Origin of the sequence: Veillonella rogosae JCM 15642 (genome assembly GCF_002959775.1) — a bacterium.
GTDB lineage: Bacteria > Bacillota > Negativicutes > Veillonellales > Veillonellaceae > Veillonella > Veillonella rogosae.
In genome coordinates, this window is sequence record NZ_PPCX01000002.1 from 1 (window position 1) to 57,671 (window position 57,671).

The 57,671-nt window shown below is 37.8% G+C and carries 57 protein-coding genes (1 of these 57 running past the window's edge); 52 read left to right on the forward strand and 5 right to left on the reverse strand.

The features are described 5' to 3' along the window. Positions 1-197: 197 nt before the first annotated feature. The gene (gene nrdG, locus VRHSUH09_RS00245; RefSeq protein ID WP_054748832.1) at positions 198-695 is read left to right on the forward strand and encodes an anaerobic ribonucleoside-triphosphate reductase activating protein; all 498 of its coding nucleotides are present in this window, start codon (positions 198-200) and stop codon (positions 693-695) included. 2 nt (positions 696-697) lie between these two features. Further along, positions 698-1,936: a chloride channel protein gene (locus VRHSUH09_RS00250; protein WP_105081049.1), complete on the forward strand. Its 1,239-nt coding sequence runs from the start codon at positions 698-700 to the stop codon at positions 1,934-1,936. 144 nt (positions 1,937-2,080) lie between these two features. Here VRHSUH09_RS00250 and VRHSUH09_RS00255 read toward each other — a convergent pair whose 3' ends face one another. Both VRHSUH09_RS00255 and VRHSUH09_RS00260 read right to left on the reverse strand, forming a co-directional pair. Next, complete coding sequence (locus VRHSUH09_RS00255; RefSeq protein WP_105081050.1) at positions 2,081-2,629, reverse strand: gamma carbonic anhydrase family protein; 549 nt, start codon at positions 2,627-2,629, stop codon at positions 2,081-2,083. A 20-nt stretch (positions 2,630-2,649) separates the two neighbouring features. Beyond that, complete coding sequence (locus tag VRHSUH09_RS00260) at positions 2,650-3,603, reverse strand: nitronate monooxygenase (protein ID WP_054748837.1); 954 nt, start codon at positions 3,601-3,603, stop codon at positions 2,650-2,652. A 559-nt stretch (positions 3,604-4,162) separates the two neighbouring features. Between VRHSUH09_RS00260 and VRHSUH09_RS00265 the strand changes: the two genes are divergently transcribed. The 22 genes from VRHSUH09_RS00265 (at position 4,163) to uvrC (ending at position 28,649) form a co-directional block, all read left to right on the forward strand. Next, the gene (locus VRHSUH09_RS00265; RefSeq protein WP_009372088.1) at positions 4,163-4,297 is read left to right on the forward strand and encodes a rubredoxin; all 135 of its coding nucleotides are present in this window, start codon (positions 4,163-4,165) and stop codon (positions 4,295-4,297) included. Positions 4,298-4,398: 101 nt separating this feature from the next. Further along, the gene (locus VRHSUH09_RS00270) at positions 4,399-4,911 is read left to right on the forward strand and encodes a YceD family protein (RefSeq protein ID WP_009350905.1); all 513 of its coding nucleotides are present in this window, start codon (positions 4,399-4,401) and stop codon (positions 4,909-4,911) included. Between the two features lie 25 nt (positions 4,912-4,936). Continuing rightward, a complete protein-coding gene (rpmF, locus tag VRHSUH09_RS00275; RefSeq protein ID WP_004693428.1) occupies positions 4,937-5,113 on the forward strand; it encodes a 50S ribosomal protein L32 in 177 nt (58 codons plus the stop codon). Between the two features lie 78 nt (positions 5,114-5,191). Then, positions 5,192-5,743 (forward strand): helix-turn-helix domain-containing protein, encoded by a 552-nt coding sequence (locus VRHSUH09_RS00280; protein ID WP_245875963.1) that lies wholly within the window; start codon positions 5,192-5,194, stop codon positions 5,741-5,743. Positions 5,744-5,766: 23 nt separating this feature from the next. Beyond that, a complete protein-coding gene (locus tag VRHSUH09_RS00285; RefSeq protein ID WP_245875964.1) occupies positions 5,767-6,570 on the forward strand; it encodes an IS3 family transposase in 804 nt (267 codons plus the stop codon). Between the two features lie 347 nt (positions 6,571-6,917). After that, positions 6,918-7,478: a transcription factor FapR gene (gene fapR / locus VRHSUH09_RS00290; RefSeq protein ID WP_105081052.1), complete on the forward strand. Its 561-nt coding sequence runs from the start codon at positions 6,918-6,920 to the stop codon at positions 7,476-7,478. Positions 7,479-7,481: 3 nt separating this feature from the next. Beyond that, positions 7,482-8,510 carry a phosphate acyltransferase PlsX gene (gene plsX / locus VRHSUH09_RS00295; protein ID WP_105081053.1) on the forward strand — a complete coding sequence of 343 codons (1,029 nt, stop codon included), beginning with the start codon at positions 7,482-7,484 and terminating at the stop codon, positions 8,508-8,510. Next, positions 8,494-9,489, forward strand: coding sequence for a beta-ketoacyl-ACP synthase III (locus VRHSUH09_RS00300; protein ID WP_105081054.1), 996 nt, complete (start codon positions 8,494-8,496; stop codon positions 9,487-9,489). The genes plsX and VRHSUH09_RS00300 overlap by 17 nt, the downstream gene beginning before the upstream one ends. A 15-nt stretch (positions 9,490-9,504) precedes the next feature. Continuing rightward, positions 9,505-10,449, forward strand: coding sequence for an enoyl-[acyl-carrier-protein] reductase FabK (fabK, locus tag VRHSUH09_RS00305; protein WP_054747290.1), 945 nt, complete (start codon positions 9,505-9,507; stop codon positions 10,447-10,449). Positions 10,450-10,459: 10 nt separating this feature from the next. Beyond that, positions 10,460-11,401, forward strand: a complete 942-nt coding sequence (gene fabD / locus VRHSUH09_RS00310) for an ACP S-malonyltransferase (RefSeq protein WP_105081055.1) — start codon at positions 10,460-10,462, stop codon at positions 11,399-11,401. Position 11,402: 1 nt separating this feature from the next. Continuing rightward, positions 11,403-12,146, forward strand: coding sequence for a 3-oxoacyl-[acyl-carrier-protein] reductase (gene fabG, locus VRHSUH09_RS00315; RefSeq protein ID WP_009372107.1), 744 nt, complete (start codon positions 11,403-11,405; stop codon positions 12,144-12,146). 51 nt (positions 12,147-12,197) lie between these two features. Then, positions 12,198-12,428: an acyl carrier protein gene (locus tag VRHSUH09_RS00320; protein WP_004693441.1), complete on the forward strand. Its 231-nt coding sequence runs from the start codon at positions 12,198-12,200 to the stop codon at positions 12,426-12,428. Positions 12,429-12,505: 77 nt separating this feature from the next. Next, positions 12,506-13,462: an NAD(P)H-dependent flavin oxidoreductase gene (locus VRHSUH09_RS00325; protein WP_009372047.1), complete on the forward strand. Its 957-nt coding sequence runs from the start codon at positions 12,506-12,508 to the stop codon at positions 13,460-13,462. Positions 13,463-13,498: 36 nt separating this feature from the next. Continuing rightward, on the forward strand, positions 13,499-14,743 hold the full coding sequence (gene fabF, locus VRHSUH09_RS00330; RefSeq protein ID WP_105081056.1) for a beta-ketoacyl-ACP synthase II: 1,245 nt from the start codon (positions 13,499-13,501) through the stop codon (positions 14,741-14,743). Next, positions 14,743-15,483 (forward strand): ribonuclease III, encoded by a 741-nt coding sequence (rnc, locus tag VRHSUH09_RS00335; RefSeq protein ID WP_105081057.1) that lies wholly within the window; start codon positions 14,743-14,745, stop codon positions 15,481-15,483. The genes fabF and rnc overlap by 1 nt, the downstream gene beginning before the upstream one ends. A 150-nt stretch (positions 15,484-15,633) precedes the next feature. After that, on the forward strand, positions 15,634-16,725 hold the full coding sequence (locus tag VRHSUH09_RS00340) for an elongator complex protein 3 (protein ID WP_105081058.1): 1,092 nt from the start codon (positions 15,634-15,636) through the stop codon (positions 16,723-16,725). 45 nt (positions 16,726-16,770) lie between these two features. Then, positions 16,771-20,325, forward strand: a complete 3,555-nt coding sequence (gene smc, locus VRHSUH09_RS00345) for a chromosome segregation protein SMC (protein WP_105081059.1) — start codon at positions 16,771-16,773, stop codon at positions 20,323-20,325. Beyond that, on the forward strand, positions 20,325-21,260 hold the full coding sequence (ftsY, locus tag VRHSUH09_RS00350) for a signal recognition particle-docking protein FtsY (RefSeq protein ID WP_105081060.1): 936 nt from the start codon (positions 20,325-20,327) through the stop codon (positions 21,258-21,260). The genes smc and ftsY overlap by 1 nt, the downstream gene beginning before the upstream one ends. 76 nt (positions 21,261-21,336) lie before the next feature. Continuing rightward, positions 21,337-21,633, forward strand: coding sequence for a hypothetical protein (locus VRHSUH09_RS00355; RefSeq protein WP_245875965.1), 297 nt, complete (start codon positions 21,337-21,339; stop codon positions 21,631-21,633). Next, entirely contained in the window at positions 21,633-23,807 is a 2,175-nt protein-coding gene (gene uvrB, locus VRHSUH09_RS00360; protein ID WP_105081061.1) for an excinuclease ABC subunit UvrB, read from the forward strand. Before VRHSUH09_RS00355 ends, uvrB begins: the two co-directional genes overlap by 1 nt. A 119-nt stretch (positions 23,808-23,926) precedes the next feature. Next, positions 23,927-26,779 (forward strand): excinuclease ABC subunit UvrA, encoded by a 2,853-nt coding sequence (gene uvrA / locus VRHSUH09_RS00365; RefSeq protein ID WP_105081062.1) that lies wholly within the window; start codon positions 23,927-23,929, stop codon positions 26,777-26,779. Positions 26,780-26,822: 43 nt separating this feature from the next. Continuing rightward, positions 26,823-28,649: an excinuclease ABC subunit UvrC gene (gene uvrC / locus VRHSUH09_RS00370; protein ID WP_105081063.1), complete on the forward strand. Its 1,827-nt coding sequence runs from the start codon at positions 26,823-26,825 to the stop codon at positions 28,647-28,649. A gap of 48 nt (positions 28,650-28,697) precedes the next feature. Here uvrC and VRHSUH09_RS00375 read toward each other — a convergent pair whose 3' ends face one another. Further along, positions 28,698-30,041, reverse strand: a complete 1,344-nt coding sequence (locus VRHSUH09_RS00375; protein WP_105081064.1) for an MATE family efflux transporter — start codon at positions 30,039-30,041, stop codon at positions 28,698-28,700. Positions 30,042-30,307: 266 nt separating this feature from the next. Here VRHSUH09_RS00375 and VRHSUH09_RS00380 point away from each other — a divergent pair, with 266 nt between their 5' ends. The 20 genes from VRHSUH09_RS00380 to VRHSUH09_RS00480 all read left to right on the forward strand — a co-directional run bounded on the left by VRHSUH09_RS00380 (position 30,308) and on the right by VRHSUH09_RS00480 (position 47,219). Continuing rightward, positions 30,308-30,967: a TerC family protein gene (locus VRHSUH09_RS00380; protein ID WP_105081065.1), complete on the forward strand. Its 660-nt coding sequence runs from the start codon at positions 30,308-30,310 to the stop codon at positions 30,965-30,967. A 174-nt stretch (positions 30,968-31,141) separates the two neighbouring features. Beyond that, positions 31,142-31,810: a TerC family protein gene (locus tag VRHSUH09_RS00385; RefSeq protein WP_105081066.1), complete on the forward strand. Its 669-nt coding sequence runs from the start codon at positions 31,142-31,144 to the stop codon at positions 31,808-31,810. Beyond that, positions 31,810-33,285 (forward strand): 23S rRNA (uracil(1939)-C(5))-methyltransferase RlmD, encoded by a 1,476-nt coding sequence (rlmD, locus tag VRHSUH09_RS00390; protein WP_105081067.1) that lies wholly within the window; start codon positions 31,810-31,812, stop codon positions 33,283-33,285. Before VRHSUH09_RS00385 ends, rlmD begins: the two co-directional genes overlap by 1 nt. A gap of 44 nt (positions 33,286-33,329) precedes the next feature. Continuing rightward, positions 33,330-34,040, forward strand: coding sequence for a hypothetical protein (locus VRHSUH09_RS00395; RefSeq protein WP_105081068.1), 711 nt, complete (start codon positions 33,330-33,332; stop codon positions 34,038-34,040). 1,026 nt (positions 34,041-35,066) lie between these two features. Beyond that, positions 35,067-35,654, forward strand: coding sequence for a DUF6037 family protein (locus VRHSUH09_RS00400; protein WP_054747278.1), 588 nt, complete (start codon positions 35,067-35,069; stop codon positions 35,652-35,654). Positions 35,655-35,872: 218 nt separating this feature from the next. Next, positions 35,873-36,286 (forward strand): hypothetical protein, encoded by a 414-nt coding sequence (locus tag VRHSUH09_RS00405; RefSeq protein ID WP_054747275.1) that lies wholly within the window; start codon positions 35,873-35,875, stop codon positions 36,284-36,286. Positions 36,287-36,517: 231 nt separating this feature from the next. After that, positions 36,518-36,958 (forward strand): hypothetical protein, encoded by a 441-nt coding sequence (locus tag VRHSUH09_RS00415; RefSeq protein WP_054747270.1) that lies wholly within the window; start codon positions 36,518-36,520, stop codon positions 36,956-36,958. Between the two features lie 93 nt (positions 36,959-37,051). Beyond that, positions 37,052-37,531 carry a pyridoxamine 5'-phosphate oxidase family protein gene (locus tag VRHSUH09_RS00420; RefSeq protein ID WP_105081069.1) on the forward strand — a complete coding sequence of 160 codons (480 nt, stop codon included), beginning with the start codon at positions 37,052-37,054 and terminating at the stop codon, positions 37,529-37,531. Between the two features lie 105 nt (positions 37,532-37,636). After that, positions 37,637-38,290, forward strand: a complete 654-nt coding sequence (locus VRHSUH09_RS00425; protein WP_105081070.1) for a DUF4304 domain-containing protein — start codon at positions 37,637-37,639, stop codon at positions 38,288-38,290. Between the two features lie 113 nt (positions 38,291-38,403). Then, positions 38,404-39,465 carry an ankyrin repeat domain-containing protein gene (locus tag VRHSUH09_RS00430; RefSeq protein WP_105081071.1) on the forward strand — a complete coding sequence of 354 codons (1,062 nt, stop codon included), beginning with the start codon at positions 38,404-38,406 and terminating at the stop codon, positions 39,463-39,465. Between the two features lie 27 nt (positions 39,466-39,492). Then, the gene (locus VRHSUH09_RS00435) at positions 39,493-39,891 is read left to right on the forward strand and encodes a hypothetical protein (RefSeq protein ID WP_054747266.1); all 399 of its coding nucleotides are present in this window, start codon (positions 39,493-39,495) and stop codon (positions 39,889-39,891) included. A gap of 20 nt (positions 39,892-39,911) precedes the next feature. Beyond that, a complete protein-coding gene (locus VRHSUH09_RS00440) occupies positions 39,912-40,382 on the forward strand; it encodes a glycosyl transferase family 4 (RefSeq protein ID WP_105081072.1) in 471 nt (156 codons plus the stop codon). A 29-nt stretch (positions 40,383-40,411) separates the two neighbouring features. Continuing rightward, positions 40,412-41,926 carry an SMI1/KNR4 family protein gene (locus tag VRHSUH09_RS00445; protein WP_105081073.1) on the forward strand — a complete coding sequence of 505 codons (1,515 nt, stop codon included), beginning with the start codon at positions 40,412-40,414 and terminating at the stop codon, positions 41,924-41,926. 179 nt (positions 41,927-42,105) lie between these two features. Next, complete coding sequence (locus VRHSUH09_RS00450) at positions 42,106-42,471, forward strand: hypothetical protein (protein ID WP_054747298.1); 366 nt, start codon at positions 42,106-42,108, stop codon at positions 42,469-42,471. Positions 42,472-42,590: 119 nt separating this feature from the next. Then, complete coding sequence (locus VRHSUH09_RS00455) at positions 42,591-43,169, forward strand: hypothetical protein (RefSeq protein WP_054747262.1); 579 nt, start codon at positions 42,591-42,593, stop codon at positions 43,167-43,169. 138 nt (positions 43,170-43,307) lie between these two features. Next, positions 43,308-44,330, forward strand: coding sequence for a DMP19 family protein (locus VRHSUH09_RS00460; RefSeq protein ID WP_105081075.1), 1,023 nt, complete (start codon positions 43,308-43,310; stop codon positions 44,328-44,330). 78 nt (positions 44,331-44,408) lie between these two features. Then, entirely contained in the window at positions 44,409-44,894 is a 486-nt protein-coding gene (locus VRHSUH09_RS00465; protein ID WP_009350914.1) for a prolyl-tRNA synthetase associated domain-containing protein, read from the forward strand. A 21-nt stretch (positions 44,895-44,915) separates the two neighbouring features. Beyond that, on the forward strand, positions 44,916-45,683 hold the full coding sequence (locus VRHSUH09_RS00470; RefSeq protein WP_105081076.1) for a putative quinol monooxygenase: 768 nt from the start codon (positions 44,916-44,918) through the stop codon (positions 45,681-45,683). A 121-nt stretch (positions 45,684-45,804) separates the two neighbouring features. Then, positions 45,805-46,584: a protein-ADP-ribose hydrolase gene (locus VRHSUH09_RS00475; RefSeq protein ID WP_105081077.1), complete on the forward strand. Its 780-nt coding sequence runs from the start codon at positions 45,805-45,807 to the stop codon at positions 46,582-46,584. A 137-nt stretch (positions 46,585-46,721) separates the two neighbouring features. Continuing rightward, positions 46,722-47,219, forward strand: coding sequence for a methylated-DNA--[protein]-cysteine S-methyltransferase (locus VRHSUH09_RS00480; protein WP_054747257.1), 498 nt, complete (start codon positions 46,722-46,724; stop codon positions 47,217-47,219). A gap of 126 nt (positions 47,220-47,345) precedes the next feature. On the opposite strand, the gene VRHSUH09_RS00485 is transcribed toward VRHSUH09_RS00480, so the two are convergent. Beyond that, complete coding sequence (locus VRHSUH09_RS00485; protein ID WP_105081078.1) at positions 47,346-48,011, reverse strand: fumarylacetoacetate hydrolase family protein; 666 nt, start codon at positions 48,009-48,011, stop codon at positions 47,346-47,348. A 158-nt stretch (positions 48,012-48,169) separates the two neighbouring features. On the opposite strand from VRHSUH09_RS00485, the gene VRHSUH09_RS00490 reads away from it, so the two are divergent. Further along, entirely contained in the window at positions 48,170-49,360 is a 1,191-nt protein-coding gene (locus tag VRHSUH09_RS00490) for a hypothetical protein (protein ID WP_105081079.1), read from the forward strand. Positions 49,361-49,447: 87 nt separating this feature from the next. Further along, a complete protein-coding gene (locus VRHSUH09_RS00495) occupies positions 49,448-50,470 on the forward strand; it encodes a branched-chain amino acid aminotransferase (protein WP_105081080.1) in 1,023 nt (340 codons plus the stop codon). Between the two features lie 128 nt (positions 50,471-50,598). Here VRHSUH09_RS00495 and VRHSUH09_RS00500 read toward each other — a convergent pair whose 3' ends face one another. Continuing rightward, a complete protein-coding gene (locus VRHSUH09_RS00500) occupies positions 50,599-50,991 on the reverse strand; it encodes a thioesterase family protein (protein WP_105081081.1) in 393 nt (130 codons plus the stop codon). A gap of 162 nt (positions 50,992-51,153) precedes the next feature. Between VRHSUH09_RS00500 and VRHSUH09_RS00505 the strand changes: the two genes are divergently transcribed. From VRHSUH09_RS00505 to VRHSUH09_RS00530, 6 genes are all read left to right on the forward strand, one after another. Beyond that, a complete protein-coding gene (locus VRHSUH09_RS00505; RefSeq protein ID WP_009372062.1) occupies positions 51,154-51,891 on the forward strand; it encodes a TVP38/TMEM64 family protein in 738 nt (245 codons plus the stop codon). Between the two features lie 56 nt (positions 51,892-51,947). Then, on the forward strand, positions 51,948-53,141 hold the full coding sequence (locus tag VRHSUH09_RS00510) for an aminotransferase-like domain-containing protein (protein ID WP_105081082.1): 1,194 nt from the start codon (positions 51,948-51,950) through the stop codon (positions 53,139-53,141). Positions 53,142-53,264: 123 nt separating this feature from the next. Further along, on the forward strand, positions 53,265-54,098 hold the full coding sequence (locus VRHSUH09_RS00515) for an Mrp/NBP35 family ATP-binding protein (protein ID WP_009350926.1): 834 nt from the start codon (positions 53,265-53,267) through the stop codon (positions 54,096-54,098). 138 nt (positions 54,099-54,236) lie between these two features. Continuing rightward, entirely contained in the window at positions 54,237-55,637 is a 1,401-nt protein-coding gene (locus tag VRHSUH09_RS00520) for an anion permease (RefSeq protein ID WP_105081083.1), read from the forward strand. Positions 55,638-55,890: 253 nt separating this feature from the next. Further along, entirely contained in the window at positions 55,891-57,240 is a 1,350-nt protein-coding gene (locus tag VRHSUH09_RS00525) for a M18 family aminopeptidase (protein WP_105081084.1), read from the forward strand. Between the two features lie 282 nt (positions 57,241-57,522). Then, positions 57,523-57,671 carry the 5' end (the start) of a pyruvate carboxylase gene (locus VRHSUH09_RS00530; RefSeq protein ID WP_105081085.1) on the forward strand. It continues 3,298 nt past the right edge of the window, so the window shows 149 of its 3,447 coding nt (coding positions 1-149); its start codon is at positions 57,523-57,525; its stop codon lies beyond the right edge, outside the window.

Consider the following 57,671-nt stretch of genomic DNA (forward strand, 5'->3'; position numbering starts at 1 on the left):
CCCCCGAGTAGGGGGCAGCCAGTGGTAATAGAGTGGTTGTCAGATCATTCAATGCCCTCTTTAGAGGGCCACCACTAGAGAAAGACCCTTATAGGGTCAGAGCAAACCACCCGTTCTACGGGTGGTTATGATTGTGAGAAATAGAAATATATCTATATAGTGTAGATCATTTGATATGCACTACTATGGAGGTTATGATGAGATATGGGCAAATAAGACAATATGATATTGCCAATGGAGAAGGAATTCGTACATCTATCTTTGTGACTGGATGTACGCATTGTTGTTATAACTGCTTTAACGAAGAATACCAAGATTTTAATGCCGGTAAAATATGGACACAAGCTGAAACAGATCTAGTTGTCTCTTATGTTAAGAATCCTATCTGCTCAGGTTTAACTTTATTGGGTGGAGAACCTTTCCAAAATGTACAAGGTTTATTACCTGTAGTAAGAGCTGTACGAAGGGCTGCACCGGAAAAGAAAATTTGGGCCTATTCAGGGTATGAAATAGATGATATTTTAGAGGATGAGTTGCGAAGTGCTTTATTACAGGAAATTGATATCCTCGTAGATGGTCGCTTTGTAGACGAACTTAGAGACCCAGCCTTACGTTTTAGAGGATCATCGAATCAACGCATTATAGATGTGAAAAAGACATTAGAGGCTGGTGAAATTGTATTAGCAATGGAGTAGGTATGGCATTTGATAAACGAGTTATTGGGCTCATTATTATAGTTGGTTTTATAGCAGGGTTAATAGGTGCTTTTTATACACATTTATTACATGGAATTCAACAGTTTGTATACAACTATTCTGCCGCTGACCATCTGAGTTTTGGTGCCGCTGTAGCGCGTGTTTCACCATTAGAGCGTTTGATTCCTTTAGTTATATGTGGTGTAGTAGGGGGTGTAGGTTGGTTACTTATTCATCGCTATGGTAAAGGTGTTGTAGATATTAAGGCGGCTGTTTCAGGCAAAATGGATATGCATCCTATTACAACTTTACTTCATGCTACGCTACAAATTATTACTGTAGGTATAGGCTCTCCATTAGGTCGAGAGGTTGCACCACGAGAGGCTAGCGCAGGGATTACAACTTTTTTAGTTGATCATTTTGATATAAAGCGAGAAGATCGTCAGCTCTTAATTGCCTGTGCTGCAGGGGCTGGCCTTGCCGCCGTCTATAATTCACCTTTATCAGCGGCCATTTTCACCTTGGAAACATTGCTGCTTACTTGGAATGTTAGAGCTATGAGTGCTGCTTTAGTATGCTGTGGCTTAGCTACCTTTGTGACTCGGCAAGCTGGTGTAGGGGACGTCATTCAATATACGATGGCACAGCCTAGTTTGGGGAGTCATTATGTAGAATTTTCCATAGCCTTAGGCGCTATAGTAGCGGTGGGGGTAGTGTTATTTAATATTACTCAAAGTAAGTTACCGGCTATTCACCGTAGTAGTCCTATTATGATTCCTATATCAATCGTTGCATTTACACTTGTCGGTGTAATGGCTATGTACTTTCCTGAAATTCTTGGGAATGGTAAAGCTGGTAATGAGTTGACCTTTACAAATGATATTACATGGACGTATGCATTGGGATTATTTGGGGCTAAATGGGTTGCAGTATTACTCGCTTTGGCGGCAGGTGCTTACGGTGGTCGTATTACACCATCTATGATGTTAGGTAGTACATTAGCTATTGTATTTGGCACTATATGGTCCATTGCAGTTGCTCCTATATCTTTAGGGATGGCCGCCTTTATAGGGGCTGTAGCGTTTTTAGGTCTTGCACAAAAGATGCCTATGACATCTTGTGTGTTTATGCTTGAGTTATCTCGCTTCTCCGTGGAAATGTTGTTCCCTATAGCGTTGACGATGGGCACAGCGCTTATGGTAGAGCAGATCATTCAATCAAAATTAAAGAACGATAAATAACAATGAGTAGTAGATAGCAATTCATAGTAGTGAGTCACATTCATACTAAAAGCTAATTACATGCCTATAAACCAAAACATAAAGCGGATAGTTGTGTTAAGCAACTATCCGCTTTTGTTTGTGTAAATTTTATTGTATATGTGATTATACGATTTTGGCGTTTTTATCGTACTCCTCGCCACCGGCATCAGGAAGCATACCGTATTCCACAGTCCACAAGTGTTTATATTTTAACGCTTGATTATGAATGCGTTCAATTTGAGTTTCGTCTGTACGAACAACACGAGCTGGAATACCAACAACTAAGGAGTTAGGAGGGATTACAGTATTTTCTTTTAATACAGCACCAGCGGCGATGATGGAGCCAGAACCAATATGGCAACCACTCAATACGATAGCACCCATACCAACTAATACATTATCTTCAATTGTGCTAGCATGTACGATTGCACCATGACCAATTGTAACGTAATCACCTAGGACACAGGCCTTATCATCATCTACGTGCAAAACAGAGTTGTCTTGTACATTAGAGTAACGACCTACAATAATTTTGTTTACGTCCCCTCGAAGTGCGCAATTTTGCCAGATAGATGCGTATTCTTTTAATTCCACATCACCAGCAAGTTCTGCACCAGGCATGACACAACTTTTAGGATCTAATTTAGGATATTTTCCGTGAAATGGTAACATGAGTACTCCTATTATATTAATTAAACGATTTCAATAAGGCGTTGAGCTTTACGAATAGACATAATAGCTTCATTCATTACAGATTGAACGATAATATGAGCTGGCTCAATAGCTGTAAGACGGTTTAAACCTTGGCCTACTTGCACAGCACCATTTACAACATCGCCATCAATAGCGGCGCGTTTGTTAGTACCTTGAGACATTTTAGTGCGTTCCTCCGGCGTAGTAACACCATCAGTTTCAGCAGCTAGATAACGCGTAGTGAATTCATTTTTCAAGCTACGTACGCCACCGTGACCAGAGAGAAGACCTGTTACAACAGAGTCTGTATCTGTGGCGTTGATGATTGCTTCCTTCATATTTGGGTGTGCTTGGCATTCTTCGGCTAACAAGAAACGAGAGCCCATTTGCACGCCTTCTGCACCCATCAATAATGCAGCTGCAAGGCCACGACCATCTACGATGGAACCAGCAACAACAACAGGGATAGAAATTTCGGGTAAAATATTTTCCATTAAAGACATTGTGGTTTGGCTACCGATATGACCGCCAGCTTCCATACCTTCAACTATCATTGCATCGGCACCAGCATCTTGGATGCGTTTTGCAAGTTTCAAAGATGGAACAACAGGAATAACTTTGATGCCTGCATCTTGGAATGGTTTAATATATGGAACAGGGTTGCCTGCTCCAAGTGTGACAAAAGCTGGCTTTTCTTCAATGATAATATCTACTAATTCATCTTTATTTGGAGCCATTAACATAAGGTTAACACCGAAAGGTTTATCGGTTAATTCTTTACAAGCACGAATCTCATTGCGAGTCCACTCTGCATCGCGGCCACCAAGGGCAATTACACCTGTAGCGCCAGCGTTTGCAACAGCAGCGACTAATTTGTGTTCAGATACCCAAGCCATAGCGCCTTGGATAATAGGGTATTCGATTTGTAAAAGTTGAGTTAAAGCTGTTCTCATACATCCTCCTATGATAACAATGTAATAAACGATTTCTTTATTAAGCTTTAGATAATGTGTTTAATTCTTATATAAGAATTAGAGCTTTAATAAAGTAAAAGTATGTATAAGTATATACTTATATACTAATGTGATTAGGTGTATTTATTAGAAGCTATATAATGCTAAAATAATTTTTATATAGGCATATAAGCTCTTCTTTATATAATAGTATAATATATAAATTATGTATACCTTAGATAGATTGATTGCAGTTGTTAATTAAATAAATAAGCTGTTACTTTTACTATTGAAATAGTATGGCCTTAAACTTCAAAGAATATGGAAGAACATTAATGTTAAATTTGAAAAACTTTTAATTGATAATACATTTCAAGTTTTGTAAGTAGGATAAATCCGCATAATATATATGATTTTTAAATATTAGAAAAATTGAGAAAATAAGAAAATGAGTATTGAAAAGTTTCGATATCTTTGGTATACTACATTACAGATAGAGTATCTAATTTAATTAAAGATAAAATGTAAACAAAATTTTCAAGTGAAGGAGGAAATACACATGGAAAAATACGTATGCGTAGTATGTGGTTGGGTTTATGACGAAGCTGTTGAAGGCGTAAAATTCGAAGATCAACCAGCTGATTATGTTTGCCCACTTTGCGGTGTTGGTAAAGACCAATTCGAAAAAATGTAATTGACTTTCCAAAAAGGCTATCTTGAGTCCACTTAAGATAGTCTTTTTTATTTGACAAAGCACCATGTCATGTTTATAATATTATGAGTCGAGGTAAGATTATGAAACTGCAAGTAGAGCAAGCAAAAGAACATATAGGAAAGAAATTTCCTTATAGCTATACGATACCAACCTCTGAGCTTGGTGACGTAACTGCTTTTCCTTGGAGCCGTCATGATATAACCATTAATGGTGAGTTTTGGTTTGATGGTCAAAATTACATCGTTCAAGGTTCGATAGAGTCTAAAGGTGATTACGATTGTTCTCGTTGTTTAAATACAACAGAGCATAATCGTAAGGATTCCTTCGAGGAAATCTTTAGTGAACGTCGAGATGCTGCGGATGATGTGACTCCTTTCGATGGAGAGGAAATTGACTTAACCGAACTAATTAGGGATACATTAATCATCAATGAGCCCTCTCAAGTGTTATGTCAGGATGATTGCAAAGGATTGTGCGTTCATTGCGGAGCAAATTTAAATGTTTCACCTTGTTCTTGTGAATCCTTTGTGGTGGATCCTCGATTTGCAGAGTTACGTGCTTTGCTTGATGAGAAAGATGATAGATTGTCCTAATGATTGTACTAAGGAGGTGCAGATAATGGCAGTACCTAAGCGTAGATTGTCTAAATGCCGTCGCGATCGCCGTCGTGCTAATTGGAAATTAGAAGCTCCTGGTTATGTAGCATGCCCACAATGCCACGAACCTAAGATGCCTCATCGTGTTTGCCCTACATGTGGTCACTATAAAGGTGAGCAAGTAGTAGCTAATGCTTAATATGTGAGCGGATGAAAAGACGCCTACTTTGAACTGCACCCCAAAAATTGGACACAATTTTTGGAGGTGCAGTTTTTTATGTCAAAATATTCAAAAGAAGTAAAAGAAAAGGCTATTTATCTTTCTAAAAAAGGCTGGAGTCGCTTTAGAATTGCTAAAGAGCTTGAAGTTCCAGAAAGTACTGTAAGAAATTGGCTATACAAGTTTAAGCTTAGTCATAATTTGACCCATAAAATTGGTAAACAAGTATTTTCAGCAGCTTTTAAACGTAAAGTTCTTGAAACTCGGTGGAAGAATAAGTTATCCTATAATGAAACAGCAGAATTATTTAATTTAGATAACCCTGGTCTAATTGCCATGTGGCAAAAGCGGTATTTAGACGAAGGGATTTTAGGGTTGCAGCCCAAGCCTAAAGGTAGACCATCTATGAAACCGAAAGAACTAATACCATCTACAAAAGATCAATGTATTAAATCAGACAAAGAACGGATAAAAGAACTAGAAGCTGAAATCGCTAGGTTGAAATATGAAATATCTTTCTATGACGACTTTATGAAAGAAATGCGTGAAATTGCTAAACCTAATAAAGCTGTAAAAAAAAAGCACAAACAATTGCCATCGAAAGATTAAGAAAAATATATCCCCTTCAGTTTATGCTTGAGTACTTTGGCATTAGTCGTAGTACATATTATGCACGCTTGGTTAGCATAAAAAAGGGAGACAAATATGCAGAGGAACGAGAAGCGATTCGTACACTGGTAACGATGAATAAAGGTCGCTACGGATATCGCCGAATCACAATAGCATTACATAAATTAGGCTTCCATATGAATCACAAAGTTGTGATGCGTATTATGAAGGAAGAAAACTTAACATGTAAAGTTCGTCTAAAGAAGTACCGTTCATATAGGGGTACCGAAGGAAAAATTGCTCCTAATATCATTAAGCGAAACTTTACGGCAACAAAGCCAGATCAAAAATGGACAACAGATATTACCGAATTCCACTTGTTTGGGCGTAAGGTTTATTTATCACCAATCTTAGATATGTATAATGGAGAAATTGTATCCTATGAAATATCAGAACGCCCTGTATTAACACAGGTGTTATCTATGCTAGATAAGGCCTTTAAAAACAGGCCACATAGCAAAGGTTGTATCTTACATTCGGATCAAGGCTGGCAGTACCAGCATAGCAGTTATCAAGAAACATTAAAAAATCACGCTATCATCCAAAGTATGTCTCGAAAAGGAAACTGTTTGGATAATAGCGTGATGGAAAACTTCTTTGGCTTACTAAAGTCAGAGTTGTTATATTTAGAGGAATTTACTTCCTATGAAGATTTTATCAACAAATTAAGAGATTATATTGATTATTACAATACAAAACGCATTAAGCTCAAATTAAAAGGAATGAGTCCGGTAGAATACCGAACTCATTCCCAAAAAGTAGCTTAATTATATCTGTCCAAGAAAATGGGTGCAGATCACTTCGGTAGGTGTCTTTTTTTTACACTTTTTTATTTTATATTTTTATATAGTTATAGTTTTTAGTTATATACTTATAACTTTATATGCCACTTAATTAGTAGTAAGTGTCACTATTTTATAGTAAGATTAATCTATAAGGTAGTGGCATTTTTTATACTTATATAAACTAAAAGATACTTAAATATAAAATTATAACTATATTTTGTATATGTCATCAAAATCTGTTACTATATGTATGAAAAGCCTTGCCAATAGGGGAATTATTGTATATACTTAGGATGTAATATTAATACTAGGTCATAAAAGGTGGTCCCATGAGTCGGTTAAAGAAGCAAGAGCGCCAAAAGCAGTTACAAGAAAAACTGAATATTACGCCATTTCTTACTGATGAAGAATTGGCAACGCACTTTGGTGTAAGTGTGCCAACAATTCGTCTCGATCGACTAGAGTTGGGGATTCCTGAATTGCGTGAACGCATTCGCGTCATGGCTACAGGTCAATCACATGAAGCGGTAGAACATATACCGTATGAAGTGGTTGGGGAGCTAATCGATGTCACCGAAGGGCAACAAGCATTATCTATGCTACGCACTACGGCTGATATGGAAGATCGTTTCGGACATGTAGAGCCGCAGTATTTATATGCTCAAGCAAATTCCCTCGCAAAAGTAGTCATGGGGACTACTGTTTGTTCTGCGGAAGTTGGAAATATAAAATACAAGAACCCAGTAGGAGCTGGTACAAATTTGGTGGCAAAAGCAGAAATTGTTCGCCGCCGAGGTAATAAGTTCTTTATTTGGGTCATCATAAGAGATAAAATAAAAGAAGTATTTCGCGCAAAATTTATTATGGAATCCGTAGAGAATAGGGTGTAAATTATGAAAATTGCAATAGACGCCATGGGTGGCGACTTTGCTCCATTGGAGCCTGTACTAGGGTCCATTGAAGCCGTACGAGCAAATGAACACATTGAAGTGGTGCTCGTCGGCGATGAGCAGCAAATTTTTAACATATTAGAAGCTAGGAATGAAGCTAAGAATCCACGTATTTCTGTACATCATGCCAGTGAAGTAATCGGTATGGATGAACATCCAGGTCAAGCATTGCGCAAGAAAAAAGATGCATCTATTGTAGTGGCTACAGCGCTAGTTCGCGATAATCATTGTGATGCCGTAATTGCTCCTGGTAGCACCGGTGCTGCTGTTGCAGCTGCCCTGTTTGGTCTTGGTCGCATTAAGGGTGTAGATCGTCCTGTTATTGCAACACCAATGCCTACAGTAAGTGGTATTACTGTTATGCTAGATTCAGGTGCAAATTCAAACTGTAAACCTAAACATCTTGTACAAGGTGCATTGATGGGTTCTGAATATGCTAAGCTTTTAATAGGTAAAGAGAATCCTACTGTAGGATTACTAAACATCGGCGAAGAAGCCACAAAAGGGAACGATGTCGTTCTAGCCACGTATCCAATCTTGGAACGTATGAAGATTATCAACTTTATAGGCAATATTGAAGGTCGTGATATTCCAAAAGGGACTGTTGATGTTGTTGTATGTGATGGCTTTGTAGGTAATGTAGTATTGAAATTTGCGGAAGGCTTGGTAACAGGCCTAACACAATTAGTAAAGGATAGCATTATGGCGGGCAGTATTTTTGCCAAGATTGGTGCTATGTTAGTAAAGCCAGCTTTGAAAAAAATGGCAAAACGCTTAGATCACACTGAAAATGGTGGTGCTCCACTCTTAGGTGTTAATGGTTTATTTATGATTTCTCATGGTAGTTCTAAGGCCAAAGAGATTAAGAGTGCTATCGAAATTGCTGATGATCTAGTAGAGCGTAAAATTATTCAACACATTCGTGATACGATGGAAATTGAAGGAGCCTTAAAGTATGACTATGATGAATAAACCTGTAGGGATCATTGGTACTGGGAGCTTCCTTCCTGACAATGTAGTAACAAACTTTGATCTTGAAAAAATGGTTGATACCAACGACCAATGGATTAGAGAACGTACTGGTATTGAAGAACGACGCATTGCACCGGAAGGTATGAACACATCCTATATGGCAACAGAGGCAGCCAAGAAAGCATTGCAAATGGCTAAGGTCAATGCAGAAGACATCGATATGATTATCTTTGCTACCTTAACACCAGATATGATTATTCCTTCTGCAGCTTGTATTTTACAAGCGAACTTAGGAGCTAAAAACGCTGCAGCTTACGATTTACAAGCGGCCTGTTCTGGCTTTGTATATGGCTTGATTACTGCAGCTAGTTATATTAGTTCTGGCATTTATAAGAAGGTACTCGTTGTAGGGGCAGAAATTCTTTCCCGTCGAGTAAACTGGAATGATCGTGGCACATGTATCCTCTTCGGTGATGGTGCAGGTGCTGCAGTAGTATCTGAAGTACCTGAAGGTTACGGTATTAAAGGTATTGATATGGGCGCCGACGGCACTGGTGGACCAGCACTTTGTATTCCAGCAGGTGGTACTGCTGTGGTTGCTAATGATCAACGGGTAGAAGAAGGCTTGACATTCATTCACATGGATGGCCCTGAAGTATATAAATTTGCTGTTAAAACGATGGGGCGTACTGTTTTAAAATCTTTAGAACGTGCTGGTATGGAGCTCAATGAATTAGATTACTTCATCCCTCATCAAGCAAATATTCGGATTATTGATTCGGCAGCGAAACGATTACATCTGCCGATGGAAAAAGTTTTTGTCAATTTACATAAGTATGGTAATACATCTGCCGCGTCTGTAGCGATTGCTCTTGATGAAGCAAATCGTGAAGGACATTTCAAACGTGGAGATAATATTGCGTTTGCAGGATTTGGTGCGGGTCTAACATGGGCAAGCCTAGTCTTGAAATGGTATTAAGGAGGACACATCAAGATGATTAAGACTGACATTTGTGATTTATTGCGGATTGAGTATCCAATCTTACAAGGTGGTATGGCTTGGCTCGGTACTGCAGAATTAGCGGCAGCCGTATCTGAAGCAGGTGGCCTTGGCCTCATTGGTGCTGGTCACATGCCTCCTGATATTTTCCGTAACGAAATCCATAAATTAAAAGAGCGTACTAATAAGCCTTTCGGTTGTAACATTATGCTCATGTCTCCATTCGTAAAAGAAGTTATGGAAGTAGTTGTGGAAGAACGCGTTCCTGTTATCACCACAGGTGCAGGTAACCCTGGCGTATATATTCCAGCTTTGAAAGAAATTGGCACTAAAGTTATTCCTGTTGTAGCATCCGTATTATTAGCAAAACGCTTATTGCGTGGTGGTATCGATGCGATTATTGCAGAAGGTACAGAGTCTGGTGGTCACGTAGGTGACATTACAACTATGGCATTAATCCCACAAGTAGTTGATGCTGTAGATGTACCAGTAATTGCTGCTGGTGGTATTGCTGATGGTCGTGGTATGGCTGCGGCATTTGCATTAGGTGCTAAAGCAGTACAAATGGGTACACGCTTCGTATTATCTGAAGAGTGTATCGCTCATGAAAATTATAAAAATGCTGTATTGAAAGCAAAAGATCGTGCTACAGTTATGACTGGTTTAACAACAGGTCACCCTGTTCGTATTATCGATAATTCTTTAGCTCATAAATACAAAAACCTTGAATTCAGTGGTGGTTCTAAAGAAGAACTAGAAGCATTAGGTGCAGGTACACTTCGTAAAGCTGCTATTGATGGAGATGTAAAAGAAGGTTCTGTAATGATCGGTCAAATTTCTGGTATGTTAACAGATATTAAACCATGTGCAACTATCATTAAAGATATTATGACTGAAACTGAAACTGTAATTAAGAATCTTCAAGGTCTGAATAAATAAGGAGGCCCTCATGAAAACGGCATTTGTTTTTCCTGGTCAAGGTTCCCAAAAAGTAGGCATGTTACAAGATTTGTACAATGAGTATCCTATTGTGAAGCAACGTTTTGAAGAAGCAGACGAAGCACTTGGTTATTCTATTACTAAATTATGTTTCGAAGGTCCTGATACAGAGCTCGTTAAAACAGCAAATACACAACCAGCTATTTTGACTGCATCCGTAGCTTGTTATGAAGTTCTTAAAGAGCAAGGCTTCACACCTGATATCGTAGGTGGTCATAGCCTTGGCGAATATAGTGCTCTAGTAGCAGCTGGCGTATTAAACTTTAAAGATGCTGTATATGTAGTTCATAAACGTGGTCAATACATGCAAGAAGCAGTGCCATTGGGCAAAGGCGCTATGGCTGCAATCTTGGCATTACCTCGTGAGCAAGTTGTAGAAATTTGTGAAGAAGTAAGTGCATCTGTTGGCTCTGTACAAGCAGTTAACTTTAACTGCCCAGGTCAAATCGTTATTGCCGGTGAAACTGCAGCGGTGGAAGCAGCTGCTGAAAAAATGAAAGAAGCAGGTGCAAAACGTGCAGTTATGCTTCCTGTAAGTGCTCCATTCCACAGCCGTTTGATGGAACCAGCGGCCCTTCGTTTAAAAGAAGAGTTGGATAAAATCCAAGTAAACGATGCTCAAATTCCTGTAGTAGCAAACGTAACAGGTAAAATCTTAACTAATGCAAATGACATTAAAGAATCCTTAGTTACTCAAGCAGCTAACCCTGTATTATGGGAAGACTGCGTAGCTGAAATGGTAAACTTTGGTGTAACTAGCTTCGTTGAAGTAGGCCCTGGCAAAGTGCTTACAGGATTTACTAAGAAGATCAACAAAGATATGGAATTAGCCAATGTTGAAGACATTGCATCCTTAGAGAAAACGCTTGAATTTTTGAAAGGGGTTCGATAAAATGCATTTAGAGGGTAAAGTAGCCATTGTAACTGGCGCATCCCGTGGCATTGGTCGCGCTGTAGCTATTCATTTAGCACAATCTGGTGCTGATGTTGTAGTTAACTATAGCGGTAGCGAAGGTGCAGCTCAAGAAACTGTAGAAGCTGTACAAGCGTTAGGCCGTAAAGCCATTAAAATTAAAGCCAATGTAGCTAATGCTGATGAAGTTGCTGCTATGGTTGAAGAAGCTCATAAAGAGTTTGGTCACATTGACATTCTCGTAAATAATGCGGGTATTACGCGTGATGGTTTGTTAATGCGTATGAAAGATGAAGATTTTGATGCTGTTATCGATATCAACCTTAAAGGTGTATACTTGGTAACTAAAGCAGTATCTAAAATCATGATGAAACAACGTTCTGGTCATATTATCAACATGACATCTGTTGTAGGTGTTATGGGTAATGCTGGTCAAACTAACTACGCTGCTTCTAAAGCTGGCGTAATTGGTTTCACTAAATCTTGTGCTAAAGAATTGGCTAGCCGTGGCATTACAGTTAATGCTATTGCACCAGGCTTTATCAATACAGATATGACTGATGTATTACCAGAAAAAGTTAAAGAAGCTATGGTTACTGAAATTCCATTGGGCCGCATGGCTGATGCTGAAGAAGTGGCAACTGTAGTAACATTCCTTGCTAGTGATTTTGCTAATTATATTACTGGCCAAGTCATCAATGTAGATGGCGGCATGGTAATGTAGTTGTAAAATTAGACTATATATAAATACACTTTGAAAGGAGGTGAACCACCAATGAACACTTTCGATAAAGTAAAAGCAATCGTTGTGGAACAATTAGGCGTTGATGAAGCTGAAGTTACCATTGATTCTACATTCATCGACGACTTAGGCGCTGACTCCTTAGATATCGTTGAATTAATCATGGCATTCGAAGAAGAATTCAATGTTGAAATCCCTGACGACGTTGCAGAAAAAATTAAAACCGTTAAGGATACAGTAGAATATATTGATTCTGCTAAATAAGCTGTAAAGCTGACAATTCAGCCGAACGGGAGGCCGAGTGGCCTCCCCACCGGTTTTATTTACAGGAGGATTTGATAGTGAAGCTCCCTGAACTTCGCATTGGGAATCTAGTGGCCAAAGTACCTATCATTCAAGGTGGTATGGCGATTAGATTGTCTACAGCTCGCTTGGCAGCAGCCGTTGCAAATGAAGGTGGTATCGGCCTTATTGCGGCATCCGGTTTGCCTTTTGATGAATTACGATACGAAATACAATTAGCTAGAAAATTATCACCTACGGGTATTATTGGTATAAATGCGATGGTTGCAGCAACTCAATTTGCTGGTCTAGTAAAAACTGCCATCGAAGAGGGCATTGATCTTGTAGTAGCAGGTGCTGGTTTTTCAAGAGATATGTTCGCTATGGGCAAAGAGTCTGGTACTCCAATTGTACCAATCGTTTCGTCCGCAAAATTAGCTCGCATTTCTGAAGGTTTAGGTGCGGCAGCAGTAATCGTAGAAGGCTGTGAAGCTGGTGGTCACTTGGGTACGGATCGTTCCGCTCGAGACATCGTTCCAGAAGTTGTAGCAGCTGTTAAAAACATTCCAGTAATTGGTGCTGGTGGTGTTCTCGATGGCCGTGATATCGTAGAAATGTTGAAATTAGGTGCTAGTGGTGTTCAAATGGGTAGCCGTTTTGCGGCTTCTGACGAATGTAATGCATCTGATGAATTGAAAAAAATGTATGTACGGGCTACAAACCCTGAGGACATTGTATTAATTCAAAGTCCTGTAGGTTTGCCTGGTCAAGCAATTAAAAACAAATTTGCTGAATCTGTATTAGACGGTACTGTAGCACCTCCAACGGTGTGTGATAACTGTTTAAAACATTGTTCCCATAAATTCTGTATCATCCGCGCTCTTTCTCGTGCACAACAAGGTGATGTGGAAACTGGTTTGGTGTTCTCTGGCAATAATATGAGAAAAGTCGATAAAATTATGCCAGTTAAAGATATCTTTGCTCAATTAAAACAGCAAGTAGCAGAGATAGATTAATTTAAAAGGGCTGTATAGCTATAAGAGGTGGAATAATTGGAAAAACGTGTAGTAATTACTGGCTTAGGGGCAGTGACTCCTGTAGGTATCGGTAAAGAGAACTTCTACAATGCGTTATTGGCAGGTCAATCTGGTATTGGGCCGATTACACGCTTTGACGCATCTGAGTATGCAACACGCATTGCAGGCGAAGTAAAAGATTTTGATATTACAAACTATGGCGTAGACAAAAAAGAAGCTCGTCGTATGGACCGTTCTGTAGAATTGGCTATCGGTGCTGCTGTTCTTGCTTGTGAAGATGCTGATCTTGACTTGGACAAAGCAGATTTAGACCGTTGTGGTACTGTAGTTGGTACTGGTATCGGCGGTATTGACTCTATCCATGAAGTATATGAAACATTATTCGAAAAAGGTCCTGGCCGTGTAAGTCCATTTGCAGTACCTATGATGATTGCAAACATGACATCTGCACGCGTATCCATTCGCCTTGGTCTTAAAGGCCCTGTTATTACAGACGTAACAGCTTGTACTTCTGGTACAAATGCTATTGGCGATGCATTCCGTATCATTCAACGTGGTGATGCTGATGTAATGTTCGCTGGTGGTACTGAAGCTGCTGTATCCCCAGCTGCTGTAGCTGGTTTCGCGGCTATGAAAGCTATGTCTACACGCAATGATGAACCAACAAAAGCATCCCGTCCTTTTGACCGTGATCGCGATGGTTTCGTAATGGGTGAAGGCTCAGGTATCGTAGTTCTTGAAGAATTAGAACATGCGAAAGCTCGTGGTGCTCATATTTACGCTGAAGTAGTAGGTTATGGTACTAATGGTGATGCTTACCACATCACTGCACCAGCTCCGGGTGGTGTTCAAGCTCGTAAATGTATGGAATTAGCAATTAAAGATGCAGGTATCGATCCTAAAGACGTTAACTACATCAATGCTCATGGTACATCTACTGGCCTTAATGACCAAAATGAAACATTAGCTATTAAAGAATTGTTCGGCGATCATGCTAAAAACATCGCTGTTAACTCTACAAAATCCATGACAGGTCACTTGTTAGGTGCTGCTGGTGCTATCGAAACTATCGTTATGGCGATGGCTATCGAAACTGGTAAAGTTCACCCTACAATTAACTGTGACAATCCTGATGAAGGTTTGGATCTAGACTATGTTCGTGAAGGTGCACGTGACCTAGAAGTTAAATGTGCACTTTCCAACTCTTTCGGTTTTGGTGGTCATAACGGTACACTTTGCATTCGCCGTTATGAAGCTTAATGGTTGCTATCGAAGCGCATAAGAGTAAGATGACACAAGCTCGTGAAGAATCCCTTCATGAGCTTGTTGCTCGTTTAGACATACCTGTGTCAGATATATCCATTATAGATTGTGCTTTTACACATACATCTTATGCGAACGAACATAAATCAAAGCATATTAATCACAATCAACGATTAGAGTTTTTAGGCGATGCTGTACTAGATCTCATTATTGGTGAGTACTTATTTAAAAATTATCCAGATATGGCTGAAGGTAATTTGACGAAGATTAAGGCTGCTACAGTATGTGAGGACTCTCTAGCATCTGTGAGTCGTTCTTTACAATTGGGACAATATTTATTGCTCGGTCATGGTGAGCGTGCTTCCGGTGGTAATGATCGTAACTCTATACTAGCTGATACCTTTGAGTCCCTCATTGGTGCTATTTATATTTCTACAGATTACCAAACGGCAATGACCTTCGTTTTAAAACATCTAACGATTTATATCAAGCAAGCCTTAGAAGGTAAGCGGGGCAAAGATTATAAGACATTATTACAAGAATATGTGCAACGAGATGGCGATAAACATATCGTCTATCGTTTGCTCAGTGAAAGTGGTCCCGACCATGCTAAGACCTTCCATATAGTGGTCGAAATCAATGGTGTTACTTACGAGGCAGGTTCTGGTAAAAGTAAAAAAATTGCAGAACAACATGCGGCTCAATTGACTTTAGAAAAGTTGATGGCTGACAAATAGAAAAGCGCCTAATGGCGCTTTTTTCTGTATAATAGTATATGAGCAATAATCTATATAACAATATGTAAGTAATATTCTATATAGTAATATATGAGTAGTGCTCTATATATTAGTATATGAATAATATTTTTATAAGAATGGGAGGTGTCTATGAAACCATTTGGTATGATTCCTTTTTTTATACCCCATGTAGGTTGTCCCTATGTGTGTACCTTTTGTAATCAGTCTCGTATAACAGGCCAATCTGGTATTAGTCACCTAACACCGGATTATATTAAAGAAACGATTAGAGATTATGTGGGGAATAAACGAAACGATAAGTTTTGGGAAGTCGCCTTTTATGGTGGATCGTTTACAGCTATCCATACAGATTTACAACATCAATTATTAGCTCCTGTTTCTGAGATGCTTAAGAGCGGCATAATTGATGGTATACGTTGTTCTACGCGGCCTGATGCTGTAGATGACGAAGCAATTACCTTGTTACAGTCTTACGGAGTAAAAACAGTAGAGCTTGGTGTGCAGTCCATGAATGATGGTATCTTAGTCGATGCTAAGCGTGGTCACACCGCACAAGAGGTAGTAGAGGCTGTTGCGCGATTAAAACGGCGCGGTATGACTGTAGGTGTTCAGCTTTTACCAGGACTAAAAGGTGAAACTTGGGAATCAATTCTAGAAACAGCTATTGCTGTAGTTAAAATAAAACCAGATTTTGTACGAATTTATCCTGTTCTTGTTATAGAAAATACGGAGCTAGCAGATCAATATAGAGCTGGTGAATACGAGCCATTGAGTACCGAGCAAGCTATTACATATTGTGCATTTTTAAAGGACTGGTTTGAACGGCATAACATAGAAGTTATACGTACAGGATTACAAAGCACGGAAGAGCTAGACTCTGGAAATAGTTTGGTGGCAGGTCCTTATGAGCCCGCTATGGGTGAGCTCGTCGTAAATGAACAGTATAAACAACGCATAGAACGCTGTATTAACGAACATATAGAATCCTTTATTGATAAGGGACTTTCACAGTGGTATATATGGGGACAAGTAAATACTTATATAGCTCTAAATATAAGTGTTTTCTATCCTCGTAGTTTAACGTCCAAGGTACGAGGCCTTAAAAATAGGAATATGTTATACTTTCAAGAAAAATATCCTCATATAAACTTTAATTGGTATGAAGATAGTACGAGAAATACTGTTCGTTGCTGTATTGATGGCCTACAATATGTGTTATAATAAAAGATATGATTATTTGGGGTAGTTAGTAGAAAGGAGGCAGTCATGCAATTACTTCGGTTGGAATTAAAGGGCTTTAAATCGTTTGCAGATAAGACGGTTGTAAAATTCTCACCAGGAATGACTGCCGTTATTGGGCCTAACGGAAGTGGTAAAAGTAATATTACGGATGCTATGAAATGGGTTTTAGGGGAATCCAATGTCCGTAACTTACGTGGTCAAAAAGCAGAGGATATTATCTTCTCTGGTACGGAAAAGCGCAAGCCTATGAGTGCTGCTGAGGTTACTCTCGTATTTGATAATAGTGACCAACAATTAGATTTAGATATGTCAGAGGTAGCTATTACACGTCGTATATATCGTACTGGTGAAAGTGAATTTCTTATCAATAAGCGGCCTTGTCGTTTAAAGGATATTCACCTTTTATTAGCCGATACAGGTCTAGGTAGAGACTCTATGGCGATCATCGGTCAGAACCGCATTGATGCTATTTTAAACTCTAAGCCTGAAGAACGGCGCCTTATCTTTGAAGACGTAGCTGGTATTTCACGATTCAAGATCAACAAAGAAGATGCATTGCGTCGTATTGCTAGTACAGATCGAAATATGGAACGTGTACGAGACGTAATGGCAACTATCGAAGAGCAACTAGGCCCTTTGTCTGAAAAAGCGGAAAAGACTAAAAAATATATGTCTTTAAGCCGTACTAAACGCGATTATGATGGGGCACTTGCCTTTCACAATTATAAGACTTCTGATCGTTTATTAACTCGTTTTGAAAATGATAATATTGCATTTAAGGATGAAGAGATTGAGCTTCAAACTGAATTGTCTAAATTGGAAGCTCGACGTCATACCTTGCAATCTGTATCAACAAAAGAGCAAGAACAGCTCAAGTTGTGGGAAGCTCAATATACAGAAAAGCAGCGTGATGAAGAGCGTTTAGCAGGTCATTTACGTCTGTTAGATGAGCAGCTGAAGACAGCTCGTCGTGAATTAGATGAAACATCTATGCGTATTAGTGAGCTAGAGGCGACTCAAAAAGGTGAAGAACAACAATTACGTATTTTAAATCAATTGATTCAAGATGAAAGTGCTCAACTAGTAGAGAAAGAATCCAAACTAGAAGAGTTAGAGGCGAATTATAAAAAAGCTGTTGAAGATGTTAGCGCCGAGCAAGCTAAGTTCCAATCCTTGCAGTCTAATCGAGAAGCCTTTGAGCAACGTCAATTAGAGGTTGTGAGTGCCATTGAAATGGCAAAGGCTAGTATTCGTAGCTTAGAAGCTCGTAAGGAAGAGTCTACAAAACAATGTGAGGTTTTAAAGGCTGAAATAGGTCAAGTAGATAGTGAATTACAAGCCGCTCGCGGTGAATTTGATACATTAGGCCAACAGTTTAATGCTCTTTCTGCCCAACGACAAGCCCTCGTTGATGGCGGCAAAGAAGCAGCCTTACAAGCTCGTGAAGAACGCAAAGAATTACAAAAATTGCGTACTCAAGAGCAACGTGTTAAAGGTCGTATCGAACTATTAGCCCAATGGGAAGAACAACATGAAGGCTATTTAGAAGGTACTAAAAATATCCTAAATGGGAAAGGATCTTGGCGGGGACAGATTACAGGTGCTGTTGGTGATCTCTTTACGGTAGATGATAAATATACTACGGCTATCGAAACGGCATTAGGTGGTAGTGTTAACCATGTTGTGACTACTACTGCTCGCGCTGCTGCGGAGGGTGTCAATTATTTGAAATCTATCCAAGGTGGTCGCGTAACCTTCCTACCGATGGATTCTGTAAAAGGAAAACCCTATGATACGCCGGCTTTACATGAAAGCTGTGTAATCGGCACTGCTGTTGATTGTATTTCCTTTGATAATACATACGCCCATATTTTCCAATACTTATTGGGGCGCACTTTGGTAGTATCCTCCATGGATGATGCTATTGGTCTGCAAAAAAAATATAATCAACAATTGCGTATCGTTACGCTTACAGGGGAACAATTCCAACCTGGTGGCTCTTTAACTGGTGGTGCTACAAAGCGTAAGCGTGCCTCTGTATTGAGCCGTAAGGAAGAGGCGGCGAGCCTTGAACAAGAACTCCTGCAAATTGAAGAACGAATTCGTTCCTTAACAGCTAGCTTGGAAAACCTTGAAAAACGGGTTGAGGAAGCTGAAAAAGAACGAGCTACCCTTGATGAAAGCTACCAACATACGAATTTACTGTATGTGGCTAGCGAAACAAAGGTAGAAAATATTCAAAATCAAATGGATCGTAAGAAGCGTGTTCTCTGTGAAGAAGAGCAACGTTTATTACAAATCGATATTGATTTAGCCAGTACAACGGCTAACTTGAAAGACCAAGAAACAGCATTGGCTTCTTTGCAAGAAGACCACGGTATAGATGGCAATCAAGGGGCCTTAATGGAGCGGTTAACTGTATTACAAAAGGTACAGCAAGAGGCTTATGAAGCTTTCACAGAGGCTCGCCTCACCTGTGATACGTTGCGACAAACCATTAAGGAACGTATAACTCAGCGAGAACAACGTAATCAATCTATTGCTAACATTGTAGAGCGACTAACACCGTTACGTAATTTGTTAATTAGCACTACAGAGCGCTGTGAAGTGGAGCTACCTAAGGCTAAAGAATTGGCTAATCGGGAACTAGCTGTGGCTACAGCGGAGGTTGAACGATTGCGTGCACTTCGCGATGAGGCCTATGAAAATACGTCTACAGGTCGCGAGGAATTGGAAGCTATCTTGAGCGAACAAGACCGGTTAAACCAACGTTATAAAATAGTTCAAGGTCGACTCGTCGATATGGAAGGTAAAATTACTCGTTATCGCATGGACTGTGAACGCTTTGTAGAAGAACTACAAGAGTTAGGCTTTACCTTAGAAGATGCGCAGGCTCTTCGCATTGAAGGTTCTGTAAACGATTGGAAGGATGAGCAGGCCCGCTTGATGGCAGAAATTGCCGAACTAGGACCAGTCAATCCGAACGCTGTTGAGGAATACGAAGAAACTAAAGAGCGTTATGACTTCTTAACTACACAGTTAGCAGATTTAGATACAGCGAAAGAGCAATTGCAAGCGGTTATTGCTGAAATGGACAAGGCTATGAGTACACAGCTATACGATGTATTAGATGTAGTAGGCCGTAGATTCCAAGAGGTATTTAGCCAACTGTTTGGCGGTGGTACGGCGCAAATCGTATTAACTGATCCAGATAATATCTTAACTGGTGGTATTGATTTCTACATTCAGCCGCCAGGGAAAAAACGACAACAATTGACCTTGTTATCCGGTGGTGAGCGTGCCCTTACGGTTATTGCATTATTGTTCTCGTTCCTAGACTATCGTCCAGCGCCGTTCTGCGTGCTTGACGAAGTTGACGCAGCGCTTGATGAAGCCAATGTAGAACGATTTAGTTCTTACTTAAATCGGGTAAATAAAGAAACACAATTTATCGTAGTATCGCACCGTAAAAAGACGATGGAAGCTGCCGAAGTATTACAAGGGGTGACCATGGTAGAACGAGGCGTATCGCGATTATTAACAGTAGCATTTGAAGATGTGAAGGAGGATCTAGCATAATGGCATTTGGATTCTTTGATAGAATTAAAGAGGGCTTGGAGAAAACTCGTAAGTCTTTTGTAAAAAATGTAGAAAGTATCGTTATCGGTTATGCTCAAATCGATGATGATTTCTTAGATGATTTAGAAGCAGTTATGCTCACTAGTGACTTAGGTCCTAAAACGACAGAATACTTGATGAGAGAAATTCGTCGTGGTGTAACGGAAGGTATCATCAACAATACTGGTGATGTAATGCCGTTTATGGAAGACCGCATCACAGAAATGTTAGTTGACCAAGAAGATGAAATTACACTTCACCATCCAGAGGTTATCCTTGTAGTTGGGGTAAATGGTGTCGGTAAAACTACGACTATTGCTAAATTGGCCAACTATTACACTAAAGAAGGCAAAAAGGTAATTATCGCTGCAGGTGATACATTCCGTGCCGCTGCGGCTGATCAATTGTCTATCTGGGCAGATCGCGTAGGTGTACCTATCGTTAAACATAAAGAAGGGGCTGACCCTGCAGCTGTTGTATACGATGCAATGGAAGCGGCTAAAGCTCGTAATGCAGACCTCGTTATCGTCGATACAGCAGGTCGTTTACACACTAAAGTTAACCTTATGGAAGAACTTAAAAAGATGGGCCGCGTAGCGAATAACCACGTAGAAGGGGCACCACATCAAACCTTGCTCGTCTTAGACGGCACTACAGGTCAAAATGCAGTAAGCCAAGCCAAATTATTTGGACAAGCAGTACCAGTAAATGGTATTGTTGTTACTAAGCTTGATGGTACAGCAAAAGGTGGCGTAGTTATCTCTATTAAAGAGGAATTAGGCGTACCTGTACGTTGGATTGGTATCGGCGAAGGCATGGATGACTTGCGTCCATTTAATGCAAAAGAATTTGCTAATGCACTATTTAATAAAGGAATGATTCAAGGTGACAAATAAATATAACCGGGAATTCTTACTTGAATATGTAGAATCTGAAAATAAAAAAAATGAATGTAATGTTAGCCTAGAAAATATGAATAAGATTGTCAGCTTAATAGAGTATTTCGGCATTGAATTATATCGTCCTATTACGAGATTACTACTTTCAAACTGGGAAGAGATTACTGAACGTATTAATAACTATACTGAGTCAGATTGGATGATGGCTGATGAAATCCAAAAGACTACATCAACATTGGATCGCTTTTCTATTGCTATGCTCATCGAAGTCTTAGAGGGTGAGGATACTTTAAACCAAGCAGAAAATGCAGGTCGTCGTCTATCTGAGGAAGAGCTCAAAGCTATCCGTAAACATCAGGATGAACAGTAATGAAACATAATACATATAATTACGAAGGGGGCCAACCATTTAAAGTGGAGGCGCCCTTTACGCCTACTGGGGACCAACCAACTGCCATACAATCTCTAACAGAGGGGATTGAGCGCGGCGAATGGGCTCAGGTCTTGCTCGGTGCCACTGGTACAGGTAAGACATTTACGATGGCAAAGGTGATCGAGGCGGTACAGAAACCGACCTTGATTATTGCCCATAATAAAACCTTAGCTGCGCAGCTATGTAGTGAGTTTAAAAGCTTCTTCCCTAATAATGCGGTAGAATACTTTGTGTCTTACTACGATTTCTACCAACCTGAAGCGTATATTCCTTCTAGCGATACGTACATCGAGAAGGATGCGTCTATCAATGATGAAATCGATAAACTGCGACATAGCGCTACAATGAGCCTATTTGAGCGCCGCGATGTGATCATCGTTGCTTCTGTTAGCTGTATTTACGGCTTAGGTGACCCTGAGGACTATTCTGAACTCGTGTTGTCCTTGCGCTTAGGTCAGACGAAATCTCGCGATGAAATTCTGTCTAAACTCGTGGATATTCAATATACGAGAAATGATATGAACTTTATCCGCGGTACCTTTCGTGTACAAGGGGATACTATTGAGATTTTCCCTGCTGCGTATAGTGAACGAGCCATTCGTGTGGAACTCTTCGGCGACGAAATCGATCGCCTCGTTGAGGTAGATGCTTTGACTGGTGAAGTGATTGCTGAACGCAAGCACGTTGCGGTCTATCCAGCATCTCACTATGTAACTACGAAAGATAAGATGCGTATTGCTGTAGAACGTATTGAGGCTGAGTTAGAAGAACAGTTAGCTAAGTTGAAAGCTGCTGACCGTCTATTGGAGGCTCAACGTCTTGAACAGCGTACCCGTTACGATATAGAAATGATGCAAGAAATGGGCTATTGCTCCGGCATCGAAAACTATTCCCGCCACATGTCTGAACGTAAGGCTGGAGAGGCACCATATACATTGATAGACTATTTCCCAGATGACTTCCTCATCATGGTGGACGAGTCTCATGTAACCATTCCTCAAGTGCGTGCCATGTACAATGGTGACCGTGCGCGTAAAGAATCACTCATCGAATATGGCTTCCGTCTACCGTCTGCGCTTGATAATAGACCGCTTCAATTTGATGAGTTCGTGGAGCGTATCAATCAAATCGTTTATGTATCGGCAACGCCTGGTCCATACGAAATGGAAGTACAAACGAATGTGGCAGAGCAAATTATTCGTCCTACCGGTCTACTTGATCCATCCATTGAGATTCGTCCTATTAAGGGGCAAATGGATGACTTGCTCGGTGAAATTCATAAGCGTGCTGCTAAGAATGAGCGTGTTCTCGTTACGACCCTAACAAAGAAAATGGCAGAGGACTTAACAGAATTCTTGAAGGAAATGGGCGTCCGTGTTCGATACCTCCATTCGGATATCGTTACTATCGAGCGTGCTGAAATTATCCGTGACTTACGGGCTGGTGTATTCGATGTACTGGTTGGTATTAACTTGCTTCGTGAAGGTCTCGATATGCCAGAGGTTTCTTTAGTGGCTATCTTAGATGCGGATAAGGAAGGTTTCTTACGTTCTGATACAGCCATGATTCAAACTATTGGTCGCGCCGCTCGTAATGTGAATGGTCACGTTATCATGTACGCAGACCGTGTGACAGGTTCTATGCAGCGCGCCATCGATGAAACAGATCGTCGTCGTGCCGTACAAGAGGCTTATAATATTGAACATAATATTACGCCTAAGTCTGTCTCTAAAGATGTAAAAGAGCTTATTGAGTTGACGAAAATTGAAGAAGATATGGTCACCGATGGAAAGGACTTTTCACCAAGGAAAGGGAAAAAGAAATCCTCTACAACGGGTATAGACCATGGACACGAACCATATGCACAAGATATATCTACGCCTAAGGTGGCAGATATAACACCGGAAGAGTTATTCAATAAAATTGAAGAACTAGACCGTCAAATGAAGGCCGCTGCAAAGCAGCTTGAATTTGAAAAGGCTGCAAAACTTCGCGACCAATTAGGGGAACTACGTCAACAATGGTCTGATATGCATAGCGCAGGTGAAAGCAAGTTAAAAAAACCTGCATCAACTAAAGGTAGAAGGCGGACTAGCTCAAAGAGTAAATAGATTGTAATAAAACACATAGATTATATAGACTATATGTGCGATAATATACATATATTATTTCATGTTAGTAATCAGAGAGATGATGCCGATTGGTATCATCTCTTTATATAGGGAACATAATGAAAGATCAATTGATAGTAAAAGGTGCGCGTCAGCATAACCTTAAAAATATAGATATATCCTTACCACGGGATCAGTTTATCGTTTTGACTGGCCTCAGTGGTTCTGGTAAATCGTCCTTAGCATTCGATACAATTTACGCAGAAGGGCAACGACGCTATGTAGAGTCTTTATCTGCTTATGCACGTCAATTCTTGGGACAAATGGATAAACCCGATGTAGACTATATTGAAGGTTTATCTCCAGCTATTTCTATCGACCAAAAGACTACAAGCCGTAACCCTCGTTCTACAGTTGGTACTGTAACGGAGATTTACGATTACTTGCGTCTATTATTTGCTCGCGTAGGCCATGCTCATTGTCCTGAATGTGGTAAGCCTATTACACAGCAAACGATACAACAAATGACAGATGATGTAATGAACTTCCAAGAAGGCACTAAGATTTTAGTATTAGCCCCTATGATTCAAGGGAAAAAAGGAGAGCATAAATCCGTCTTTGATCAACTTCGAAAAGAAGGTTTTGTTCGTGCCCGTGTAGATGGTGCTGTACGTACATTAGATGAAGAGATTGTATTAGAAAAAAATAAAAAACACTCTATCGATATCGTAGTAGACCGTCTCGTTGTAAAAGAAGGTATTGAATCTCGCTTAGCAGACTCTATGGAGACCGCATCAAAATGGGCAGAAGGCATTGTAGTTATCGAAGAGGTAGATGGACCTGAACACATGTATAGCCAACACTTTGCATGTCCAGATTGCCATATTTCCTTACCGAAGATTGAACCACGTATGTTCTCCTTTAACAGTCCATTTGGTGCCTGCCCAGCTTGTTTGGGTATTGGCTCTACCATGGAAGTAGACGAAGAACGCGTTATTCCAGATGGATCTATTAGCTTTGCCGATGGTTGTGTACAAGCGTTGAGCTCTAACCCTAATGCTTGGTTTATGCGCCAAGTAGAAGGTCTATTAAAAGCTAATGGATACTCTTTAGATTCTACCTATGATGAATTGCCAAAAGCATTACAGAAAAAAGTAATGTATGGCACGACAGATAAGGTGGCTTTCACGTACGAAAATATGCGTGGCGAAGTGAAGGAATTTTTTACTGAGTACGAAGGTATTTTACCGATGGTAAAACGCCGTCATAGTGAAGCCTCTACAGATTCTATGCGTGAAGAGTTTGAAAAATTTATGTCCATTAAGCCTTGTACTACATGCCATGGAGCTCGTCTTAAACCTGAAGTATTAGCTATAACCGTAGGGGATAAGAACATCAATGAAGTGACCCAATTGACCATTAAAGAAGCACTCGATTTCTTTGGTAAGTTACAGTTAACAGAGCGGGAACAAGTGATTGGGGCTCAAATTTTGAAGGAAATCAATGCTCGTCTTGGGTTCCTCAATAATGTAGGCCTTGATTATCTTACTATGAATCGTAGTGCAGGTACTTTGTCTGGTGGTGAAGCGCAACGTATTCGTCTAGCTACGCAAATCGGCTCTGGTTTAGTAGGTGTATTGTACATCCTAGACGAACCGTCCATAGGGCTACATCAACGAGATAATGATCGACTCATCGATACCTTAAAAGGGTTACGGGACTTAGGTAATACCTTGCTCGTTGTAGAACACGACGAAGATACGATGCGTGCGGCTGATTATCTCGTGGACATTGGTCCAGGTGCAGGTGAGCATGGCGGTCAAATTATTGCCGCTGGTTCTGTTGACGAAGTTATGAAGGTTAAAGACTCTATTACTGGTCAATATTTGAGTGGTCGTAAATTTATCGCTCTTCCAGAACAACGCCGTAAACCAGGTAAGAACTGTATTGAAATTCGCGGTGCTAAGGAAAATAATTTACAAAATGTAAATGTAAAATTCCCTATTGGCTTATTCAATGTTGTTACTGGTGTCAGCGGTTCTGGTAAGTCTACCTTGATTAATGAAATTCTCTACAAAGGTTTAGCTAATCAATTATATCGCTCTAACCACAAAGTAGGGGCTCATAAAGAAATTCGTGGTCTTGAATATATCGATAAAATCATCAATATCGACCAAAGTCCTATCGGTCGTACACCGCGCTCTAATCCAGCTACCTATACAGGTGTATTCGATGCTATACGCGAGCTCTATAGTCAAACACCGGAAGCAAAAATGCGCGGTTACAAACAAGGGCGCTTTAGCTTTAACGTAAAAGGTGGCCGCTGTGAAGCTTGTCGTGGTGATGGTATCATTAAAATTGAAATGCACTTCTTACCAGATGTGTACGTACCTTGTGAGGTTTGTAAGGGTGCCCGTTATAACCGAGAAACCTTAGAGGTTAAATACAAAGGTAAATCTATTGCAGATGTACTAGATATGACGGTAGATGATGCGGTTGAGTTCTTCAGCGCCATTCCGAAGATCAATCGTAAAATGGTTACCTTGCAAGAGGTAGGTCTTGGCTATATTCGTTTAGGTCAAGCCGCAACAACCTTATCTGGTGGTGAAGCACAACGCGTTAAATTAGCTACTGAATTAGCTCGTCGCAGCACAGGTAAAACATTGTACATCCTAGATGAACCGACTACAGGTCTTCACGCCGAAGATATTCGCAAGTTATTACACGTATTGCAACAACTCGTAGAGGGTGGCGATACCGTTGTGGTTATCGAGCATAATTTAGATGTCATTAAGATGGCAGACCACATCACAGACCTCGGTCCTGAAGGTGGTAATCGCGGTGGTACTATCGTAGCTACAGGTACACCTGAGGAAATCGTTAAGGTGAAAGAAAGCTATACAGGCAAATTCTTAGGTCCTGTATTAGAACAGACTAAGAAATTTATGAAAGCAGCTCAAAAGAAGAAATAGTAATGAGTACAAAGCTTAAAAATCTACGAGGAAAGGAGGACATATGCCATCTGAAGAATTACTAGAGAAGGTCAGTCATTTGCCGACCACACCGGGCGTGTATTTATGGCGTGATCAATATAACCGTATCATCTATGTTGGTAAGGCCATTAACTTGCGTAATCGTGTGCGTTCCTATGTACGCAATGATGCCAATCGGGCACCTAAGGTTGCGGCCATGATGAAGCGAGCGGTCGATGTAGAAATCATTCAAACTAAGACGGAAATGGAAGCGCTTATCTTAGAGAATACGCTCATCAAGGAGCATGAACCTAAATACAATATTAGGCTTCGTGATGATAAAACGTATCCGTACGTAAAAATCTCAGTACAAGAGGACTACCCACGTGTATATATGACGCGCCGACTAGAACGGGATGGAGCCAAGTACTTTGGACCTTTTACAGATGTAACATCAGTTCATGTAGTACTAAAATTAATACGCCAGTACTATCCACTCAGGACATGTAAGTCTATGAAGGTAGAGCGACCATGTTTGCAATATCATATGCACTACTGTGAAGCACCGTGCTTTAACAAGATTTCCGTATCGGATTATGGAAAGTATATCGATGAAATCATAGAGCTCTTTGAAGGTAAGCCTATCCCTTTGCTGAAGGAAATTAAAGAGAAGATGGAGCTTGCTGCAGAAGGCTTACGCTTTGAAGATGCAGCACGTTATCGAGATCAGCTAACTAGTATAGAAAAAATCCAAGAAAAACAGCGCATGGTTACGCAGCGAGGCGACTTAGATGTGTTAGGTCTTGCAGTAGATACATCTATGGCCTGTGTACAATTATTGTTTATTCGTGGTGGTCGATTACTAGGTCGTGAAAACTACTTTGTGCAACACGATGGAGATAGTGCTGAAACGATAATGACGGACTTTATCAAGCAATACTATGGGGATACGAACTTTATTCCTAAAGAGTTATTACTCCCTATGGATAGTACTGATAGAGATTTGTTAAAGGAATGGTTTACGCAGCTTAAAGGCCAAAATGTAGACGTATCTGTGCCACAACGGGGCTATAAGATGGATATGATCAAGATGGCCCATGAGAATGCAGAAACCTTCCTAGAAGAGCGTCGTCGTCAGTGGCAACACCAAATTGATAAGACCGGTGGAGCCGTTAAGAAATTAGCGGAAGTATTGGACTTGCCACGATTACCAGAGCGTATGGAATGCTTTGATATCTCTCATACCCAAGGTGCTGAAACGGTAGCATCTATGGTTGTCTTTGAAGGTGGCAAACCAGCGAAGAAGGAGTATCGTCGGTTTAAATTGAAAACTACGCAAGGCAAGCCTGATGATTTCAAGTCTATGGCTGAAATCATGGAACGACGCTACGGTAAGGAAACAGATTGGCCTATGCCAGATCTCATTATTATCGATGGTGGGAAAGGGCAGCTCAATGCTGCATTGCCGTTGATTCGCGGTGTAGGTGTTACAGATGTGCCTGTTATCTCTTTAGCTAAACGTATTGAAGAGGTCTTTGTAGAAGGACAATCTGAAAGTATTATCTTAAGCCACCGTTCACCAGAGCTTCAATTACTTCAACAAATACGGGACGAAGCCCATCGCTTTGCTATTACGTACCATCGTAAGCTTCGTGGAAAACGCAATTTAGAATCTATTCTAGATCATATTGAAGGTATTGGGCCTAAGCGTCGAAAGGCATTATGGGCTCACTTCAATAGTTTAGAAGCCATGAAAGAGGCATCTATTGATGAGCTTTCAAAGGTGGAATCTATGAACTATAAGACGGCAGAAACACTATATAATTTCTTCCGCATGTCTAAGGTAGAAAAACAAGATATGTTGAAATAAAAAAGAGCATCTTATTTAAGATGCTCTTTTACTGTATAAGTATATTATTTATTTTTGTTGACGCTGAATGTACCAAGTACGCCAAGTGAACAATATACCTGCTGCTAGTACGCTAGCGAGTAACCCAATCCATACGCCAAATGGTCCATAATTAGGATTTTTAGCAAGGATATAAGCAGTAGGGAAACATACGCCCCAATATGATACGAGGGAGATGTATAGTACTACTTTTACATCCTTGTAAGCTCTTAGTATACCTTGTAATGGAGTACCGATGGCATCGATAGCGGAAAAGAATACGCCATATCCAAGGAATTGATAAATAAGACCATATACTTCATCATCATTTGTGAATAGGTCCGCAATATCATCCATATGGGTGAACGTAAAGGCACAAATGAGTAACGCAATGATGATGGCCATTACGCGAGCGATGTAAGAATACTGAATGGCCTCCTTTTTACGCCCTGCACCAAGCTCGTAAGCAACGGCAATAGTAGAGGACATAGCAATACTGAGTGGTAAGCAGTAAAATACATTAGTAAAGGAAATAACTGACTGATGGGCTGCTACTACGGCAGATCCAAAGTGAACCATCAAGAGGCCAGCGATACTAAAGATACTAGCTTCTAAGAAGATGGAACCACCAATAGGAATACCCACATGTAATTGCTCACGAATATAGTGGAAGCTTGGACCTTTAAAGTCTTTATAAATACGATAACCTTTAAGCTTCGGATGTAATAAAATAACCAAGCTAAAGAGGATAAAGTTAGTCCAACAAGCACCAGCTAAACCGTAACCAGCGCCAACACCACCGATTTCAGGAAAACCGTAGTGGCCAAAGATGAGTGCATAGTTTAAGAATACATTAATCACAAAGCTTGTAAAAACGATAGCCATAGAGTAATGTGTTAACCCATGGGAATCAACTGTATTACGCAAAGTATTTACCCAAAGTAGAGGGAATAAACCAAGGGCAAAAGCTTTCAGATAACTAATGCAAACCTCAGCGGCAGCAGGTTCTAAATTTAACGTAGTCAGTAATGGGCGAAGTCCCCATATACCGATTAGTAAAATGATAAATGCTAGGCCTGTACCAATGAAAAGACCTTGATGGAAAATCATGGAAATATCATCCGTCTTCTTAGCTCCCAATAGCTGAGAAATGATCGGTGTGATACCTAACAACGTTCCTTGTGCAAAGATATAGAACAGGAGCCATAAATTATACCCCGTAGCGACCCCAGCTAAATCTATCGTACTATATTGTCCCGTTAAAAAGATGGCTATAAATGTACCACCTATAAGGGAAAATTGCGTTATGCACATAGGAGTAAATAGCTTAATGAACAACCATAACTTTTGTAATATAGAATATGTTTGATACATACTAACCTCCCTTTTATTGATATACTATACAATATCATAAAATTGCTTAATTTAATAGATAAAACCTAGAAATAATAGGAATTAAATCTATTAATCAATAGCGGTTATATTGTTGATTTTGAGAATAAAAATAGTTATGAATTCCCACTCATGAAGGTGAAGAATGTATGAGAAAAATGTATATATATGTTAATAATTGAATTTTACACTACCTAACTATATCGATTATAATATATATACTATAGTTTAATTCTAAGGAGGATACATTGGACATCTTAACTGTACAAGGCTTATTGGCGATGCTTCAAATCATCGTTATCGATATTTTATTAGCTGGCGACAATGCTATCGTTATCGGTATGGCGGCTCGTAACTTGCCAGCTCATTTACAGAAAAAAGCAATATTCTGGGGCACTGCAGGTGCCATTATTCTACGCCTTGTTATGGCATTCTTATTCGTAGAAGCGTTAAACAACATTCCTGCTCTACGTTTAGTAGGTGGTATCCTTCTTTTATGGATCGGCTACAAGCTCGTTGCTGATGATGAAAGCGAGCATAATATCGAGGCTAAAGATAATTTACGTGCTGCCATCACGACAATTGTCATTGCGGACGGTATCATGGGCATCGATAATGTTATCGGCGTAGTGGGGGCTGCTGGTGGTGACATGACATTAGTTGCTATCGGTATGCTTATCACTGTACCTATCATCATTTATGGTAGTACTTTGTTTGTGAAAGTAATTGAACGCTTCCCAATCATCCTATACGTAGGTGGTGGTATCCTCGCTTGGGTAGGTGCTGCTATGAGCGTGGAAGATAAATTAATTTCTCACACTGTTGAACCATATGCACTGCTCATTAAAATAGCTGCAGTAATCCTCGTAGTAGGTGCATCTCTATTAGCAAATAAACTAAAAAAATAATGAAACATATCTCTTCTTCTAGTAATAGGAGGAGAGATATTTTTTGTAAAAAAACATTCTTAATAGAAATCATCATAAGGACTAAGCCCCATGTATAGATGAGAAAATATAATATTTATGGTATAGTTAAGGGATAGTTATAGAATTAGTAGACTGAATTGAGGTAAGTACAAAATGGAATTTTTAGAAGTCGCTACATGGATAACCATTAGTAAAATTATTTTAATAGATATTTTATTAGCAGGAGATAACGCTGTTGTTATCGGTATGGCTGCGGGCAAGTTAGCTCCAGAACTACAAAAGAAAGCCGTAATTTGGGGTACAGTAGGTGCCATTGTAATGCGCCTTGTATTTGCTACTCTTTTAGTAGAGGCTCTTACTTTAATTCCTCTTATTCACTTAGGTGGTGGCCTAGTACTTGTATGGATTGCCATTCAATTATTAAAAGGTGGAGACGAAGATGCACATATCGAAGCTAAGAATTCATTAATGGGTGCTATTTGGACGATTATTGTAGCTGACGCTATGATGAGTATTGATAATGTCATCGGTGTAGTAGGGGCCGCTAAAGGTCATTTAGAGCTTGTTATTGCAGGTATGTTAATTACTGTTCCAATTATCGTATTTTGCTCTACATTATTTGCCCGAATTATTAATAAATTCCCTGTCATTCTTTGGGCTGGTGGTGCACTCCTTGGTTGGGTGGCAGGCGAAATGATTGTGGAAGATCCATTCCTTGTTCCATATATTCAAGGGGAAGAATTACTGGTGAAAGTAGGTACAGTATTCTTCGTACTTGTTGTGACAGGTATGATTAAAATTTGGAAGAAAAGAGACGCGTAATGAACGGTACTAATCGTACATCTCGTAAACATAAATCGAAACAACAGAATAGAAGAGGGGCTCGTTCTAATCAAGGACAGAACACTAGTGGTACAGTATCCAAAAAGCAACAAGCTATACTCAATGCACCTGTTAAACTAGGTGATGAAGTGCTCGTTACAATTCACGGTATTGGTAGCAGCGGTGAAGGGGTAGGTCGTGTAGACGACTTTACTGTCTTTGTGCCCTTTGCCTTGCCTGGAGAAACTGTCAAAGTAGTCATTAACATGGTGAAAAAGACGTATGCTACAGGTAGACTATTAGAGATTGTTACAATGGCGCCTAACCGAATCGATGCTAGCTGTGAACTCTATGGCTTCTGTGGGGGATGCCAACTACAACACATTACCTATGAAGGGCAGCTTTCACTGAAAACACAAAAGGTGAAGGACGTTATTGAACGCATTGGTCATCAAAATCCAGACCTTGTAAAACCTGCATTAGGCCCTAAAGAACCATGGGCATATCGCAATAAAATGCAGATGCCTGTAGGTGGCAGTAAAGGCGATATTCAAATGGGATTTTATGCGATGGGGTCTCACGATATCGTGCAAGGTACAAACTGTCCTATTCAAGATGAAGGGAATAATATCATTGCTCAAGCGTGTTACCAAATCGCTAAAGAATTTGATATTGAACCGTATGATGAACATACAGGAAAGGGTGTACTGCGCCATATTATTGGACGCATTGGACAATCTGGATGGATGATTATCCTTGTAACTGCTACAGATTACTTACCACACCAAGAAAAGTGGGTAGAAAAATTAACAGAACGAATTCCTCAAGTAGAAACTATCGTTCATAATGTAAATGGTAAGCGAACTAATGTTATCTTAGGACCTAAAAATAATGTCCTCTATGGGGATGGGACGATTACAGACCATATTAAGGATTTACAGTTTACATTGTCCCCACATTCATTCTTCCAAGTTAATCCAGAACAAACTACAGTACTTTACGACCAAGCTCTTGAGTATGCGGACCTTAAAGGTGATGAAACCGTTATCGATGCGTACTGTGGTACGGGGACCATTTCATTGTTTTTAGCTCATAAGGCAAAACATGTAATAGGTATTGAAATCGTAGAACCAGCCATTATCAATGCGCGTGAAAATGCGAAATGCAATGGCTATGATAATACAGAATTCATCGTCGCTGATGCGGCTGTAGAAATGCCAAAACTTTACAAGGCTGGCGTACGACCAGACGTCATCGTATTCGATCCAATCCGTGCAGGCTGTAAAGAAGAAGTACTAACCTCTGCAGCAGGGATGGAACCAAAACGTATTGTTTACGTATCCTGTAACCCAGCTACCATGGCGCGAGACATTGAAATCCTTACACACTACGGCTATGAACTAAAAGAAGTACAACCTGTAGACATGTTTCCAATGACAGCGCATGTCGAAGCGGTGGCTTTGCTTACAAAATAATGTTGATTAATTTTAAGCCCTACAATTTATATGAAGGAGTAACTATGATTTTAAGAAAAAGTTTTATTATTTTTTTACTTATGTTAGTGACAGCAACAACTGTATATGCTGAAAAAGTAGAAAGTTTATATAACCCTCAAGTTATTGAACAACATTATATAACTAATGAAGATATTTCTTTAGCAACAGCTTTTGGTCAATCTTTATTTGATAAAAAAAATGTTAAAATGATTTCTACTGCAAAGAAAAAATTTGTTAAAAAGCGATATGGTGGTTTATTTCCAATGAATGAATTACAGGGGACTGTATATGTTCAAACACCATTTGCAATTTATGCAAATACGGCATTAGAGGATGTTCGTGAAATAGCAAGTAACTATTCAACTAGAAATGCTAATAATATATTACAAGTTAGATTCTTCCTCTATATGCCTGAAAGTAGGATGCATAATGATACTAATAATATAGTTTTTACTATAGTACAGAATGGAAATACATATTATCCAACTAAAACAGTGCGTGGAGATGATCAATTTGAAGGCCCTGATATGTGGGTAACAGTGGGGTATCAATCACAATTTGACTTATCTAAACTTGATGTTAATAGTCCTTTTGAGGTTCATATTAAGTCTGATGTCGTTAAAGTTGGGGAGGCAGTAATTCCTTTCCCACCATTAAATTCATCCAATAAATATGTTTTAGATGATTCTTATTCACTTCATAGTGGTGATAGAGTATTTACTACTAAGAAGTAATAGTATTGTAATTAAATTAATAAACTAATAGGTAGAAATGTAAAAGAGATTCTATCCTTATTACATCTAATTTTAAAAGATGTGATATAGGTAGGATCTCTTTTATATTATAGTTTGTCTATGATGTTAGGAATTTAGAATTCTTGTGGTATGTTTAGTTTATAATCTATAACTAGAATTTAAATTTCATACTTACAGAGTAAGTACGTCCTGCTATGGCTTCATCATTATAGAATATTCGATTAAATAGATTTTGAACGCCAAGTTTGATATGTACCCCTTTTAATGGATAACCAGTAAATGGGGTACATATCAAGCGAAGGGCTTTTACTATACACTCATATATATAAATATAATATAATATGATTAGTGACAATCACTTTAAAAATATAGGTCATGGGAAAGAGACTTGATACAGGTAAAAGCTTTAGGTACTTTTAAATCTGTACCTCATATAGTAATAGATATTGTTAATGTATTTCAATATGGTCAAAATTATAAAACAGGCGGTAGAGAAGCTGAAATATAATTAGGTTGGCTTTAGAACCTATTATCATAATTATATTGCTGTTCCTATGAAGGCGAATCTTAAGACTGTACTTAAAGACTTTCTAGGAGCAGATAAAGAAAATTGTATTTTAACTTATGGATATATTGACCATACAGCAGGACTGACGCTTGAGATATTGGCAGCAGGATATAGAAGTGATGATGTATGGGGTTAGCTTTTAAAGGATGAAAATCAACCTGAAGGATGATGGATACGAATTGAAGCACTAGCTGAACATCATATAGTAGGTACATTACTAAATGAGCTATGTCAAGATTTTGGATATCATGCGGGAGAAAAAATTGTATTTTTGGCTTAGAAAACAGAGGGTGAAAAGATTGTACTTTGTTCTAATATGAATCCTAGCGCAAAAATTACTGATGCTATTGATTCCGGAAAATAGCCTATTAGATGAGATGTATCAGTACTTTCTTGATATGGGAATAGATGCGTTATAGAAAGAGGTGATTAGAGGAATGTTTAAATTTGATTCACTCCAAATTTTACATCAGGATATGATGAAGAAAGATGAGTCGAGGGATTTATTCCCATTTTCATATAATGGAAAAAACTTTAGCTGTATATTTGTAACAGATATTACGCCTATAAGATTATATTTGACGACATTAGGTAATGCTCCTATAACTTTTGAATTGGAGATAAACAAGGATTATTGTACAAGTCCCTATCTTGATGATTACAAACTACTAGTAGCTTATTTAGATATTAAATATGATCCTAACTACAAATTTAAGCCTGTTGATTTTTTTGAAGCCTTAAATAGAAAAATTCCTCGTGTATTTATGAATGCTCCAAGTTATAAAGAAGTAATACAAGTTGCTTCCTTAAAACGAAATATTGAAGAGGCAGATAAAATATATTTCTGTGGTTGGAGAAGTAATCCACTAGGTAGTTCTGTTAGAGAGAAAAATTTAGAAAAAACAAGAAGCGCATTTGGTGACCAAATTGCAGATATGTGCAAACAGAAAAATATAAGTTCTCGATGGACTGATATTGATAGTGAGGAAGATTTAGCTCGTCTAAATGAAATATATATGTTATAACGATAACTTTTTAATCGATAATATTTAGTAGACACAATTGATTATAGGTGCTTACAATATAAAATGGCGTAGATGTTCTTCTTGTCCTGTCGAGACACGTTGAAGCGGTGACCTTGTTTACTAGGAGATAATAGACGATCATATAATCAAATCTAAAATAGCAAATATTAGCATCCACTTTAAATTACAATGTTAGATATAAACTTATGAGGGATAATATGGAGTTTATACATGATAGAAAGGGTAACATCCTTTTTAGCCTTCAGGGTAGCAAAGTAAATAGAATCAAATTTCATAATAAAACATTGACGTTAACAGCTGACGAAATGTATCAATTGGTAGATGGTGAAGAAAAGGCATTCCCCGGCGAAATATGTTTTAAAAGTTGTGATGTAAACGTGTGTAATGTTCTAATATTTAATAAAACTTTATGTGAAGGTCGCTTTTATGGAAAGTCTCTTTGTTTACGTGATTTTTTGAATGAATATGCAGACTCAGAATTTGAAATAATTACTGAAGGTTATTTTGGTAATACAATTACATACACTGGGTGGCTTTGGGAAGAAGGAAAAACTCCCGTATCTGCCATTATGTATATTTGGAATAGCGGCGACATGGTGTATCGTGTCTAAAAGTAAAATTAACAATGCAAACAAAAGGAATTGGAAAACAACTGTTAAATCATGTAAATAGAGTTAAATCCATATTGGAATTACGCGTATATCAGAAAACTGAGAAAGCAATTAAATTTTATTTTCGAGAGAAATTTAGTATCCAATCTGAAAATGTAGATGACAATACGGGAGAAAAGGAAGTTTTAATGGTTTGGAATCGTTAACTTCTGATTTATGGAGTGAACTATAATGGTATGGCTAAATCCAGTAGATTATAAAAAACAGGAATATATGGAGCTAAGGCTTAATGCACCATTAGGTGAGCACATACGATTAGACTTTAATCCATTCAAAATTTCTGATGTGTCTGGTCATGAACCAAGTTGGAAAGATTGGCACTGTTATAGAAAGCCATTACGTGTTTATAGTCCAGATTTTGATGTTTTAGTTTCTTATTTTAATAAAGTATATCCTATTATAGATGCATCAGATAATACTGAAAGAGATAGCTTTGATGTATGCTTTGATAATTGGATTAAGCAAGATGACTGGATTAAAATAATTCATAATATTGAAGTTGATCTTATAAACTATAGTAAAGTAGAGCAAGATTTTTTAAAGACATTTATTGATTGGATTAAGGAAGCACTTCAACATACATCTATTATAGTAGTTGAGGGAAATCTTTAAACTGGAAAGAGTACTCTAAAGTTGATGATACTAATAGTGGTACTTTTATGTATCTTGTAAATATGATTAATAAATAAATTTAGGAGCTATATTATGTTTAAACCAATTCGTAAAAAGATAAATGAAATAGATCGTAATGCTGCAGAAGCTTTATTACAATCTAATCGTCGAGGTATTTTAGCCATGAACGGCGATAATGGTTACCCTTATGCTATTCCGATTAATTATTTTTATGATTGTGCAGGGCAAAAAATTTACTTTCATGGAGCTAAAGCGGGTCACAAAGTGGATACATTGAAAACTTCAGATAAGGTATGTTTTACTGTATATGGTAATGAGCGAATTGATGAATCTGAATCTTGGGCGCCGTATGTACAAAGTGTAGTCGTATTTGGAAGATGTCGTTTATTAGAAGCCGGCCCCGAATCTATAGATCGATTAAAAGAATTTGCTATGAAGTATTATCCTGATGAAGCTTTAGCTGATGAACAAATTGCTCGTAATGGGAGAGCAACACAAATGTTTGAAATTACCATTGAGCATATGAGTGGTAAACAAGTACAAGAGAAATAATAGATTAGCCCTTCGCATAAACTAAGGGCTTTTACTATATAATCATACTAGTAGATGTAATATAATTAAAATAAACAAGTTATAAGAAATTTGAGGAGTATTAGTATGACATTGAAGCCTAGAGAAATATGTGAAAAAGCGTGGCAGGATATAGCGAGTCATTTTCCAGATTTTAAGGTGACTGGCAAAGGACAGAAGTTAAAGAAAATCTCTAAAAATAAAGATCTTACATTTGAAATCTGTTTTCAGGCTAACAGAAATAATTATGCGTGTAGTGTAGAATTTGTTCCACATGTTTTTATCTATTCAAAAGATATGAAGAAGGCTAATTATCATAATGGATTTGTTTATGGCGGAGAACTTGGAAGCTTATTAAATAGAAAAGCTTGGCACTGGTGGCAATTAGCAGGAGCAAGCTATCAGTATACTGTAGATGAAGTTAGCAAATTACTTGAGGAACATATCATACCAGTATTTGATGATTTTGAAGATACAGAAAGTAATATTGAAAAGTTTATAGATGGAGATATAATTGATCATAACTTACTGTATTATATTTATCACTTTGGTGGGAAAGATAAAGCTCAGCAATATTTTAATAAAATAATAGAAAAAGATAAGTTAAGAAGTAAATATATTGGCTTTTATAATCATTTGAAAGACTTGCCGAAGGAAAGTATCTTATTAGATGAAGGAGAGTTTTATGGAGCTGATATGATTAAGTTTGCATATCTTAATGGAATTGAAATAGAAAAATAATAATTAAGCCCTTCGCTTATGCTAGGGGCTTTTACTATACACTCATACTTATAAATGTAATATAATGTAATTAGTGATAATCATTTTAAAAATATAGTTCATGGGAGTGAGACATGATACAGTTAAAAGATTTAGGTACATTTGAATCTGTACCTCACATTGTAACAGATATTGTAACAGGAAATATTAGCGCTTTAGAAAATGCATTAGCCAATGGTTGGGATATTAATATACCTATAGAAAATGGTGAGTATAGTGAGCATACACCCTTAGAATTAGCTTTAGTCATGTGTTGCTTGCCAAGTATTCAATGGTTAGTGGAGAATGGCGCTGATCTTAATGATGAAGAAAATCCAAGTTTCTTATTAGCTGTACGGTATGGTAATAAAGAGATTATCGATTATGTTGTGACTCATGGTGCTAATGTTCACGCCTTGAACCGTGTGAAAGTAGATGCCTTTCAAGCTGCCTTATATGGCAAGAAATATGAGCACTTACAGATTATTCATGACTTAGGCCATACGGTACAGAAGTATGGCGGTAAAGCTTTCAGAAATGCCATTACAGATAGAAATTATGAGGTTCTAGATTTCTTTATTCATAATGGTGTAGATATTAACTACAATAAGCCTGATTCTGTATATCCCTTTAAGCCAACACCATTGTGCGTAGCAGCACGGTATGTAGATTTAAAGATGTGTAAATACTTGGTAGAACATGGCGCTGACGTGACCATCACGGAAAAGGATGGTATGCGCCCCTATAGCATTGCTATTGAAAAAGGCGATATGGAAATGGCAGAGTATTTTAAATCCTTAGAGCCTGCTGAGTTTCATGATATACAAAATAAAATGGATCAATTAAAGCCATTTAAACTACCAAAGGCGTTAGTATCGTTTCTAGAGGGAGATACTCTCTATTTTGAATTGCCAGACTCCGATTTTATATCTATAGAGTTCTTCTCACTTACAGATACGATTCCATTTAAATTAGGTCGTCGTAATCTATTACGTTTATCTAAAGAACTAGGTGAGTATAATGAATGGCAAATTGTGTGGGACCCTAAGTCTAAAAAGATTTCTTGTTATGATATAGAACATCAAGAACTGCGAGAGCTTTGTAAATTTGATGAGTTTATGTCCGATATGGCAGGTCAATTAGAAACCTTGTTTTAGGGTATATCGTAAAGGAAAGGCAAACATATGACAGATACATTTGAGAAAACATATACGGATTGGTCCATTGATGTAGGCACCTATAAATATGAAGGTATTACACTGAATGAAGTTGAACAAAATCTGTATGCTATTGAGGACCAAGAGCAAGACTTCGTAGTTATTTCTCCATCAAAGGCAATCTCCATAGATAATAAACTGTATAACTTTGTACAGGTTTGTAGTGATCGAGATACCGATTTATTACACATAGAGCTTAGTGTAACTAATGATGGTGACCGAGGCGCCATCATATATGGTAAGAATGAGCTGGGCCATCAAGAGGTATTACAGATAATAGAAGATTTTATTGCTCATCATAAGGTGCCATCATTAGATGATTGGGAAATCGTGTTAGATTTAAGACCTGAGATTGAAAGCCTGTAAAGGATACTGTGGAGCTTATTATGCTATATACACCGAATAACCTTTTGTATAAGTATATTCGCTATCGATTTAGACGGATTCAGATAGAATGTAATATGGTATACGATGTAACACCAGAGGAAGAAGATGAGATTTGCCGTGATCTGTTAAAAAAGAGAGTGAAGATATTGGTTCCAGTTGGCATATTATATGCATTGATCTTTGCCGTAAGTTTCGTTTGGCTATTAGGAACAAGTGAAGAATTAAACCCGCTAATGCAATGGGAGATAAAAGTCTTTGACTATGTCACACCCATTTTAAATACCATCGATTTTAAGTGGTATGCATATTCACTTGACCTATTGCGAGTAGCAGTTATTTTAGCGCCTATAGCGATTATAAATGCATCTCCTTATATCCTTGTTTCCTATATGGTTGATACCATTTTGATACGACGCAGGGTAAAAGCTTTAATTAAAGAATATTCCACTGATGAGAAACCATTTGATTAAGATAATCTATGTAACTAGGAGAGCGTATTATGAATGATCTAAAAGACTTTAATTGGACCGGATTTTGGAACGATGTTGATTATGCATTTGAATCTTATATAGGTAAACCTGTTACAGATAAGGATATTAAGGATGCTGAATCTGAGCTAGGCTATACATTGCCTGCAGCATATATTGAATTACTTAACAATCATAATGGCGGTGTATTGAATAAGAACTGCTTTATAAATAATAATGGCGACTGTGTATATGTAACCGGCATATATGGCATTGATAGAGATAAAAAGAATTCTATATTGGGGCAGTTTGGCAACGAGTTTTGGATTTCTAAATGGGAGTATCCTCCTATCGGTATCGTTGTAGCTGATACGATTTCTGGTGGTCATGATATGATTTTCCTCGATTATCGTGAGTGTGGTCCTACTGGTGAACCTAAGGTAGTACGTGTTGACCAAGAAGGTGATTACTCAATCACTCTGTTAGCAAATAACTTTGGTGACTTTATTAAGAACTTATATATCAGTATAGAAGAGATTACGGATGAAGAATTTCAATCTTTAAGTGATGCGGAAAAGGTTAAGCTCATTAACGAACAAGAGGACCTAGATGTTGATCGTGCTATGGAGCTAGTAACTAACATGGGCATCGATAATTTGTCGCCTATATTGCTAAGCACCTTAGGACGTATGTATAACAATAATGGTCGACCAGAAGAGGCTATCGAGTTATTTGATCGTATAGATGAGGCACATCGTGATTGGTCTTGGTATTATCGTTGTGGTTATGCTCATGCGTCTTTAGCATGTGGAGAAAGCTACGAATCTGAACATGTACAGAAAGCTTTACAGTTAATAGAGACGGCCATGAAAATGACAAAGGATGACCACTTAGATAAACAACTTGGTTGGTGTTGTGAAGTTGTAAAATATCTATTAACTCAAATTAAGCCAAAAGAGTACAAGGCGGATTATCCTGTGATATTTGAAACCATTGAAAATTTCTACGATAAGAAAAATAGTAAAGATACTACAGAACATAAAAATATTGAAGATATTAATGAATATGAAGAAGTTAATTATCCTACATATGATGAGGTTCATTGGGTATTTAATAAACATACGTATAGCAGAGAAGAGTTTTCAAAAGAATACAATAAAGCAGTAGAGAAATATGTAGATGAGGATAAAGCAGATAACGACGATATATTAGCTGAACCTGAAATTCTAGTAACCTATGAAGCTTGGATTGAAAGTGTAGACCAACTCTTTGATAATGAACGTGTAAGCGACGAAGAACTACTTGAAGACGATAAAGAAGATGGTATGTGGCAAGTAGAAATCATGGCTCATCTCGTAGCGGATAATGGTACATATTTTACAAGAGAAGAGTTGCTCTTTAAATTGCATAATCTAATGGCCAATAAAGAACTGGGTGATCACGTATTCTTTGAAGGTATTGAATACGAAGGCCATGAATGTGAAGGTTACGGGCTTATAGATAACGAAGATGGTATACCTGTATTCTATACATGCTGTGGTAGCTAACTAATAGAGATATAATAGATTAGCCCTTCGCTTATGCGAGGGGCTTTTACTACATACTTAGAAAGTATATACTTTTGTGCTTTAAGCTACGTTATTTTATATAGCCTTAATGTAAAATATTGAGAAAGTATTTTAGTGATTTTGAAATTGAAGCATTGATAAGGAGAGAGAGGATGCCTATGAGTGAAAATGAACTCGTATATAATGAGAGATATTGTGATTATAGACTTCTTTATGAAGGCTTAGAATTTTGTTGGGATGAGAAACCATCAGGTGATTATTTAGATACTGTAAAAGTTCTTGCCAAAAATTACCATAAAAATATTGATAAGATTGCTGCTTTTATGCTTAAAGACATTCGAGAAATGTATGATGAATCTATTACTATAGATGATGTGAAAGAACGGATCGGTATCCCTCAAATTGATCCAGAGCTAGGTACTGTAACCTATTGTGAACAAACCTTTGATTATACGCATATATTTTGCTTTGAATTTTGGGACGATGAGTTTGAAGATTTAAATTACTTTGCTATTGATGGCTGATATATTGCCATAAAAATGGCAAAACAGCTACTTTAGATACATAGATTAGTTTGGTGTTGTGAAGTAGTAGAGTACTATTAACCTCTATTAGTTCAAAGGATGACAAGGAGGATTATCCTATGATTTTTGATACGATTAAAAAACTGTTTAACAAGGATGAGAATACTGAGCAGATTGAATATCTCGGTACTGATAAAGATGGTAATAAAATATATGAAGGTTACTATCATGAGTTTAAGGGAATTCCTTGGGTTTTCAATAAAACTACTTATACTAGAGAAGAGTTTCTTAAGGCGTTTTATGAATGCTTAGAAGAGCATAATGTTAATCGTGATAATTTACCGCCATTAGTAGAGCCTGAAATTCTTGTAAGCTATGAAGCATGGATTGAAAGTAAAAGTCAGCTTCACTCTAATGAATACTTGTACGAAGACGATGAATTAGAAGAATACGATAAAGAAGATGGTATGTGGCAAGTTGAAATCTATGCTCGCCTAAAAGCAGATAATGGACAGTACTTTACTACTGAAGAGCTTCTTTTCAAGCTACATAACTTAATGGCCAATAAAGAGCTCGGTGATCATGTATTCTTTGAAAATCTAGCCTATGATGACCATGAATTCGATGCTGACGATGCCGACGATGTTTCTGATGATGATGAAGGAACTCCTGTATTTGTCGTATGGCTTGGTAGCTAGTAAATAGCTGTTTTGTTATAAACTATTATTTTAAAATTAGTCAGTTATTGTTTTGTGATTATTATTTTGTGTTGTTTGTTATTATTATGATAAGATGAGTTCATATACATATTAATGATATGAGGGGAAGTGTATTGTATGTCTATGAGTGTTGAGCAATTTTTATCTTTGTCTGATGCTGAACAGTTACAAACTATTAAAGATCTTAATGATATCGGTCAAGAGGAAATCATTATCGATGTATTGACGGGGGTTGGCATCGATAACTTATCTGTACCTTTATTAGGCGAGCTTGGTAGAGCCTATAACAATAACGATAAGCCAGAAGAAGCTATTAAAGTATTTAAAGCCATCGATACAGAACATAGAGATGCAGTGTGGCATTATCGCTGTGCGTACTCCCATGGCTCTATTGCTTCTACTAATCATGAGGCTTATACATCAGAGAACATGCAACAGATGTTAGCTTTAGTAGATAATGGTGTACAATTAGCGACTAAAGAAGGTCGCAATGATATAAAGGAATACTGCTTTGAAGTCATGGATATGTGCCGTTTACAAATGGACTTTGAAAAATGTGAAGTTGACTATCCTGATTTATGCTTAAACTATAGCAAGTATATAGCAGAGAAAAAGAAGAAACGAGAAGGTGTGCCTCGTCAACGAACGATCACTGTAGAAGAAATTTTAGCTACAGATGATATGTGGACTATTAATGAGCCTGCTTATTGGACTATCAATATATATGGTTCTTATGATGACTATTTAGAATCTGCAAAAGGCTTCACCGTAGAGCAAAGATATCTTAACGCTATATGCTGGTATTTCGCTGAGGTTAATAATGGTGGGCATTATCAGTTTTTCTATAACTCTACAGGCATCGTATGGGAGGATGCTTTAGCGGGGTTGCGTCTATTCAATATGAAAGAGTTGGCAGATAATTTCCAATCAGTACTAGATTTCTTTGGCGGTACTGTACCATTTGATAGAGCGGAACGATGGTACTTATTACCACAATCTGAGAATAATCCAGAATTCTTTGATTTCCTTGATGAAAAAGATGATGTAGTCTATGAATATGAAGGCATCTTTGAAGATGTATTTGTACATGAACATCCTGAACTATTTGTATTTGATGGAACCTATACAGTCTCAGAATAATATTGGTGTATAATTAACATATATATAGTTGCTTTCACTATGATGTTTACTTTCATCAAATTATATTAGAGGTACTACATGTTAGATAAACAAGGCGTATATGATTGCCTACGTGACCATCATATCGATTTTGAAATTACGGATCACGCACCGCTATTTAGTATGGATGATAAGCCTAATGTAGAGCTACCATATCCTGAGTGGGATGCGAAGAATTTATTCATTCGAGACCATAAACGGGAACATTATTATTTGATTACCGTTCGTGGTTCTAAGCGTGTGGATCTAAAACAGTTTCGTAAGGATCATAAGCTTAAAAAGATTTCCTTTGGTTCCGAAGAAGAGCTATGGGATATTTTGAAGATTAAACCAGGTCACGTATCTCCATTCTGTTTGCTCCACGATGAAGACCGTAAGGTACATTATTATATTGATGCGGATTATAAAGATAATCTAATCGGTATACATCCAAATCAAAATGATGCTACCGTATGGCTACAGGGAAAAGACTTAGTTAAACTTATTGAAGAACATGGTACAATAGTAGAATATATTACATTGTAATTTAGTCGAACTGGAGCATGTATGAATAGAACATTATTAAAACGTATTCTTGTAACCTCTGCGATTGCTGTATTAGGTGTTAGTACATCCTTTGCGGCACTTGTTATGGAACGTGATGAAGGTTTAGACACCGCACCTAGTGTAGGCATGTATCGCTATCAAGTTCCTACAGAGTTACAGGGCACATATAACAGTGCAGGTGTTGCCAATCTAACAGCATCTATGGAGAAAGAACCTAATACATTATCTATGAATGTAGCGCATGTAAAAGGTAATCCATCTGAGTCTTATGTAGTAGAGATTTATAAAGATTTAGCTGCCATTGAAACACATCGCAAATCTGATCATTATCAAGCCTTTGTTAATGAAGTAGGTTCTAAATTAACAAATCGTAAAATGTACGACGTACAGTCTGTACTATTGTTTGAGAAAAAAGATGCTTTATCTATTGTCAATGATGGTAAAGCAGTAGTGACTTTGACAGAGTTTACTGTTAATAGCAATGATATCGATACAGTACAACGTCAATACCAACTCGATATAGAACGGGCCGTACGCGATGATGTGGGTTATAAGGCGGGCTATGTGCTTCGCGAAAGAAACCTGAAAAATCGTTGGTATGTCATTCAAATCTATAGCGACCAAGCAGCTCTCACTAAACATGTAAATAGTCCAGGCTATCGCTTCATGATGAGCCAAATCCAAGGTAGCCTACAAAACGTTACCACAAAGGTATTAGATGGGGATGTCCTTGTCAACCATGGGGGACAAGCGTTTGTAAGACCTTAAAACTGAATATAATATAGTATAATATAATTACAGTAAAGTTACTGCTAGCATATACATATGTGCTAGCAGTTTTTTGTTATATAATAGGTGAACGTATAGTCTATACAAAAAGGAGTTACATATGACACAGCAAGAACGGTTACGCTATTTGGTTGAAGGTTTAGTAGCAGAATACAAAGAGAGGCATAACGAACATATAGATATCCCTATGAATGAAGATGAGCAGTTTACTCTCTTTAGATCTTTATGTAATATTCGCCCTGCTGGTGGAATGTCTCTTGAATGGATGAAGATAGAGTCCGAATATTTAAATATATTGGCCCATGAAAAGGGGCTCGTAACGATTAGTGATATGGAAGAGCGAGAGCCTCAAATTTATTTGTGGCAAGGAGATATTACTCGATTATCTGTAGACGCTATTGTAAATGCAGCCAATAATAAATTGCTCGGATGTTTTGCTCCAAATCATAAGTGTATCGATAATGAAATCCATACCTTTGCTGGTATAGAGCTTCGCATGGAATGTGCTAGAATGACTGAGTATATGGAAATGCCTGAAAAAACGGGAGTGGCTCGTATGACCTATGGGTATAATTTACCAGCAAAGCATGTAATTCATACGGTGGGTCCTATTATTTATGATGAGGTAACAGATAAGGAAAGAAATGAACTAGCTTCGTGTTATCGATCCTGTTTACAACTAGCCAATGCTTATAACTTACACTCCATTGCATTCTGCTGTATTTCTACTGGTGAGTTCAGATTCCCTAATGAAGAAGCAGCACAGATTGCGATAGATACAGTACGAACATATTTAAAAGAAACTAATAGTAAAATCCAAGTGGTATTTAATGTATTTAAGGATATAGATTATGATATCTACAACAAATTATTATCATAATATAGATACTTTATATGTACCCATTAATAGGGAATAGGAACCTATACCTTTTGAAATTCATAAAAATACTGTATCATTTAATATGACTTACAAAAAGTTATGTATGATTGGTTAGTTTTAGAAGGAGTTAATGTACTATGAATTATAAATATACCTATGAAAGTCCATTAGGAACTATGATTATGCTTGGTACATTAACCTACTTAACAGACTTATTCTTTGTAGATGAAGCATATGCACCAAGTTATGATGATGCGGAATATATCGAACAACTAACAGGCCCTTTTGAAGTGACTAAAATGTGGCTAGATCAATACTTTTCTGGTAAGAAGCCTTTTATTATTCCGCCTATTAAATTAGAAGGCACGGAATTCCGTAAATCTGTATGGGCTGTGTTACAAACAATCCCTTATGGAGTAACTACCACCTATGGTGATATTGGTAAAGAGATTGCAAAGCAGCAAGGAAAAGATACGATGTCTGCCCAAGCAGTAGGAGGTGCTGTAGGTCATAATCCTATTTCGATCATTATTCCTTGTCATCGTGTTATCGGTAGCAATGGTAAATTAACTGGCTATGCGGGAGGCATCGAACGAAAGAAATATATGCTAGACTTAGAGTCAAAGCATACATAAAGCAATAGTTAATATAAAATATTGATAATAACAAAAGAAATAATAACAAAGTAAAAATAATAAAAGAGATTACTATTATGTGTAGTTAGATATACATAAAGGTAATCTCTTTATTAATTATCCATATTAAATGAATTTGTTTTCCAATGTACCGATACCGCTAATTGTAATAGCAACAGTATCGCCAGGCTTAAGCCAAGAGTATTTACTTTCATTTTTACCGAGTACAACACCGCTAGGGGTACCAGTAAAGATAATGTCACCTTCTTGTAGTGTAATATATTGAGATACAAATTCTATAATCGCATCTGGTTTAAATATCATTTGTTGTAATTTGGCTTGTTGACGTACTTCGCCATTTACTGTGGTCGTAATAGTGGCGCTTTCAAAATCAAATGCATGTGGAGGAATAATAGTAGGGCCAATAGGGGCAAAATTATCTAACGATTTACCGAGAATCCATTGGGAGCCTCTAAATTGTAATGTACGTGCAGATACGTCGTTGCCAACTGTATATCCTAAGATATGATTCATAGCTTTTTCTCGAGGAATATTTTTACCAGATTTTCCGATGATGATTACCAGTTCACCTTCGTAATCATAATGGAAGGATTCGTCTTCAATCGTAATCGTACCGTGATTACTTGCTAGGGCATTAGAGGTTTTCATAAAGATTTCTGGAAAATCATGAGTAGCAAGACTAGTTTCTGCAATATGATCTGCATAATTTAAACCAATACAAATGATACTTTTCGGATTGGAAATTAGGGTACGGTTAGTAGATTCTTTCATGAGAGATACCTCCTTAAGAGATGGGACATATATATCTTAAGCTAATTATAATATAAATAGGTATGTAAAGAATATTGTTGACGGAATAATTATATAGAGGCATTTTTGTCACATCCTATTTGTTATATTAAAAAAAAGTAATAAAAGGAGGATATCCTATGTATATGCATAGAAATATGACAGATAAATTTATAGGTTCCGTAGCAACTTGTGAGATTATTAGTACTGATAGGTGGTCTGGTAGTTTGCCCGATGGTGTTCCAAGTGAAGTGAAACTCCATCGTGTAGATTACTATATTAACGAAATACAGCATATCTCTATTAAGGATACCGTTAAGGTTGTATATAGTATCAAATGGGAGAATATAAAAGAAGCCGATGAGGGGAAGATAGACTCTGTTGCTACTGAGGAGTACTCAATTAGTGAATCTGATAGAAATTATATTTTAAACCTTATAGGCTCTAGATTTTCTGATTGTGTATTTTTTCAAGAGGATAAAGCTGATTGTAATGTTAGTGTCAAGCTAATGAACAATGATAATCAAGAGTTTATCTATGAGTTTTCTTTTGATAATGAAATGACGGCTTTGTCTATATTGATACGTCAAATAATAGGTGCTCCTAGATTGCTCTTATTTGATGGCCATCGTGAAATAGACAAGATTCAACAAATTCATATTGAAGTGCGTAAAAATATATATGAAGAATATGGGGATGTTAACAGTTTAAGCTTTGATTGGAATACATCTTCTATCTCTATTGACTGTAAGAGTCACCAATTTAAACACTCCAGTAATAGTCAAAGTGAGTATGTAGATGGAAAAATGATTCATCAGTTGCAAAAAGATATTAACTTTCACATAGGGGATACATTATATGATTTGAATATCTTTACTCTTGGTGAAAGTAATCAGTTTGATAAATGTCCTGCACGTGGGGGCATTGTAACAGTTAGGATTAAATGGACTCATAAAGAGGATACTCATTATATAGGAAATTTAACTGATCGATATATTCCATCGTGGTATAAAAGTTTGATTGGTTTTATGAGTGTTTATATAGATGATAGATTATTGCAAGAATTTTTACCATCCACTAAAGAGTCAGACAAAAAAATCTATACCTATTGTTCTGTTTATATTTTTAAGTTTGATAAAGAATTTTACTATCGGACGGATAGAAATGATATTCGAGAAGGAGATCTTGTAAAAGTACCTTTTGGCTCAAATAATGAGGTCCGTAGTGGTCGCGTCGAATCAGTTACATATCATACTTGTTCAAATGTACCTTATGATTTATATCGAACTAAGTTTATTATCGATAAAGATACAGACTTCCTATGTGATTAATAATCATAAACTCTATAGGATGTGTTGAAATAACTTGCTCATAGTGTTAAGATTATAAGTATATTAATAAGCATGGAGGTTATTGTTATGAGCAAGAATATCGATTGGGATAATCTCGGTTTTGGTTATGTAGAAACCGACTACCGTTATTTGACTACATATAAAGATGGTAAATGGGATGAAGGTGGTTTAATCACTGATTCTAATGTTGTATTAAACGAATGTGCTGGTGTATTCCAATATGCCCAAACTATTTTTGAAGGTTTAAAAGCATATTATACTAAAGACGGACGTATTGTATGTTTCCGTCCAGATCTTAATGCAATTCGTTTAGATGAATCTGCAGAACGTCTTGTAATGCCTAAGTTACCTGAAGGTCGCTTTATTGAGGCTGTAAAAGAAGTAGTAAAAGCAAACAAAGACTTTGTTCCTCCATATGGTCATGGTGCAAGCCTTTATGTTCGTCCTTACATGATGGGTACAAATTCTGTTATCGGCGTAAAACCAGCAGATGAATACCAATTCCGTATCTTAACTACACCAGTAGGCCCTTACTTCAAAGGTGGCGCTAAACCGATTAAAATCCGTACTACTGATTTTGACCGTGCTGCTCCACATGGTACTGGTCATATTAAAGCGGGCTTAAACTATGCTATGAGCTTGTACGCTATTACAGACGCCCACAACGAAGGTTACGCAGAAAACATGTACCTTGATGCGGCTACTAGAACTCATGTTGAAGAAACTGGTGGTGCTAACTTCATCTTTATCACAAAAGACGGCAAATTAGTAACACCTAAATCTGATAGTATCTTGCCATCTATTACACGTCGTTCCTTGATGTACGTAGCAGAACATTACCTTGGCATGGAGGTCGAACATCGTCCTGTACACGTAGATGAATTGAAAGATTTTGCAGAAATTGGTCTTTGTGGTACAGCAGCAGTTATCTCTCCTGTAGGTTTGATTCACACTAAAGATGGTGATATCCATGTACCTGCTGGTATGGATGATATGGGGCCTATCACTAAAAAATTATATGACACATTACTCGGCATTCAACACTGTGAAATTGAAGCGCCAGAAGGTTGGATTGTTGAAATTTGCTAATTCTTTTTTGAATTATGTAAATGTGAAAGTAATAAAAACGGCATCTATCGTCTGATAGATGCCGTTATTTATTCCAATAGGGATATTATTAAACTATTGATTTTGATGGATACATATTCTAGTTTTATTTAGTTAGATTTTGCTCGGCTTGCTACTTTAGCCATAAATTTTTCGTTGTTAATAACGAAGCGTTCATGTGTGCCGTGACCAATGATACCAACGCCATCAGAGGCTTCAATATCAAAGGTGATTTTACGACCTTCTACAGCACTTACCGTCGCTTTAGCAGTTACTATTGCACCAAGCGGAGTAGGGGCCTCATGAGTAATAGATAGGGAGATACCTACTGTGCCTTCTCCTTCTTCTAAATGGGGTTGTACTGCCGCTTGTGCTGCCCCTTCCATAAGAGCACACATAGCTGGTGTAGCAAAGACCTCTAAAGAACCAGATTTCATAGTTTTTGCAATATTAGATTCTGTTACTGTAACAGTTGCTGTAGCTGTTTGACCTGCTGATACCATAATATACCTTCTTTCCTTAAGAATATTCTTGTTATAATTGTATTATACATCTTTCAATTATTTTTATGCTAATTAGATTGGAATCAAAGGCGGATAACTATATATAACGTGTCTATAGAATACGTGATATAATTAAGCTAGTCTTTTTAATACGAGGTATATATGAGTAAAAGAAATTTAAAGCCTTCTGGTGAGGGTTGGGTACAGTTAATAGCAGGACTAGGTTTTATTGTCCTATTAATTGTCATAAATATAATAGATCCTACATTCTATCCAACCATGTGGCACTTGGCGACGAGTGGTTCTATGGAGGAAATAGCAGAATATATTCAAAGCTTTGGTCCTATGGCTATGGTTGTGAGTATGGTCCTCGATATTTTCGTTAATGCTGTAGGATTCTTACCATCCATTTTTATTTCTACTGCGAATGGTCTAGTATTCGGCATGTGGCCAGGGATTATCATTTCTTGGCTAGCTGAAACAATTGGGGTAGTCATCAGCTTTTACATTATGCGTTACTTCTTGCGCGATACAGCGGACAAGCTCATTGAAAAGAGTACTGTTTTGATGAAAGTAGATGATTTCTCCGGTAAAAATGGTTTCGTAGTCATGTTATTTGCACGGTCCTTACCATATTTTCCGTCTGGGGTCATCACTGCATTAGGCGCCATTAGTAAGATTAAACCAAGAGATTATATCTTAGCGAATTTAATCGGTAAGTTTCCATCTACTGCTCTTGAAGTTGCTATTGGTACAGATATTGTAAACTTTCAAGAAAATATGGGGCGCTTAGGAATTATCGTAGTTGTTGCTGGTGTAGTGTACTTTATACTATGGAAAGTATACAAGAATTACATGGATAAGAAGAACGCTGAACAAGAGCACGATCCTAAGGCATAACAATTTCTAATCTTAGTTAAAATTTTAAACTTATTATATATGAAAGAGGCGATAGTATGAGCTTTTCTCTTCCTGAACGGGTTACCTTAAAAGGTCCTAATTTTATTCGTGAAGTATTTGAACGTGGTGTAGGGGTAGAAGGTTTTATCAGCTTTGGTATTGGTAATCCTGCACCTGAAGCCATTCCTGTTGAGGTTATTGAACAGGCTTTTGATGAAGTGGTTCATTCTAATCCGATGAGCCTTTTACAATATGGTCCTATGCAAGGTGATGCCCGACTAGCTGAGCTTACATTGGAGCGTTTAGTAAAAACACATAAGATGAGCCCAGAAGGTCAAGGACTCATTATCTCTAATGGGGCTGGTCAATTATTAGGTCTTGTACCGATTACTGTATTAGAACCAGGCGATGAAGTATATATGGATGAGTTTACTTTTACCAGTGCTATTAATTCCGTACGAAATATGGGGGGGAAAGCATTAGGTATTAAAACAGATGAGCACGGCATGATTCCAAGTGAATTAGAGAAAGCTGCTCAATCTGGCAAGGGAAAATATATTTATCTCATTCCTAACTTCCAAAATCCAACAGGCATTACGATGCCGTTGGAACGCCGTAAAGAAATTTATGCTATTGCATCTAAGTATGATTTGTTTATCTATGAAGATGATCCATATGGTGAAATTCGATTTGCTGGAGAATACATCCCGACCTTTAAATCTTTTGATTCAGAAGATCGCGTTCTTTATGCAGGTTCTTATTCCAAGACATTATCTGCAGGCTTGCGTGTAGGTTTCTTATTTGGCCCAGCGAAGGTAATAGAAGCTATTCAAGCATTAAAAAATAATACAGCAGGTCAAATGCCATTAGTCACTCAAAAAGTTGTGGCTAAAGTGCTAGATACGATTGACTATGATGAGCATTTAGATAATGTGCGCAACGTATATAAAATGAAATGCGATGCTTTACTTAACGCTTTTGACAAGTATGCCAGCTCTAAAGTTCATTTAACTAAGCCTACAGGAGGTATGTTTGCATGGATGACCATGCCAGCTGAAGTTAACTGTGATGACTTCTTTGAAGCATGTATGGACCGCAATGTAGGGATTATTAAATGTGGTGCCTTTGCGGCAGATGGTGCAGACGAAGGCCATGCGTTCCGCTTGAGCTATACGGTGCCAACTGTAGAAGAAATTACAAAGGGGATGGAAATTCTAGGTGCTTTAACTAAAGAATTCTGTGGCGAGTAATATATTGATAATTTTTGATATGACGTGATACAATGTAACAGTAGATACATTGTATTTACCATATAAACAAAAGGTTTTACATATAGATGTGAGGTAGTTCCTCCAAGAAAGTAGGTGTATACTATGGGTTGCGGTAGCAGCAGTGATTGTGGCGGATGCCCATCTCAATCTTCTGGTTGCGGTGGCGGCGCTCCTCAACAACCTCAAGATCTTACAGCTCAATTACACGAGCTTAGTTCTGTTAAACATGTAATCGGCGTAGTATCTGGTAAAGGTGGCGTAGGTAAATCCTCCGTTACGAGCTTGATGGCCATTACAATGGCGCGTAAAGGTTACAAAGTAGGTATCCTCGATGCGGATATTACAGGTCCTTCCATTCCTAAGATGTTCGGCATCAAGGAAAAAGCATATGCTGACGAAATTGGCATGTATCCTGTAAAATCTAAAGGCGGTATTGACGTTATGTCTGTTAACCTCCTTTTGGAAAACGATACAGATCCTGTTTTATGGCGTGGTCCTATTCTAGGCAATGTTGTAAAACAATTCTATACAGATGTAATTTGGAAAGACATCGATTATTTATTCGTTGATATGCCACCAGGAACAGGTGACGTAGCGATTACAGTTTACCAATCCTTGAAATTGGATGGTATTATCATCGTTACATCTCCTCAAGACTTGGTATCCATGATTGTTGAAAAAGCAGTAAAAATGGCTGATTTAATGCAAGTGCCTATTATTGGTGTAGTGGAAAACTACTCTTATTTCCATTGCCCAGATAACGGTAAGGATTACCAAATCTTTGGTGAAAGCCACATTGAAGAAATCCTTCAAAAATACGGTCTATTATTGTTGAACCGTTTACCAATTGATCCAACTATTGCAAACCTTTGCGACCAAGGTGATATTGAGTCTATCGAAAAAACAAACTTAGAGAACGTATCTCTACCTGAATAGGATTTATATGATAATGAAAGCTGTGCATACCTAGTGATGCACAGCTTTTTCTCACATATTTTTATTTTGTAATATATTATATTTATCATAAGAAGATATAAATATATTTTTGTTTTTTCCTATGTAGGAGGTATGTGTATGAAAAAACTATTAAACTGGATTATTCCAGCGGCCTTCGGGTTAGGCCTTTGGTTTATTCCGACTCCAGAGGGGTTAACTCCTCAATCTTGGCATTTATTCGCCATCTTTGTTGCTACTATCGTAGGCTTTATTACTCAGCCGTTACCGATTGGTGGCGTATCCATCGTTGTTATTACTGTGGCTGCTTTGACAGGTACGTTGAAAATCGGCGAAGCTATCTCTGGTTTTGCTAACTCTGCTATCTGGTTAATCGTAGGCGCTTTCTTATTCTCTCGTGGCTTTATTAAAACTGGTTTGGGGAAACGTATTGCGTATAACTTGATTTCTGCTTTTGGTAGCAGTTCATTACGTTTGGCATACGCATTGGCTTTATCTGATTTGATTTTGGCTCCAGCAACACCATCTAACACAGCTCGTGTGGGTGGCGTTATCATGCCAATTACTACAAGTTTGGCAAAAGCTTTCGGTTCTGAGCCTCAAGATGGTCCTCGTAAAATTGGTTCCTTCTTGATGCAATCTATTTACCAAGTAAATACGATTACATCTGCTATGTTCCAAACATCCATGGCTGGTAATACCTTGGTTGCTGCTTTAGCACTTCAATCTTTTGGTATTGGCATTACTTGGGGTGATTGGGCTATGGCTGCCATCGTGCCTGGTATCATTGCATTGCTTATTATGCCGTACTTCATTTACAAAGTATATCCACCTGAAATTAGAGACGCTCGCGAAGCACAACAAATGATTCGTGAAGAGTTAAAAGGTCTTGGTAAAATGTCTTTCCAAGAATGGGTTATGCTTGGCGTATTTATCTTGGCATTAGTATTGTGGGCTACATCTCAATTCACTAAACTTGATGCTACAACAGTTGCATTCTTAGGCATTTCTATTTTGCTTGCTACAGGCGTTCTTATTTGGGACGATGTTAAAAGTGAAAAAGGTGCTTGGGATACATTAGTTTGGATGGGTACATTGATGGGCTTTGCCGGTTTCCTTTCCAAATTGGGCTTCATTAAATGGGCCACAGTTCAAGTGGGTGGCGTTATCCCTGAAGGTTCTTGGGTGATTGCTTTTGTTATAGCAGTTCTTGTTAATACGTATGCACACTATGTATTTGCATCCTTAACAGCACATATTTCTGCAATGTTCGTAGCATTCTCTGCAATCGCTATTTCTGCAGGTGCACCACCAATGTTGACATTGTTGATGATCGCATTCACATCTAACTTGTGTATGTCCTTAACTCACTATGCAGCAGGTCCATCCCCAGTAATCTTTAACACTGGTTATGTTCCTCAAAATACATGGTGGAAACTTGGTTTCTTCGCATCCGTAATCAACTTAATCATCTTCATGGGCCTTGGTTCCGTATGGATGAAATTGATTGGCATGTGGTAAGAAGTAATCCTGATAATTTTATATGGTCGTAGTATATATAATTGTAAATTTTAATGATTTAGAGTTGTATGTATTTACAATGTATGTTGAAAGTCGCTCCGAAAGGGGCGGCTTTTTTATGATAAAATATTAGTAATTAATATATTATTAATGTATATATCGTAAAATTAAAAAGTAAATAATCTATAAAATTGAACGAATTTAAAACTATTCATGATATTGTACAAATTCTATTTGTGCATAGGAGGGAATTATGAAGTTTGATAATGAACAGTTACTAAAATATATTGGTGCTTGTACTTCACCATACCATACGGTAGATACAAGTTTACAAATGTTGTTAGACTCTGGTTTTACTGAACTTAGTTTAGACGATGAGTGGCAACTAGATTCGGGTTCTTATGTAGTAAATGTTTTTGGCACTACATTGTTTGCTTTTCATATAGGCAAGAAACCTGAAGCTACATTGCGTATTGCTTCGGCTCATACTGATTTCCCTGCTATTCGTGTTAAACCTAATCCTGTTACAACTGTGAAAGGCTATACAAAGTTAAATGTGGAAATGTATGGTGGTCTCATTGAAAACACATGGTTAGACCGTCCATTAGGTGCTGCAGGTACCGTCGTATTAAAAGGTGATAATGCCTTTGATGTTGATTCTGTACTAGTTGATACAAAACGGCCGATTGCTATCGTTCCCAATTTGGCAATTCACATGAATCGCTCTGTCAATGATGGGGTTAAACTAAATCGTCAAAAAGAAATGCTTCCCATTATGATGATGGCGTCCCAACAAGATGATAATGGTGAAAGAGGTTTTGTTGATAATAGAAATCCAAGTTTATTCCCTGACACCAAGGCTCAATATGATGAGTGGAGTACTTTTTTAGCTGATGAAGTAGATTGTGATCCTTCTGAAATATTATCTTATGAAATGACCTTATATCCTGCAGAGCAAGGCTGTGTACTTGGCATAGAAAGTGATTTCATTAGTGCTCCTCGGTTAGATAATTTAACATCTTGCTTTGGTGTATTATCTGGTATTATTCAAGCTCGTAAACATAATGCTAATGGTGTACGTTGTGCTATTCTCTTTGATAATGAAGAAGTAGGTAGTCGTACAAAACAAGGTGGGGCAGGAATGCTTTTACCTAACCTTATTAAACGTTTGTATGACGCATTAGGATATTCTAATCAAGAGATGGACAGTTTTATCTCTAAAGGCTTTATGATTTCCTCTGATGTAGCTCATGGATTACATCCTAATTATCCGGAGAAAAACGATATCACTAATATTCCTATCCTTAATAAAGGGCTTGCCCTTAAAATTGCATGTAGTCAATCTTATGCAGGGGATGCAAGAGCAATTGCTATCGTTAAGGGGCTTTGTGAAGAAGCAGGTGCAGCGTATCAAATTTATGTAAATCGTTCAGATGTTCCTGGTGGTTCAACGGTAGGTTCTATTTCTTCCGCTATGTTGCCAATGCGTACCATCGATGTGGGCTTACCATTATTAGCAATGCATTCTGCCCGTGAGTTAATGGGTGCTAATGATCAAGAGCAACTAAATCGATTGATGAATCATTTTTTAGGTGGTAAATAATATAGAAAATAGAATTAATTCGATGTGCATCGATAAAAGACATATGATTTTTTGTAATGAACAACAAAAATAGTATTTTATACTTTCATTATTGATATAATCCTTTAAATATACTGAAAATATTGTATAATAGTTATATGTTATTATGAATATAAAACTCATCATAAATTTTGATGAGCTATCCAAACATATTATTTTATCTATAAGTATAGGAAATATTCATATATCAATAAAATTGAAAGCTGATAGTTCACAATTGTGGAAGCTAGTAGGAGGCAATACATGAGAAAAATTAAATCCGTATTGGTTGCCAACCGTGGTGAGATTGCGATCCGCGTGTTCCGTGCATGTAATGAAATGGGTATTAAAACTGTAGCCATTTATTCTAAAGAGGATACATTATCCTTGCATCGTAACCAAGCTGACGAAGC

What these genes read in the sequence shown, in the direction of transcription:
- nrdG (WP_054748832.1), top strand. Translation starts at nt 198, where the DNA reads ATGAGATATGGGCAAATAAGACAATATGATATTGCCAATGGAGAAGGA.
- VRHSUH09_RS00250 (WP_105081049.1), top strand. Translation starts at nt 698, where the DNA reads ATGGCATTTGATAAACGAGTTATTGGGCTCATTATTATAGTTGGTTTT.
- VRHSUH09_RS00255 (WP_105081050.1), bottom strand. Translation starts at nt 2,629, where the DNA reads ATGTTACCATTTCACGGAAAATATCCTAAATTAGATCCTAAAAGTTGT.
- VRHSUH09_RS00260 (WP_054748837.1), bottom strand. Translation starts at nt 3,603, where the DNA reads ATGAGAACAGCTTTAACTCAACTTTTACAAATCGAATACCCTATTATC.
- VRHSUH09_RS00265 (WP_009372088.1), top strand. Translation starts at nt 4,163, where the DNA reads ATGGAAAAATACGTATGCGTAGTATGTGGTTGGGTTTATGACGAAGCT.
- VRHSUH09_RS00270 (WP_009350905.1), top strand. Translation starts at nt 4,399, where the DNA reads ATGAAACTGCAAGTAGAGCAAGCAAAAGAACATATAGGAAAGAAATTT.
- rpmF (WP_004693428.1), top strand. Translation starts at nt 4,937, where the DNA reads ATGGCAGTACCTAAGCGTAGATTGTCTAAATGCCGTCGCGATCGCCGT.
- VRHSUH09_RS00280 (WP_245875963.1), top strand. Translation starts at nt 5,192, where the DNA reads ATGTCAAAATATTCAAAAGAAGTAAAAGAAAAGGCTATTTATCTTTCT.
- VRHSUH09_RS00285 (WP_245875964.1), top strand. Translation starts at nt 5,767, where the DNA reads ATGCTTGAGTACTTTGGCATTAGTCGTAGTACATATTATGCACGCTTG.
- fapR (WP_105081052.1), top strand. Translation starts at nt 6,918, where the DNA reads ATGAGTCGGTTAAAGAAGCAAGAGCGCCAAAAGCAGTTACAAGAAAAA.
- plsX (WP_105081053.1), top strand. Translation starts at nt 7,482, where the DNA reads ATGAAAATTGCAATAGACGCCATGGGTGGCGACTTTGCTCCATTGGAG.
- VRHSUH09_RS00300 (WP_105081054.1), top strand. Translation starts at nt 8,494, where the DNA reads ATGACTATGATGAATAAACCTGTAGGGATCATTGGTACTGGGAGCTTC.
- fabK (WP_054747290.1), top strand. Translation starts at nt 9,505, where the DNA reads ATGATTAAGACTGACATTTGTGATTTATTGCGGATTGAGTATCCAATC.
- fabD (WP_105081055.1), top strand. Translation starts at nt 10,460, where the DNA reads ATGAAAACGGCATTTGTTTTTCCTGGTCAAGGTTCCCAAAAAGTAGGC.
- fabG (WP_009372107.1), top strand. Translation starts at nt 11,403, where the DNA reads ATGCATTTAGAGGGTAAAGTAGCCATTGTAACTGGCGCATCCCGTGGC.
- VRHSUH09_RS00320 (WP_004693441.1), top strand. Translation starts at nt 12,198, where the DNA reads ATGAACACTTTCGATAAAGTAAAAGCAATCGTTGTGGAACAATTAGGC.
- rnc (WP_105081057.1), top strand. Translation starts at nt 14,743, where the DNA reads ATGGTTGCTATCGAAGCGCATAAGAGTAAGATGACACAAGCTCGTGAA.
- VRHSUH09_RS00340 (WP_105081058.1), top strand. Translation starts at nt 15,634, where the DNA reads ATGAAACCATTTGGTATGATTCCTTTTTTTATACCCCATGTAGGTTGT.
- smc (WP_105081059.1), top strand. Translation starts at nt 16,771, where the DNA reads ATGCAATTACTTCGGTTGGAATTAAAGGGCTTTAAATCGTTTGCAGAT.
- ftsY (WP_105081060.1), top strand. Translation starts at nt 20,325, where the DNA reads ATGGCATTTGGATTCTTTGATAGAATTAAAGAGGGCTTGGAGAAAACT.
- VRHSUH09_RS00355 (WP_245875965.1), top strand. Translation starts at nt 21,337, where the DNA reads ATGAATAAGATTGTCAGCTTAATAGAGTATTTCGGCATTGAATTATAT.
- uvrB (WP_105081061.1), top strand. Translation starts at nt 21,633, where the DNA reads ATGAAACATAATACATATAATTACGAAGGGGGCCAACCATTTAAAGTG.
- uvrA (WP_105081062.1), top strand. Translation starts at nt 23,927, where the DNA reads ATGAAAGATCAATTGATAGTAAAAGGTGCGCGTCAGCATAACCTTAAA.
- uvrC (WP_105081063.1), top strand. Translation starts at nt 26,823, where the DNA reads ATGCCATCTGAAGAATTACTAGAGAAGGTCAGTCATTTGCCGACCACA.
- VRHSUH09_RS00375 (WP_105081064.1), bottom strand. Translation starts at nt 30,041, where the DNA reads ATGTATCAAACATATTCTATATTACAAAAGTTATGGTTGTTCATTAAG.
- VRHSUH09_RS00385 (WP_105081066.1), top strand. Translation starts at nt 31,142, where the DNA reads ATGGAATTTTTAGAAGTCGCTACATGGATAACCATTAGTAAAATTATT.
- rlmD (WP_105081067.1), top strand. Translation starts at nt 31,810, where the DNA reads ATGAACGGTACTAATCGTACATCTCGTAAACATAAATCGAAACAACAG.
- VRHSUH09_RS00395 (WP_105081068.1), top strand. Translation starts at nt 33,330, where the DNA reads ATGATTTTAAGAAAAAGTTTTATTATTTTTTTACTTATGTTAGTGACA.
- VRHSUH09_RS00400 (WP_054747278.1), top strand. Translation starts at nt 35,067, where the DNA reads ATGTTTAAATTTGATTCACTCCAAATTTTACATCAGGATATGATGAAG.
- VRHSUH09_RS00405 (WP_054747275.1), top strand. Translation starts at nt 35,873, where the DNA reads ATGGAGTTTATACATGATAGAAAGGGTAACATCCTTTTTAGCCTTCAG.
- VRHSUH09_RS00415 (WP_054747270.1), top strand. Translation starts at nt 36,518, where the DNA reads ATGGTATGGCTAAATCCAGTAGATTATAAAAAACAGGAATATATGGAG.
- VRHSUH09_RS00420 (WP_105081069.1), top strand. Translation starts at nt 37,052, where the DNA reads ATGTTTAAACCAATTCGTAAAAAGATAAATGAAATAGATCGTAATGCT.
- VRHSUH09_RS00425 (WP_105081070.1), top strand. Translation starts at nt 37,637, where the DNA reads ATGACATTGAAGCCTAGAGAAATATGTGAAAAAGCGTGGCAGGATATA.
- VRHSUH09_RS00430 (WP_105081071.1), top strand. Translation starts at nt 38,404, where the DNA reads ATGATACAGTTAAAAGATTTAGGTACATTTGAATCTGTACCTCACATT.
- VRHSUH09_RS00435 (WP_054747266.1), top strand. Translation starts at nt 39,493, where the DNA reads ATGACAGATACATTTGAGAAAACATATACGGATTGGTCCATTGATGTA.
- VRHSUH09_RS00440 (WP_105081072.1), top strand. Translation starts at nt 39,912, where the DNA reads ATGCTATATACACCGAATAACCTTTTGTATAAGTATATTCGCTATCGA.
- VRHSUH09_RS00445 (WP_105081073.1), top strand. Translation starts at nt 40,412, where the DNA reads ATGAATGATCTAAAAGACTTTAATTGGACCGGATTTTGGAACGATGTT.
- VRHSUH09_RS00450 (WP_054747298.1), top strand. Translation starts at nt 42,106, where the DNA reads ATGAGTGAAAATGAACTCGTATATAATGAGAGATATTGTGATTATAGA.
- VRHSUH09_RS00455 (WP_054747262.1), top strand. Translation starts at nt 42,591, where the DNA reads ATGATTTTTGATACGATTAAAAAACTGTTTAACAAGGATGAGAATACT.
- VRHSUH09_RS00460 (WP_105081075.1), top strand. Translation starts at nt 43,308, where the DNA reads ATGTCTATGAGTGTTGAGCAATTTTTATCTTTGTCTGATGCTGAACAG.
- VRHSUH09_RS00465 (WP_009350914.1), top strand. Translation starts at nt 44,409, where the DNA reads ATGTTAGATAAACAAGGCGTATATGATTGCCTACGTGACCATCATATC.
- VRHSUH09_RS00470 (WP_105081076.1), top strand. Translation starts at nt 44,916, where the DNA reads ATGAATAGAACATTATTAAAACGTATTCTTGTAACCTCTGCGATTGCT.
- VRHSUH09_RS00475 (WP_105081077.1), top strand. Translation starts at nt 45,805, where the DNA reads ATGACACAGCAAGAACGGTTACGCTATTTGGTTGAAGGTTTAGTAGCA.
- VRHSUH09_RS00480 (WP_054747257.1), top strand. Translation starts at nt 46,722, where the DNA reads ATGAATTATAAATATACCTATGAAAGTCCATTAGGAACTATGATTATG.
- VRHSUH09_RS00485 (WP_105081078.1), bottom strand. Translation starts at nt 48,011, where the DNA reads ATGAAAGAATCTACTAACCGTACCCTAATTTCCAATCCGAAAAGTATC.
- VRHSUH09_RS00490 (WP_105081079.1), top strand. Translation starts at nt 48,170, where the DNA reads ATGTATATGCATAGAAATATGACAGATAAATTTATAGGTTCCGTAGCA.
- VRHSUH09_RS00495 (WP_105081080.1), top strand. Translation starts at nt 49,448, where the DNA reads ATGAGCAAGAATATCGATTGGGATAATCTCGGTTTTGGTTATGTAGAA.
- VRHSUH09_RS00500 (WP_105081081.1), bottom strand. Translation starts at nt 50,991, where the DNA reads ATGGTATCAGCAGGTCAAACAGCTACAGCAACTGTTACAGTAACAGAA.
- VRHSUH09_RS00505 (WP_009372062.1), top strand. Translation starts at nt 51,154, where the DNA reads ATGAGTAAAAGAAATTTAAAGCCTTCTGGTGAGGGTTGGGTACAGTTA.
- VRHSUH09_RS00510 (WP_105081082.1), top strand. Translation starts at nt 51,948, where the DNA reads ATGAGCTTTTCTCTTCCTGAACGGGTTACCTTAAAAGGTCCTAATTTT.
- VRHSUH09_RS00515 (WP_009350926.1), top strand. Translation starts at nt 53,265, where the DNA reads ATGGGTTGCGGTAGCAGCAGTGATTGTGGCGGATGCCCATCTCAATCT.
- VRHSUH09_RS00520 (WP_105081083.1), top strand. Translation starts at nt 54,237, where the DNA reads ATGAAAAAACTATTAAACTGGATTATTCCAGCGGCCTTCGGGTTAGGC.
- VRHSUH09_RS00525 (WP_105081084.1), top strand. Translation starts at nt 55,891, where the DNA reads ATGAAGTTTGATAATGAACAGTTACTAAAATATATTGGTGCTTGTACT.